46 protein-coding genes (2 of these 46 running past the window's edge) are annotated in these 57,671 nt (G+C 63.4%); 18 read left to right on the plus strand and 28 right to left on the minus strand.

Annotated elements, in window-relative coordinates:
- The 3 genes from BN69_RS14140 to BN69_RS14150 form a co-directional block, all read right to left on the minus strand.
- On the minus strand, nt 1-874 hold the 5' portion of the coding sequence (locus BN69_RS14140) for an AMP-binding protein (RefSeq protein ID WP_041927401.1). It extends 884 nt beyond the left edge of the window; the window shows 874 of its 1,758 coding nt (coding positions 1-874); the start codon lies at nt 872-874; the stop codon falls past the left edge of the window.
- A gap of 140 nt (nt 875-1,014) precedes the next feature.
- Nucleotides 1,015-1,986: a nickel/cobalt transporter gene (locus BN69_RS14145; protein ID WP_244434961.1), complete on the minus strand. Its 972-nt coding sequence runs from the start codon at nt 1,984-1,986 to the stop codon at nt 1,015-1,017.
- Nucleotides 1,987-2,015: 29 nt separating this feature from the next.
- Nucleotides 2,016-2,729, minus strand: a complete 714-nt coding sequence (locus BN69_RS14150; protein WP_014892316.1) for a DUF1007 family protein — start codon at nt 2,727-2,729, stop codon at nt 2,016-2,018.
- Between the two features lie 206 nt (nt 2,730-2,935).
- Here BN69_RS14150 and BN69_RS14155 point away from each other — a divergent pair, with 206 nt between their 5' ends.
- From BN69_RS14155 to BN69_RS14180, 6 genes are all read left to right on the plus strand, one after another.
- Nucleotides 2,936-6,451, plus strand: coding sequence for an indolepyruvate ferredoxin oxidoreductase family protein (locus tag BN69_RS14155; RefSeq protein ID WP_014892317.1), 3,516 nt, complete (start codon nt 2,936-2,938; stop codon nt 6,449-6,451).
- A 181-nt stretch (nt 6,452-6,632) separates the two neighbouring features.
- Nucleotides 6,633-7,436, plus strand: coding sequence for a cobalt-precorrin-6A reductase (locus BN69_RS14160; RefSeq protein WP_014892318.1), 804 nt, complete (start codon nt 6,633-6,635; stop codon nt 7,434-7,436).
- Entirely contained in the window at nt 7,433-8,890 is a 1,458-nt protein-coding gene (locus BN69_RS14165) for a cobyric acid synthase (RefSeq protein ID WP_041926983.1), read from the plus strand. Before BN69_RS14160 ends, BN69_RS14165 begins: the two co-directional genes overlap by 4 nt.
- Nucleotides 8,887-9,915, plus strand: coding sequence for a threonine-phosphate decarboxylase CobD (cobD, locus tag BN69_RS14170; RefSeq protein ID WP_014892320.1), 1,029 nt, complete (start codon nt 8,887-8,889; stop codon nt 9,913-9,915). Before BN69_RS14165 ends, cobD begins: the two co-directional genes overlap by 4 nt.
- Nucleotides 9,905-10,630: a 5,6-dimethylbenzimidazole synthase gene (bluB, locus tag BN69_RS14175; RefSeq protein WP_014892321.1), complete on the plus strand. Its 726-nt coding sequence runs from the start codon at nt 9,905-9,907 to the stop codon at nt 10,628-10,630. Before cobD ends, bluB begins: the two co-directional genes overlap by 11 nt.
- Before the next feature lie 149 nt (nt 10,631-10,779).
- Nucleotides 10,780-11,067 (plus strand): hypothetical protein, encoded by a 288-nt coding sequence (locus BN69_RS14180; protein ID WP_014892322.1) that lies wholly within the window; start codon nt 10,780-10,782, stop codon nt 11,065-11,067.
- Nucleotides 11,068-11,183: 116 nt separating this feature from the next.
- Here the strand turns inward: BN69_RS14180 and BN69_RS14185 are convergent, their stop codons facing one another.
- From BN69_RS14185 to BN69_RS14230, 9 genes are all read right to left on the minus strand, one after another.
- A complete protein-coding gene (locus tag BN69_RS14185) occupies nt 11,184-14,294 on the minus strand; it encodes an efflux RND transporter permease subunit (protein WP_014892323.1) in 3,111 nt (1,036 codons plus the stop codon).
- A complete protein-coding gene (locus BN69_RS14190; RefSeq protein ID WP_014892324.1) occupies nt 14,291-17,428 on the minus strand; it encodes an efflux RND transporter permease subunit in 3,138 nt (1,045 codons plus the stop codon). The genes BN69_RS14185 and BN69_RS14190 overlap by 4 nt, the downstream gene beginning before the upstream one ends.
- Nucleotides 17,425-18,693 (minus strand): efflux RND transporter periplasmic adaptor subunit, encoded by a 1,269-nt coding sequence (locus BN69_RS14195; RefSeq protein WP_014892325.1) that lies wholly within the window; start codon nt 18,691-18,693, stop codon nt 17,425-17,427. Before BN69_RS14195 ends, BN69_RS14190 begins: the two co-directional genes overlap by 4 nt.
- Nucleotides 18,690-20,249: an efflux transporter outer membrane subunit gene (locus tag BN69_RS14200; RefSeq protein ID WP_014892326.1), complete on the minus strand. Its 1,560-nt coding sequence runs from the start codon at nt 20,247-20,249 to the stop codon at nt 18,690-18,692. Before BN69_RS14200 ends, BN69_RS14195 begins: the two co-directional genes overlap by 4 nt.
- Before the next feature lie 286 nt (nt 20,250-20,535).
- Nucleotides 20,536-21,099 (minus strand): DUF2147 domain-containing protein, encoded by a 564-nt coding sequence (locus BN69_RS14210; protein WP_014892327.1) that lies wholly within the window; start codon nt 21,097-21,099, stop codon nt 20,536-20,538.
- Nucleotides 21,100-21,171: 72 nt separating this feature from the next.
- Entirely contained in the window at nt 21,172-23,763 is a 2,592-nt protein-coding gene (locus tag BN69_RS14215) for an MMPL family transporter (protein ID WP_014892328.1), read from the minus strand.
- A 154-nt stretch (nt 23,764-23,917) separates the two neighbouring features.
- Nucleotides 23,918-25,135 (minus strand): acetyltransferase domain-containing protein, encoded by a 1,218-nt coding sequence (locus tag BN69_RS14220; protein ID WP_244434962.1) that lies wholly within the window; start codon nt 25,133-25,135, stop codon nt 23,918-23,920.
- Entirely contained in the window at nt 25,093-25,821 is a 729-nt protein-coding gene (locus tag BN69_RS14225) for a cytochrome c biogenesis CcdA family protein (protein ID WP_014892330.1), read from the minus strand. Before BN69_RS14225 ends, BN69_RS14220 begins: the two co-directional genes overlap by 43 nt.
- A 114-nt stretch (nt 25,822-25,935) precedes the next feature.
- Nucleotides 25,936-26,703 (minus strand): Bax inhibitor-1/YccA family protein, encoded by a 768-nt coding sequence (locus BN69_RS14230; protein ID WP_014892331.1) that lies wholly within the window; start codon nt 26,701-26,703, stop codon nt 25,936-25,938.
- Nucleotides 26,704-27,165: 462 nt separating this feature from the next.
- On the opposite strand from BN69_RS14230, the gene BN69_RS14235 reads away from it, so the two are divergent.
- Complete coding sequence (locus BN69_RS14235) at nt 27,166-27,915, plus strand: hypothetical protein (protein ID WP_014892333.1); 750 nt, start codon at nt 27,166-27,168, stop codon at nt 27,913-27,915.
- Nucleotides 27,916-27,989: 74 nt separating this feature from the next.
- On the opposite strand, the gene BN69_RS14240 is transcribed toward BN69_RS14235, so the two are convergent.
- Nucleotides 27,990-28,784 carry a lytic murein transglycosylase gene (locus tag BN69_RS14240; protein WP_014892334.1) on the minus strand — a complete coding sequence of 265 codons (795 nt, stop codon included), beginning with the start codon at nt 28,782-28,784 and terminating at the stop codon, nt 27,990-27,992.
- Between the two features lie 418 nt (nt 28,785-29,202).
- On the opposite strand from BN69_RS14240, the gene BN69_RS14245 reads away from it, so the two are divergent.
- Both BN69_RS14245 and BN69_RS14255 read left to right on the plus strand, forming a co-directional pair.
- Nucleotides 29,203-30,501 (plus strand): hypothetical protein, encoded by a 1,299-nt coding sequence (locus BN69_RS14245; protein ID WP_041926985.1) that lies wholly within the window; start codon nt 29,203-29,205, stop codon nt 30,499-30,501.
- 276 nt (nt 30,502-30,777) lie between these two features.
- On the plus strand, nt 30,778-32,202 hold the full coding sequence (locus BN69_RS14255; protein WP_014892337.1) for a tryptophanase: 1,425 nt from the start codon (nt 30,778-30,780) through the stop codon (nt 32,200-32,202).
- A gap of 53 nt (nt 32,203-32,255) precedes the next feature.
- On the opposite strand, the gene BN69_RS14260 is transcribed toward BN69_RS14255, so the two are convergent.
- The 3 genes from BN69_RS14260 to BN69_RS14270 all read right to left on the minus strand — a co-directional run bounded on the left by BN69_RS14260 (nt 32,256) and on the right by BN69_RS14270 (nt 34,321).
- A complete protein-coding gene (locus BN69_RS14260; protein ID WP_014892338.1) occupies nt 32,256-32,525 on the minus strand; it encodes a hypothetical protein in 270 nt (89 codons plus the stop codon).
- A gap of 59 nt (nt 32,526-32,584) precedes the next feature.
- On the minus strand, nt 32,585-33,427 hold the full coding sequence (locus BN69_RS14265) for a class I SAM-dependent methyltransferase (RefSeq protein ID WP_014892339.1): 843 nt from the start codon (nt 33,425-33,427) through the stop codon (nt 32,585-32,587).
- 123 nt (nt 33,428-33,550) lie between these two features.
- A complete protein-coding gene (locus BN69_RS14270) occupies nt 33,551-34,321 on the minus strand; it encodes a bestrophin-like domain (protein WP_014892340.1) in 771 nt (256 codons plus the stop codon).
- A 165-nt stretch (nt 34,322-34,486) separates the two neighbouring features.
- On the opposite strand from BN69_RS14270, the gene BN69_RS14275 reads away from it, so the two are divergent.
- Together BN69_RS14275 and BN69_RS14285 are read left to right on the plus strand one after the other, a co-directional pair.
- Nucleotides 34,487-36,787 carry a sensor histidine kinase gene (locus tag BN69_RS14275; protein WP_041927404.1) on the plus strand — a complete coding sequence of 767 codons (2,301 nt, stop codon included), beginning with the start codon at nt 34,487-34,489 and terminating at the stop codon, nt 36,785-36,787.
- Between the two features lie 787 nt (nt 36,788-37,574).
- Nucleotides 37,575-38,561 carry an HAD family hydrolase gene (locus BN69_RS14285; protein WP_244434963.1) on the plus strand — a complete coding sequence of 329 codons (987 nt, stop codon included), beginning with the start codon at nt 37,575-37,577 and terminating at the stop codon, nt 38,559-38,561.
- 197 nt (nt 38,562-38,758) lie between these two features.
- Here BN69_RS14285 and BN69_RS14290 read toward each other — a convergent pair whose 3' ends face one another.
- From BN69_RS14290 to BN69_RS14325, 8 genes are all read right to left on the minus strand, one after another.
- A complete protein-coding gene (locus BN69_RS14290; RefSeq protein WP_244434964.1) occupies nt 38,759-40,357 on the minus strand; it encodes a hypothetical protein in 1,599 nt (532 codons plus the stop codon).
- Nucleotides 40,358-40,677: 320 nt separating this feature from the next.
- Nucleotides 40,678-41,193, minus strand: a complete 516-nt coding sequence (locus tag BN69_RS14295; RefSeq protein ID WP_014892345.1) for an NADH-quinone oxidoreductase subunit B family protein — start codon at nt 41,191-41,193, stop codon at nt 40,678-40,680.
- Between the two features lie 12 nt (nt 41,194-41,205).
- Nucleotides 41,206-42,723: a hydrogenase large subunit gene (locus BN69_RS14300; RefSeq protein WP_244434965.1), complete on the minus strand. Its 1,518-nt coding sequence runs from the start codon at nt 42,721-42,723 to the stop codon at nt 41,206-41,208.
- Between the two features lie 17 nt (nt 42,724-42,740).
- Nucleotides 42,741-44,189 (minus strand): hydrogenase 4 subunit F, encoded by a 1,449-nt coding sequence (locus tag BN69_RS14305; protein ID WP_014892347.1) that lies wholly within the window; start codon nt 44,187-44,189, stop codon nt 42,741-42,743.
- Nucleotides 44,186-44,848: a hydrogenase-4 component E gene (locus BN69_RS14310; protein ID WP_014892348.1), complete on the minus strand. Its 663-nt coding sequence runs from the start codon at nt 44,846-44,848 to the stop codon at nt 44,186-44,188. The genes BN69_RS14305 and BN69_RS14310 overlap by 4 nt, the downstream gene beginning before the upstream one ends.
- On the minus strand, nt 44,848-45,801 hold the full coding sequence (locus tag BN69_RS14315; protein WP_014892349.1) for a respiratory chain complex I subunit 1 family protein: 954 nt from the start codon (nt 45,799-45,801) through the stop codon (nt 44,848-44,850). The genes BN69_RS14310 and BN69_RS14315 overlap by 1 nt, the downstream gene beginning before the upstream one ends.
- On the minus strand, nt 45,798-47,795 hold the full coding sequence (hyfB, locus tag BN69_RS14320; RefSeq protein ID WP_014892350.1) for a hydrogenase 4 subunit B: 1,998 nt from the start codon (nt 47,793-47,795) through the stop codon (nt 45,798-45,800). Before hyfB ends, BN69_RS14315 begins: the two co-directional genes overlap by 4 nt.
- Before the next feature lie 62 nt (nt 47,796-47,857).
- Nucleotides 47,858-49,648 carry a SulP family inorganic anion transporter gene (locus BN69_RS14325; RefSeq protein ID WP_014892351.1) on the minus strand — a complete coding sequence of 597 codons (1,791 nt, stop codon included), beginning with the start codon at nt 49,646-49,648 and terminating at the stop codon, nt 47,858-47,860.
- Between the two features lie 264 nt (nt 49,649-49,912).
- On the opposite strand from BN69_RS14325, the gene BN69_RS14330 reads away from it, so the two are divergent.
- Nucleotides 49,913-50,632, plus strand: a complete 720-nt coding sequence (locus BN69_RS14330) for a response regulator (protein WP_014892352.1) — start codon at nt 49,913-49,915, stop codon at nt 50,630-50,632.
- Nucleotides 50,629-52,068 carry an ATP-binding protein gene (locus BN69_RS14335; RefSeq protein WP_014892353.1) on the plus strand — a complete coding sequence of 480 codons (1,440 nt, stop codon included), beginning with the start codon at nt 50,629-50,631 and terminating at the stop codon, nt 52,066-52,068. Before BN69_RS14330 ends, BN69_RS14335 begins: the two co-directional genes overlap by 4 nt.
- Nucleotides 52,069-52,159: 91 nt before the next feature.
- On the opposite strand, the gene BN69_RS14340 is transcribed toward BN69_RS14335, so the two are convergent.
- On the minus strand, nt 52,160-52,576 hold the full coding sequence (locus BN69_RS14340) for an Lrp/AsnC family transcriptional regulator (RefSeq protein WP_014892354.1): 417 nt from the start codon (nt 52,574-52,576) through the stop codon (nt 52,160-52,162).
- A 135-nt stretch (nt 52,577-52,711) separates the two neighbouring features.
- On the opposite strand from BN69_RS14340, the gene BN69_RS14345 reads away from it, so the two are divergent.
- Together BN69_RS14345 and BN69_RS14350 are read left to right on the plus strand one after the other, a co-directional pair.
- Complete coding sequence (locus BN69_RS14345; protein WP_014892355.1) at nt 52,712-53,779, plus strand: ornithine cyclodeaminase; 1,068 nt, start codon at nt 52,712-52,714, stop codon at nt 53,777-53,779.
- 32 nt (nt 53,780-53,811) lie between these two features.
- Nucleotides 53,812-54,732, plus strand: a complete 921-nt coding sequence (locus BN69_RS14350; protein ID WP_244434966.1) for a dimethylarginine dimethylaminohydrolase family protein — start codon at nt 53,812-53,814, stop codon at nt 54,730-54,732.
- On the opposite strand, the gene BN69_RS14355 is transcribed toward BN69_RS14350, so the two are convergent.
- The gene (locus BN69_RS14355; protein WP_014892357.1) at nt 54,716-55,273 is read right to left on the minus strand and encodes a peroxiredoxin; all 558 of its coding nucleotides are present in this window, start codon (nt 55,271-55,273) and stop codon (nt 54,716-54,718) included. The two genes, BN69_RS14350 and BN69_RS14355, sit on opposite strands and share 17 nt — an antisense overlap.
- Before the next feature lie 29 nt (nt 55,274-55,302).
- The gene (locus BN69_RS14360) at nt 55,303-55,644 is read right to left on the minus strand and encodes an antibiotic biosynthesis monooxygenase family protein (protein WP_148277130.1); all 342 of its coding nucleotides are present in this window, start codon (nt 55,642-55,644) and stop codon (nt 55,303-55,305) included.
- A 14-nt stretch (nt 55,645-55,658) separates the two neighbouring features.
- Between BN69_RS14360 and BN69_RS19500 the strand changes: the two genes are divergently transcribed.
- From BN69_RS19500 to BN69_RS14375, 3 genes are all read left to right on the plus strand, one after another.
- A complete protein-coding gene (locus tag BN69_RS19500; protein ID WP_158491324.1) occupies nt 55,659-56,024 on the plus strand; it encodes a hypothetical protein in 366 nt (121 codons plus the stop codon).
- 250 nt (nt 56,025-56,274) lie between these two features.
- Nucleotides 56,275-56,559, plus strand: a complete 285-nt coding sequence (locus tag BN69_RS14370) for a hypothetical protein (RefSeq protein WP_041927405.1) — start codon at nt 56,275-56,277, stop codon at nt 56,557-56,559.
- 18 nt (nt 56,560-56,577) lie between these two features.
- Complete coding sequence (locus tag BN69_RS14375; protein ID WP_014892362.1) at nt 56,578-57,321, plus strand: SOS response-associated peptidase; 744 nt, start codon at nt 56,578-56,580, stop codon at nt 57,319-57,321.
- On the opposite strand, the gene BN69_RS14380 is transcribed toward BN69_RS14375, so the two are convergent.
- Nucleotides 57,291-57,671, minus strand: the 3' end of a protein-coding gene (locus BN69_RS14380) for a GNAT family N-acetyltransferase (protein WP_014892363.1). The gene runs 462 nt beyond the window's last position; the window shows 381 of its 843 coding nt (coding positions 463-843); its start codon lies beyond the right edge, outside the window — the gene reads right to left on this strand; the stop codon is at nt 57,291-57,293. The genes BN69_RS14375 and BN69_RS14380 overlap by 31 nt on opposite strands.

Genomic DNA, 57,671 nt, shown 5'->3' on the forward strand with positions numbered 1-57,671 from the left:
CGATCAGCAGGCAGCTGCCGCCGGTCTTCACCACCAGCATCAGGCACGCCGTCAGTCCGAAGATGTGATAGAGCGGCAGCGCCGTCACCATGATCAGCGGCTTACCTTCGAGGTAGGGCTTCAGCCAGGTCCACGACTGTTCGACATTGGCGGCGACGTTGCGATGCAGCAGCATGGCGCCCTTGGCGATGCCGGTCGTGCCGCCGGTATATTGCAGAAAGGCGATATCTTCCGGCCCGATCTGCGGCGGCTTGAACGGCTCCTCGGCGCCCGCTTGCAACACATGCGCGAAGCCGACGCAGCCGGGCAGCCGATAGGCGGGCGTCATGCGTTTGACCCAGCGCGAGACGAAATTGACGATCAGTCCGCGCAGCCCCATCAGATCGCCCGGCTTCACAATCACCGCACGTTCGACTTTCATTTGCGGCCAGGCGGCGGCCGCCGTATGCGCGAAATTTTCGAACACGAACAAGAAGCGCGCGCCGGAGTCGTTCGTCTGGTGTTCGAGTTCATGCGGCGTGTACAGCGGATTGACGTTCACCACGACGCCGCCCGCGAGCAAGACGCCGAACAGGATCGCGGGATAGGCGAGAACGTTCGGCGACATGATCGCGACCCGATCGCCTTTTCTTAATCCGCGCGTCTGCAGCCAGGCGGCGACGGCCACCGCGGCGCGGCCGAGCTCCTCGAAGGTGAGCGTCGCGCCAAAACTCTCCATCGCGGTCCTATCGGCGAATTCCGCAACGCTCGCGTTGAAAATGTCGACTAGCGTCGAATAGGAAGATTCGTCGATGTCCGCCGGGACGCCAGCCGGGTAGGACGAAAGCCAGGGCCGCTTGACGTAAGGGTCCTCTATTTTTTCTGCGCTGGTCATGTCGTCCTCGGCTTCGCGGGCGTGAAGCGCGCGACGCGAATCGTCCGCTGCGCCTGTGTGTTCTTGTTCAAGATAGCGCGTCTCGCGTCGAATGAGGCCATTCCTGACGCGATCATTATGTTGCGTCGCCGCGAGCCGCGTCACGCCGTCCCGGGCGGCGCCGGCCCCAGGCCGAAGAGCAGCGAAACGCCGAGCGCCAGAACGAGAATGGCGGCGACGAACTCGCCGCCGCGGGCGATGATCACCGCGCGGCGTGAATCCTTGCCGCTGAGGCGCATCGCGGCGCTCTTGGCGTAAACGGCCGTCGTGGCGAGGGCGCCCGTCGTCATCGCCGTTCCCGCCGACATGGCGATGACCGCTCCGGCGCCGGCGCCGAAAAGCCCCTGCGACAATGTGAACGCCAGCACCAGAATGGCCCCCGAGCAGGGGCGTAGCCCGGCGGCCACGACGGTCGCGGCGGCGTCGGCGAGGCGAAACTTCGCTCCTCCCAATGCCGCAGGGTCCGGCGCATGGCGGCAGGTCGCGTCATGCACATGCGTCGGGTCGTCGATGGCCTCGCAGACGAAGCCGCGCGTCGTTGGGGCGATCGCAGGCATGCGGAGGGCCGCCGATAGCGCATGGAATTTCACCCAGGCGAGGCGCGCGCCGAGCGCCGCGACCGCCGCATAGCTAGCAAGCTCGATGAAGTGGGTCGCGTCGCTCATCTGATTCGCGGTCGCCCGGAACAACGCGGCCGCCGCGCCGACCAGGGCGATGGCGACCAGTCCCTGCAGCAGCGCGGCGAGCGCCGCGAGCAGCAGACCGCGGCGCAGCGCCGTTTCATTGGCGAGCATGTAGGATGCAAGCACCGCCTTGCCGTGGCCGGGGCCGGCGGCGTGAAAAGCGCCATAGGCGAAACTCGCCGCAGCGAGCGCGAAGAACGCGGAAGGATCGGTCTTCAGCGCGCCGACGGCGGCGTGCAGCTCCGCGTGGAACTTGCTTTGCCAGGCAACGATAAGCCCGGCGACGCCCGTCGCCGCGGCCGTCGACTCTTGCGCGCCGACCGCAAATGGATGGCGCGGCGCGCCCCAGGCCGATGAGGCGGCGATCGCGGCCAGCGCCGCGGCGGTCACGCCGAGCCAAACCGCCCTTCGCCCAATCCTCACGGACAGGCCACGATCGCGCGCGTCGCCAGCTTCATGCCGAAATCGGCGCCTGGCGACATGTTCTGAAAGAACGCTTCGCTCAGTTTCTGGCTTTCATTCGCCATGAGCGGCGCAGGTTCGACGAGACTGAGCGAGCATCCGCCCGGCGCTCCCGCGAGCGTCACGGGATCCTTCTTCTCAAGTCCGAAGGAGACGAAATAGGTCGGGTCATAGACCTGAAAGGAGAACGGCTTCTTGGCCGCGATCGGCGTCTCCAGCGGCAGGAAGAAGCGCAGGGTGACGATCTTCTTGTCATTGGCTTCGAGCACGACATTTTCCGGCTGCTTGAACGCGAGCTTGGCGCTGTTCTGCTTGGCGAAGGTGAAAAATTCGAATTCGGCCAGCGATTCGACGTTCGTTTTGGCGAGCGGCGCGAGTTCTTCGCGGGTGGGCGGCTTGCCGTCCTTTCCGAGGCCCTGCACCGCATAGGCCGAATACATTTCGTCGAATTCCCAGGCGTGCCGAACGCCCGCGATCTTGCCGTCGGGCGCGAAGACGACTTCGCTGCGCACCGCGACCCAGACATGCGGATGGGCCGAGGCCGCGCCAATTCCCAGCGCCGTCGTCAAAAGGATGAGAATCGAGCTTATTTTCAGCTTCATGCGAGTCTCGCGCTTAGGCGGCGAAGGCGGCGAAAACGCGGCGCAGGCTCCCGCTTCGAGCCTGTGCATGCTAGCAGATCCGTCCTTGAAAAGGCGCTTCCGTGTGGCATAAGGTGGCGGACATAGAATCGGCGCTACTGGGCGCCTTTGCGGCGGAAGGCCGCGACCAGCTGGGTCTTTGAACCGGATTCGTTCACGGGTTGATCCTTGCTTTAGCGTGTGAGCGCAAGAGTCCCAAGCGCGCTTCGCCCCGATTTTCTCGCAGGAGAGCAATAATGGCGGACACAGCCGCCGGCGACGCAAAGACCGGCTCCGCCTTCGCCGAGGCGTCGCTCTCCGATCGATTTGATCTCGACAGGTCGCGCGTTCTGATCACCGGCACGCAGGCGATCGTGCGTATGCTCCTTATGCAGAAGGAGGTGGACCGCCGCGCCGGACTGAACACCGCGGGTTTCGTCACCGGCTACCGCGGCTCGCCGCTGGGCGGCGTCGACGCGCAGATGCACAAGGCCAAGGCGCTGTTCGACGCCAATAATATCTTGTACATGCCGGGACTCAACGAGGATCTCGCCGCCACCGCCATCTGGGGCGCGCAGCAGGCCGAGATGCGCGGCGAAGGCAAGTATGACGGCGTCTTCTCGCTCTGGTACGGCAAAGGTCCAGGCGTCGACCGCAGCGGCGACGCCTTCCGCCACGTCAATCTCGCCGGCACGTCGCGCCATGGCGGCGCGCTGGCCCTCATGGGCGACGATCACACCGCCGAATCCTCAACCACCGCGCATCAGTCCGATTACCATTTCGTCGATGTGATGATCCCGATCCTGTCGCCGGCCGGCGTGCAGGAAATCCTCGATTACGGGCTTTACGGCTTCGCCCTGTCGCGTTTCGCGGGCGTGTGGGTCGGTCTGAAGCTGCTCAAGGATACGGTCGAATCGACGGCCTCGATCGACGGTTCGCTCGACCGCGTCCGCCCGATCACGCCCCCATCGTTTTTCATGCCGCCCGGCGGCCTCAACATCCGCCCCGGCGATCCGGTTCTCGCGCAGGAAGAGCGGATGCAGGAGAGCAAGCGCGACGCGATGCTCGCCTTCATTCGCGCCAATCGGTTGAACCGCATCATTACGTCGGGCGGCGCCAATCCGAAGATCGGCGTCATCACCGTCGGCAAGTCCTATCTCGACGTGCGCCAGGCGATGGACGATCTTGGCCTCGACGAGGTGAAGGCGAATGATCTCGGTCTACGCCTTTACAAGATCGCCGCGCCCTGGCCGCTGGAGCCGCAGGGTCTGCGCGAATTCGCCCGCGGCCTCGACCTCATCATCGTCGTCGAGGAGAAGCGCTCGCTTATTGAAGTGCAGCTGCGCGAGGAATTATACGGCGCGCCGCATCAGCCGCTGTGCATCGGCAAGAAGGACGAGCGCGGCGAATGGCTGTTTCCGGTCAAGGGCGCGCTCGACTCCAATGACGTCGCCATCGCCATCGGCCGCCGCCTGCTGAAATATCATTCGCTCGACGAGCTGGAGGCGCGCGTGCGCCGGCTCGAGAAGCTGCAGGATCGTCGCCGGACGATGACCGACGTCACCGTTCGCGTGCCGCATTTTTGCGCCGGCTGTCCGCATTCGACGTCGACCCATGTGCCCGAGGGCTCGCGCGCCTACACCGGCATCGGCTGCCATTACATGGCGCAATGGATGGACCGCTCGACGGAGGGCTACACCCATATGGGCGGCGAAGGCGCGAACTGGATCGGCGAGGCGCCGTTCTCGACGCGCAAGCATATGTTCCAAAACCTCGGCGACGGCACCTATAATCATTCGGGGTCGCTCGCCATCCGCTTTGCGGTCGCGACGAACACCAACATCACCTTCAAGATTCTCTTCAACGGCGTCGTCGCGATGACCGGCGGCCAGAAGCATGAAGGCGAGCTGACCGTCGAAACGATCGCGCGGCAGGTCGCGGCCGAAGGCGTGCAGAAGATCGCCCTTGTCTCCGATGAGCCCGGCAAATATGCGCCGACGATCGGCTGGCCGCCGGGCCTGACGATCCATCATCGCAATGTCCTCAACGAGGTGCAGCGCGATCTGGCGCAAACCGACGGCGTCACCGTGCTGATCTACGATCAGACCTGCGCGACCGAAAAGCGCCGCCTGCGCAAGCGCGGGCTGATGAGCGATCCGGATTCGCGCGTCATCATCAACGAACTCGTCTGCGAGGGCTGCGGCGACTGCGGCACGGCGTCGAACTGCGTCGCGGTGCAGCCGGTCGAAACCGAATTCGGCCGCAAGCGGCGCATCGACCAGTCCGCCTGCAACAAGGACTTTTCCTGTCTCGAGGGGTTCTGCCCGAGCTTCGTCACCGTACATGGCGGGCGCATGAAAAAGGCGCCGCTGCCCTCGACGCAGGACGACGGCGGACTGCCGGCGTTGCCGGAGCCTGCGATCGCCAAGATCGGCGCCGTGCCCTATGGCGTGCTCGTCGCCGGGCTTGGCGGCACTGGCGTCGTCACCGTTTCCGCCATTCTCGGCATGGCCGCGCATCTCGAGGGCAAGGGCGTCGGCGTCATCGACATGGCCGGCCTCGCGCAGAAGGGCGGGGCGGTCTATTGCCATGTGAAGATCGGCCGCACCCCGGCGGACGTTCACGCGATCCGTATCGCCGCGGGCGAAGCCGATCTTCTGCTGGGCTGCGACCTCGTCGTCGCCGGCGCGAAGCAGGTGCTCGCCGCCGTCGAGCAGGGCAAGACGGCGGTGCTCGTCAACAGCGCCGAGGTGTTCCCCGGCGATATCGAGCGCAATCCCGACTTCGTGCTGCCTTCGGAAGAGATCAAGCAGGCGATCCGCTGGGCCGCAGGGCCGGAGTCGATCTTCATCGACACCACGGCGCTTGCGCAGGCGCTGCTCGGCGACTCGATCGCCGCCAATATTTTCATCCTCGGCTACGCCTGGCAGAAGGGCTATCTGCCGCTGTCCGACGCCGCGATCCTGCGCGCCATCGAACTGAACGGCGAATCCGTGCCGATGAATCAGTCGGCCTTCTTGTGGGGCCGACGCGCCGCGCATGATCTGAGCAGCGTGCTCGCCACTGTTAAGTCGCTGCGCCAGCCCAATGGCGATCGCGAGAAATCGAAGACGCTCGAGGAAATCATCGAACGTCGCGCGGCCTTTCTGGCTGATTATCAGAACGAGGCCTACGCCGCGCGCTACCGCGCCCGCGTCGAGAAGATCGCGAGGCTCGAAGCCGCGCGCGCGCCGGGTTCACGCGAACTCACCGAGGCGGTCGCGCGCTATCTCTTCAAGCTGATGGCGGCGAAAGATTATTATGAGGTCGCGCGGCTATACACGGACGGCGCTTTCCAACGTCAGCTTAAGGAAACTTTCGACGGCGATCTGCGCCTCGAACTGCATCTTGCGCCCAACTTTCCGTCGCTGCAGCGCAAGACCGACTTCGGCGGTTCGCGCAAGATCACCTTCGGACCCTGGATGTTCAAGGTGCTGCGCGTGTTGGCGCGGATGAAGACGTTGCGCAACACCTGGTTCGACATCTTCCGCTTCGACCACGACCGCGTGGTCGAGGGCAGGCTGCTGAAGGATTACGAAGCGCTGCTCGATGAATTTTCTGTTTCGCTGACGCGAGACAACCACGCGGGCGCCGTCGCGCTGGCGCGCGTCCCGGAATACATCCGCGGATTTGGCCACATCAAGGCGCGCCACATTGCGGCGGCGGACGCCGAGCGCGAGCGGCTCATGGCCGAATATCGCCAGCCAAGCGCGGTGAAACTCGCCGCTGAGTGAGGCGGGATCAGCGCCGTGGCATGAAGCCGCGCCGTCCGGCGCCTCGGAGCCGTCATTCCCGACAGCCGACGGCCTGATCGCGAATCCAGGGCTACACGATGCGCATTTGCCCTGGATTGCCCGATCGCGCTCCGCGCTTCGGGAATGACGGGCGTGGAAAACTTTGACTGGTTGTTGTGGCGTGAAGGAAACGACGGACATTGGCGTAAAGGAAGCGCTCCCGGCTTCGGCGATTCCCAACGCAGCGTCTCGCCGCCGGGCGCTCGTGCTCGGCGGCTCGAGCGAAGCGCGCGCGCTTGCGACGCGCATCGCCGCCGATCCGCGACTTGATGGCGTCATTTCGCTCGCCGGCCGCACCAGCGCGCCGGTCGCGCATGATCTGCCGCTTCGCGTGGGCGGCTTCGGCGGCGTCGAAGGATTGACGCGCTATCTCGTCGAGGAGGGCGTCTCGCATGTCGTCGACGCGACGCATCCCTTCGCCGCGCGCATCTCCGCCAACGCCCGGGCCGCCTGCGCCGCCGCCGGCTTGCCGCTGCTCGTCCTGACGCGCCCGCCATGGGTCGCCGACCCGGGCGATCGCTGGATCGACGTCGACGACAACGCCGCGGCGGCGCGCGCGCTCGGCGCCGCGCCGCGCCGGGTCTTTCTCGCGATCGGCCGGCAAGGCGTCGCGGATTTTCGCGTTGCGCCGCAGCATGACTATGTCCTGCGGGTGATCGAGCCGCCGCAGGCCGGCGATCTGCCGCCCTCCTGCGAGGTGATCTTCGGCCGCGGTCCCTTCGCGCTCGAGGATGAGATCGCGCTGATGCGCGAGGGGCGCATCGAGATCGTCGTCGCCAAGAACAGCGGCGGCGCGCTCGCCTACGCCAAGATCGAAGCGGCGCGGGCGCTCGGGCTTGACGTCGTCATGATCGCCCGTCCGGCGAGCGCAGACGCCGCGACGACGCATAGCATCGACGCGGCGATGGCTTTCCTCGCGTCATGAGCCGCACGGTGATGATCCAGGGCACGGGCTCCGACGTCGGCAAGTCGCTGCTCGTCGCCGGGCTCGCGCGCGCCTTCGTGAATCGCGGCGTCAGGGTCGCGCCCTTCAAGCCGCAAAACATGTCGAACAACGCCGCGGTGACGAGCGACGGCGGCGAGATCGGCCGGGCCCAGGCCTTGCAGGCGCGCGCCGCGCGGCTTACGCCTCGCATCGACATGAATCCCGTGCTGCTCAAACCGCAAGGCGCGTCGGGCGCGCAAATCATCGTGCAGGGACGCGTCGTCGGCCAGGCGAAGGCGCGCGACTACCAGGATTTGAAGCCGCGCCTGATGCGGCCTGTGCTCGAAAGCTACGCGCGCTTGAGGGCCGACGCCGAGCTTGTCGTCGTCGAAGGCGCCGGCAGCGCCGCCGAAATCAATCTGCGCAAGAACGATATCGCCAATATGGGCTTCGCCCGTGAAGCCGACGTTCCGGTCGTGCTGGTCGGCGACATCGACCGCGGCGGCGTGATTGCGCAACTTGTCGGCTGCAAGGCGGCGCTCGGCGACGACGACGCGGCGATGATCGAGGGGTTCATCGTCAACAAGTTTCGCGGCGACGCCTCGCTGTTCGACGATGGCCTGCGCTTCGTCGAAGCGCGGACGGGCTGGCGTTCGCTCGGCCTCGTGCCTTTTTTCGAAGCCGCCGCGCGGCTTCCGGCCGAGGACGCTTTCGGGTTGCGCATGCAAGGCCATGATCAGCGCAGCGGCGTGACGATCGCCGTTCCGCTCCTGCCGCATATCGCCAATTTCGACGATCTCGATCCGCTGAAAGCCGAACCCGGCGTGCGCGTGGTCTTCCTCAAGGATGGAGAGCCGCTGCCGCCGGAAACGCAACTCGTCATCCTGCCGGGATCGAAAGCGACCATCGCCGATCTGGCGGCGCTGCGCGACAATGGCTGGGACGTCGACATTCTCGCGCATGTCCGTCGCGGCGGCCGCGTCTTCGGCGTTTGCGGCGGCTATCAGATGCTGGGCCGCGTCATCCGCGATCCGCTGGGCGTCGAAGGCGCCGCCGGCGAAGCGCAGGGATTGGGTCTCCTCGATATTGAAACGACGCTGACGAGAGAAAAAGCGCTGGCCCCGGTCAGCGGCCATGCGCCGCTTTTCGACGCGCCGTTCTGCGGCTACGAAATGCATGTCGGCGCAACGGCCGGATCCGACTGCGCGCGGCCGGCGCTCCAACTGGCGGACGGGCGCGCGGATGGCGCGAGCTCATGCGACGGGCGCGTGGCGGGCGCCTATGCGCATGGAATCTTCGCGGACGATTGCTTGCGCGCGTCGCTGCTGCGCATGCTTGGCGCGCCGCAATCGTCGTTGCGTTACGAGGAGTCGATCGAAGAGACGCTCGACGCGCTGGCGGCGCATTGCGCGCGCCATATCGATCTCGACGCGCTGTGGGAGATGGCGCGATGACGGCGCACTCGGCAATCGGCGCGCCGCCGCTCGTCGCGCATGGCGGGCGGTTAGACGCCGCGCGGCGCCTTTTTCCCGACGCGCCGCAGCCCTGGATCGATCTGTCGACGGGCGTCAATCCGCGCGCCTATCCGCTGCCGCCGCTCGCCGATGAGATTTTCACGCGCCTTCCCGACGATGACGCTTTCGCCGCGCTCGACAGCGCCGCGCGGCGCGCTTATGGCGCGCCCTCTGGCGTGGAAATCGTCGCGGGCGGCGGCGCGCAAGCTTTCATTCAGCTGCTTCCGCGCGTTTTCCCGGCCCAACGGGTCGCGATCCTCGGCTTCACCTATGCCGAACACGCCGCCTGTTGGGCGGCATCGGGCGCACAGGTCGATATGGTGGAAACATTGGACGCGCTTGTGGACGCCGACGTCGGCGTGATCGTCAATCCCAATAATCCGGACGGACGCGTGGTCGAGCCGCGGGACATTTTGTCCGCCGCTACGCAGATGTCGCAGCGCGGCCGTCTGCTGATCGTCGACGAATCCTTCATGGATTTCACGCCGGAAGCGAGCGTCGCGCGTTTCGCGCAGAACGATGGCCTCGTTGTGCTGCGCTCCTTCGGCAAGGCTTACGGACTTCCCGGATTGCGGCTCGGCTTCGCGCTCTGTTCGCGCGCGCGCGGGGCGACGCTGCGCGCCACGCTCGGACCCTGGGCGGTTTCGGGACCGGCGCTCGCCATCGGCGCCCGCGCGCTTGCGGATCAAGCATGGCGTACAGGCGCCGCGCGAGCTTGCGCGGGCGACGCTGCGCGCCTCGACGCGCTTTTGACGCAAGCCGGTTTTCACATCATGGGCGGAACGACGCTATTTCGCCTGGCGGCGAATCCGCAAGCCTCCCGCTGGTTTGCGCGTCTCGCCGCACGCGGCATATTGACCCGAGGCTTCGCCGACAGGCCGGACTGGCTGAGGTTCGGTCTGCCGCCAAATGAGTCCGCCTGGTCGCGGCTTGCCGCCGCGCTGGAGAGCGTCGATGGCGGTTGATGCGCCGAAGAAGACGGACGAGAAGCCAGCGGATCTGGCGCCCGCCGGCGCCTTCAGCGGCGCCGAACGCGCCGCGATCTATCGGGTCATCCACGCACGCCGCGACGTGCGTGACGAATTCCTGCCGGAAGACGTGCCGCGCGACGTTCTGCTGCGCATCCTGGACGCGGCGCATCATGCGCCCTCCGTCGGTTTCATGCAGCCATGGAACTTCATCGTCATCCGGGACGTCGAGAAGCGGCGCGCCGCCTATGCGGCCTTTCAGCGCGCCTGCGAAGCCGAGGAGCAGGCGCTGGAGCCGGAGCGTCGCTCCCTCTATCGCAGCCTCAAGCTGCAGGGGATCATGAAAGCCCCGCTCAATATCTGCGTCACCTGCGATCGCGCGCGGTTCGGCGCGACCGGCCTCGGGCGCACGCAGCAGCCCGATACGGATATTTTAAGCACCGCCTGCGCTGTTCAGAATCTTTGGCTGGCGGCGCGCGCCGAAGGCGTCGGCGTCGGCTGGGTGAGCATCGTCAGGGACGCCGATCTGCGCCAGATCTTCAGGATTCCCAAAGAGATAGCGATCGTCGCCTATCTCTGCGTCGGCTATGTCGCGCAGGCCTATACGCTGCCGGAGCTTGAAGCGAAACGCTGGGCCTCGCGTCTGCCTTTGGAGAATCTGATCTTCGAGGACAGCTGGGGAGAACTGGCCGAGTCCACAAACCCGCCTTAAATAACTGAAAGGCTGAGCCCGGCTTTCCTGTGGACACCGATCGACAACCTGTTAGCGTAGTTCGTTTTTTAACGTGATGCGTGCAAGGGTTGGAGCGTAGGAACCGCCTGATAGTCGAAGCTCCACTTAGGGGCGTCGGAGACGCGAACATGGCGCCGGTTAATTTGGAACAGCTGTTCGAGAAAGACTTCCCCCTCGCCAACAACATCATTCTCACCGTCACGGAAGTGCCAGACTGCGAAGAGCAGCTGCTGAAATTGTTCGAACGCGCCATGCTGCGCGGCTTCGACAATCACGCGCCGCTGACGCAGATCCAGCTGCCGATGGAGCGGTTTCCGGATCTCGATTCGAAGTTCTGGCATATCCCGATCGAGGATTGCGGCGCGGCCCAGGTGTTGCGCTTCTTCTTCGAAACGCCGCAAGCGCCAGCCCACTAGATCACGCTGCGTTTAGGCGGAATCGCCCAAACGCAGATGACATGATCGATTCCAAAAACTTAGAGCGCGCTTTACGCGAAAAATCGGCGTCCGCTTTTTCGCGGCGCGCTCTAACTTCAAGCGCCGTGGGCTTTTAGCGGCGTGATGCGCTGCTGCGCTGGCGCCGCTGGCTTCTTGCGCCTGAGCCTGCTCATCAGCAGATAGATCACCGGCGTCGTGTAGAGCGTCAGCGCCTGGCTGAGCAGCAATCCGCCGACGATGGTGATCCCGAGCGGACGCCGCAGTTCGGCGCCGATCCCGGTCGCGAAGGCGAGCGGCAGCGCGCCGAAAATCGCGGCGAGCGTCGTCATCAGAATGGGACGGAAGCGTTCGCGCGCCGCCGCGAGCGCCGCGTCATGCACGGACATGCCGCCGTCGCGCTCCGCTTGCAAGGCGAAGTCGACGAGCATGATGCCGTTCTTCTTGACGATGCCGATCAGCAGCAAAATGCCGATGAAAGCGATGATCGTGAATTCGACGCCGAAGAGTTCGAGCGACAGCAGCGCGCCGAGACCGGCGGACGGCAGCGTCGAGATGATCGTGATCGGATGGATGAGGCTTTCGTAGAGAATGCCGAGAATGATGTAGACCGAAAGCAGAGCGGCGATGATCAGCGCCGCCATGCCCGCCGCCACCTTGCGGAAATCCGCGACGTCGCCTGCGAATTCGGCGCGCAGGCCGCCCGGCGGGTTGAGTTCCGCAATCGCTGTCTCGATCGCCGCGACGGTCGCGTCGAGACTGTAGCCGGGCGCGACATTGTAGGAAATGGTCGTCGCCGGCACCACGCCCTGATGATTGACGACGAGCGGCGTCGCGCTGCGCTCGATATGGGCGAGCGCGGTCAGCGGAATCTGCTCGCCGGTCGTCGACGACACGTAGACTCCGGCGAGGTCGCGAATGTCCCGCTGCCGTTCGGGCGGCGTTTCGTAGATCACGCGATATTGGTTGCGCTGAGTATAGATGATCGCGTCCTGCCGCTGGCCGAAGGCGCTATTCAGCGCCGCGTCGATGGCGGCGATCTGCACATTCATGCGCGAGGCGGCGTTGCGATCGATGACGATCTTGGCGCGAAGGCCGCCGCGCTCCTGATCGGTGGTCACGTCGACAAGCTCGGGCGCCTGCTTCAGGCGCGCCAGCACCTTGTCGCGCCACTCTTCGAGGATCTCCACCGACGGGCTCGACAGCGTGAACTGATATTGCGCCTTGCTGAGCCGCCCGCCCGCCCGCAAATCCTGGGAAGGCACCATATACACGCTAAGGCCGGGAATTTTCGCGAATTGGCCGCGCAGGCGCGCGATCACCTCCTTGCTCGACGCGCGCCGTTCGTCCGCCGGCTTCAAGGAGACGAACAGCCGGCCCTGATTCATCGAGGCGGTCAAGCTTTTGGCGCCGATAAACGAGCCGACATTGGCCACATCCGGATCAGCGAGCAGCGTATCGGACGCGAGCCTTTGCAGCCGCTCCATCTCGGCGAAGGACACGTCGCCAGACGCCTCGGTGGTTCCATTGATCAGGCCGATATCGTCTTGGGGCAGCGTGCCCTTGGGGATGGTCTGGTAGAGACGCACCGTCCAGGCGATCGAGATGACCACGACGATAAGGGTGGCCCACGGATGATCGATCACCGGCCGCAGGCTGCGCGCATACAAATCGACCACTGTGTCGAGAGCGCCTTCGACGATCCGATCGAAGCGCGACGGCGGCTTCTCGCGATGCGCAGGCAAGCGCGCGCAGATCATCGGCGTCACTGTCAGGGAGATGACGGTTGAAATCGCAATCGCGAACGTCAGCGTCCAGGAGAATTCGCGCAGCAGCCGGCCCATCACGCCTTCCATGAAGAGCAGCGGTATAAAGACGGCGACGAGCGAGAGGCTGATCGAAAGCACGGTGAAGCCGATCTGCTTCGCGCCCACCAGCGCCGCTTCCATGCGGTTCAGACCGCGCTCGGCGTTGCTTTGGATGTTTTCGATCATGACGATGGCGTCGTCGACGACGAAGCCGACCGAAACCGTCAGGGCCATCAGCGATAGATTATCGAGCGAGAAACCGACGGCCCACATCGCCGCGCACGTGCCGACCAGCGACAGTGGCACGGTGACGCCGGCGGCGATGACCGGCGTCGAACGGCGCAGAAAGACGTAGACGACAATCATCACCAGCAGGACGGAGATCGCCAGCGTGCGCTGAATGTCGTGAATGCTGGCGCGAATGGTTTGCGTGCGGTCGGCGAGGACGTTGATCTTGATGCCGCTCGGTATCCATTCCTGCAGCCGCGGCAACAGCGCCTTAATCTGATCGACCGTTTCGATCACATTGGCGTTGGGTTGTTTGGTGACGATAAGCAGCACGGCCGACTTGCCGTTGAACCAGCCGGCGGCGTTGCGGTTTTTGGCGCCGAGCTCGACCGTGGCGACGTCGCCGAGCTTGACCACCGCCCCATTGCGCGATGCGATCACGATGTTGCGATAGTCGTCGGGCGTCGACAGCTGATCGGTCGTGGCGAGCGTGATCTCCCGCGCATCGCCGCCCAGCGCGCCTACGGAGGAGTGGGCGTTGGCGGCGTTGAGCGCATTGGCGACGGCGTCGACGCCGAGCCCCATGGCGGCGAGCCGCGCGCTGTCGACCTGGACCCGGATCGCTGGCTGCTCGGCGCCGGCGAGGCGCGCCTCGCCGACGCCCGGAACCTGCGACACGCGCTGCAGCATCACGGAGTCGACCGCATCGAAAATGGCGCTCGTCGGCAATGTGTCGGAGGTCATCGCCAGCACGAGCACGGGCATGCCGGATTGGCTTGCCTTGCGATAGGTCGGCATCATTGGCAGGTCGGTCGGCAGGTCGGTGAGCGCGGCGTTGAGCGCCGCCTGCACGTCGCGCGCCGCGGCGTCGATCGGCCGCGAGATGTCGAACTGGGCGATGATCTGAGTCGAACCGAGCGAATTGGTCGACGTCAACTCATTCAGGCCGGAGATGGTGGACAGGCGACGTTCGAGCGGCGCCGCGACCGACGCCGCCATCGTCCCCGGATCGGCGCCGGGGCGCTGGGCGGAGATGCCGATGATCGGAAAATCCACCTCCGGCAGGCTCGCGACCGGCAGGAAAAAATAGGCGACGGCTCCCATCAGAAACAACGCGCCGGCAAGCAGCGTCGTCGCGACCGGCCGCGTGATGAAGGGCGCGGAGACGTTCACTCGGCGGCCTCGCGGGTCGGCGGCTTCGGCAGTTGGCCGAACGGCTTGAACTCCTCGGCGGCGGGCGGCTGCGCCGGCGGCGAGAGCCGGACGCGCAGCCGCTCCACGGCGAGATAGATGACCGGCGTCGTGTAAAGCGTCAGCGCCTGCGAGAGCAGCAGGCCGCCGATGATCGCGACGCCCAGCGGAATGCGCAACTCGCTGCCCGGACCATGCGAGAGCGCGAGCGGCAGCGCGCCGAAGAGCGCGGCAAGCGTCGTCATCATGATGGGACGGAAGCGCAGATGGCAGGCGCGCACGATCGCGTCACGCGCCGAGAGTCCCTCGTCGCGCTCGGCGTCCAGCGCGAAGTCGATCATCATGATCGCGTTCTTCTTGACGATGCCCATCAGCAGAACGACGCCGATCAGCGCGACAATGGACATTTCGATGTGCAAGGCGAGCAGCGCGAGCAGCGCGCCGACGCCCGCCGAAGGCAGAGTCGTCAGCACGGTGAAGGGATGGGCGAAGCTTTCGTAAAGAACGCCGAGCACGATATAGATCGACACGATCGCCGCGAGAATGAGCCACGGTTGGCTCGCCAGCGACTTGTTGAATTCGGCGGCGTCGGCGCTGAATACGCCGACGATTGACGACGGCATGCCGATCGCGGCTTCCGCGTTGGCGATCATTTTCACCGCGTCGCCGAGCGAATAGCCCTCGGCTAGATCGAAACTGATCGTCGAGGCTGGAAATTGATCCTGATGCGCAACGGAAAGCGGCGCGGAGAGATTTTCCAGGCGCGCAAAGGTCGCAAGCGGCGTCTGCGGTCCGCCGCCAATCGGCGCGACATAAAGCTTCTCCAAAGCCGACGGGTCGCGCAGATATTGAGGCGCAGCTTCAAGAATGACGCGATATTGATTCGACTGCGTGTAAATCATCGAAATCTGCCGCTGCCCGAAGGCGTCGTTCAGCGCGTCGTCGACATTTTGCGCCGTAATGCCGAGCCGCCCCATTTTGTCGCGGTCGATTCGCATGAGCGTGCGCAAGCCGCCCTCCTGCGTTTCGGCGGCGACGTTGCGCAAGCCCGGGGTCATGCGCAGCTGATCGAGCAATCGGCCGGACCATGTCAGCAATTCGCCGGCGTCGGCGGCGGTCAGCGTATATTGAAACTGGGACCGGCTTGGCCGCGTCGTAATCTGGATGTCTTGAACCGGCTGGACGTAAAGCGTGACGCCCGGCGTTCGTTCGCCCGCCGCCTTCAGACGGTCGGCGATCTTTTCGGCGTTCTCCCGGCGCTCGCCATGCGGACGCAGCATCACGGTGAGTCGCGCGACATTGGTCGTCGCATTGAGCGGGCCGACGCCGAGCACCGATGTCACGCCGCTCACGTCCGGGTCGCGGCGAAACTCTTCGGCGATCTTCGCCTGCAGCGCCGTCATCTTATCGAAGGACGCGTCCGACGAAGCTTCCATGACCGCCGACAGCACGCCGGTGTCCTGCCGCGGCAGGAAGCCTTTGGGAATGACGGCGTAGAGCGCGATGGTGAGCGCCAGAGTCGCGACGGTGAGCGCAAGCATGAATGTCTCGCGCTTGAGCGCCCAATCGAGCGAGACCTGATAAGCGCGGTCGAGCGCCAGCGAAAGCGTCTCCCATCGCGATTGTCCGTGCGGCGGCGCCATCCGCAGCAGCGCCGCACAAAGCATTGGCGTCAGCGTGAGCGAGATCACCGCCGAAACCACGACGGCGATCGTCAGCGTCAGCGCGAATTCGCGGAACATCCGTCCGACGATGCCGGTCATGAACAGCAGCGGTATAAAGACGGCGATAAGCGAGACGGTGAGCGATACGACGGTGAATCCGATTTGGCGCGCGCCGTCGAGCGCGGCCTGACGCGGCGCTTTGCCTTCCTCGATATTGCGCACGATGTTCTCGATCATCACGATCGCGTCGTCGACGATGAAGCCCGTGCCGATGGTCAGCGCCATCAGCGACAGATTGTCGAGCGAGAAGCCGGCGGCCCACATGATCGCGAATGTGGCGATGATCGAGAGCGGCAGGCTGACGCCGGCGATGATCGTCGCCCGCCAGCTCCGCAGGAACATCAGCACGACGAGCACGACGAGCGCCGAGGCGATGACAAGCGTCAGCTGCACCTCGAAAATCGAGGCGCGGATCGTTACGGTGCGGTCGTTGACGATCTCCAGAGACATGCCGGCGGGAAGCGCCCGCTGAATCTGCGGCAGTTCGCTCTTGACCAGCTCGACCGTGTTGATGATGTTGGCGCCGGGCTGGCGCAACACGTCGAGAACGACCGTCTGCTCGCCATTGTGCCAGCCGCCGACGCGCGCGTTCTCCAGTCCGTCGATGACGTGAGCCACGTCGCGAAGCATCACCGGCGCGCCGTTGCGCCAGGCGACGATGATGTTGTTGTATTGACTCGCGTGCAGAATCTGGTCGTTGGCGTCCAGCATGTAAGACTGTCGGCTGCCGTCAAGCGAGCCCTTGGCGCCGGCGATGTTCGCCGAGGCGATGGCGAGGCGCAAATCCTCCATGCCGATGCGATTGGCCGCCAGGCGCCCAAGATCGGCCTGTATGCGCACGGCCGGCCGGACGCCGCCCTGCACCGACACGCGGCCGACTCCGGAAACCTGCGAGAGCTGCGGCGCGATCAGCGTATCGGCGCGATCGCTCAAATCACGCAGGGTGGCGGTCTTTGAACGCAGCGTCAGCGTCAGGATCGGCGTGTCGGCGGGATTGACCTTGGCGTAAACCGGCGGATAGGGGAGATTGCGCGGCAGCGTCGAGGCGGCGGCGTTGATCGCCGCCTGAACGTCTTGCGCGGCGGCGTCGATGTTGCGGTCGAGATCGAATTGCAGCGTGATCTGCGAGAGCCCGAAAGAACTCTGCGACGACATGCTGGTCAGCGACGGGATCTGGCCGAACTGCCGTTCGAGCGACGCCGTCACCAGCGATGCGATCGTATCGGGATTGCCGCCGGGGAGCTGCGTCGTCACCTGAATGGTCGGAAAATCGACCTGCGGAAGCGGCGAGACCGGAAGTCGCAAATACCCCATCACGCCAAACAGCAGCACGGCGAACGCTAGAAGCGACGTCGCCACCGGCCGGCGGATGAAGGGCGCAGATACGTTCATTTTTGCGTTCGATTGCCTCGCGTGCGTCGGGGCGGCGCTCCGCGCGCCGCGTTTGAGCGCTGGTCTTCGCCGCTGGCGCCGACATCTTCGGCGCTTGCAGCCGATGGCGCATTCATGATCTGAATTTTTGCGCCGTCCGTCAGCCGCGAGAAGCCGCTTGTGATGACGACCTCGCCGGGCTGAAGCCCGGAAACGATGACTGCGATTTTCTCGTCCTGGCGACCCGTCGTCACCTCGCGCATTGTCGCGATATCGTCAGGGCCCGCCACATAGACGAAAGCCCCGTTCGGCCCACGCTGCACTGCCGGACTCGGGGTCACGATAACATTATTCAGCGTGTCGAGCATCAACCGCACATTGACGAATTGGCCGGGCCAGAGCGACAGCGATTGATTCGCAAAGGTGGCTTTGATGCGCACCGTTCCCGTCTGCTGGTCGATCTGATTATCGATGACGCTTAGCTCTCCGATTTCGATCGGCGTCGCATTGTCCGGACCGAGCGCCGAAACCTTGGCCCTTCCCTGAGCTTGCGCCTTCTGCACCGCGGGCAGCGCCTGCTGAGGCAGGGTGAATACGACATAGATCGGCTTGAGTTGCGTGATGACGACAATGCCGGTCTGGTCCGAGGCGTGCAGAATATTGCCGACGTCGACGAGCCGGATGCCGGCGCGCCCGTCGATCGGCGAGCGGATCGTCGCGTAGTCGAGCGTCGTCTTGGCGTTGTCGATCGCCGCCTTGTCGGCCCGCACCAGCGCTTCGAGCTGAGCGACGGTCGCCTTCTGGGTGGCGTGCTGCTGCTTGGACGCAAAATTGCCGACGACGAGTCTTTCATAGCGCGCGAGATCGACGCGGGCGTTGGCGAGATTGGCCTCGTCCTGCGCCTTCTTGGCGACCGCCTGATCATATTGCGCCTGATAGAGCGCCGGATCGATTTCGGCCAATATGTCGCCCTTGCGGACATCCTGTCCCTCGGTGAAGGCGAGGCGCAGCAGCCGCCCGTCGACCTGCGTGCGGATCGTCACCGTGTTGAGCGCCTGCACGGTGCCGACGGCGTCAATGGTGACGGGAACGTCGTCGAGGCGCGTCTTCGCCGCCGTGACCGTAATGGCGCGATCGCCGCGCGGACCGCCGGAGCGCGCCGCGCCGGGACCCGGATCCCTAGCGCCGAATCCGGGAATCTTTCCGGCCTGATACGCCCAGCCCAGGGCGACGGCGAGCGCGAGCGCGCCGATCGCGAGCAGCGTCCTTCGGCTGACGCGGGTCATGGCCATGGTCCCCTGTCGGCTTCATAGGCCGCGTTGGAGCGGGCGATCTCGATTTCGCGGGTCGTCGGGCCCCAGCCGCCGCCGAGCGCCTGATAGAGGCTCGTCGCCGCCTGAAAATGAGAGAGCCGCGCGATGGCGAGCTGTTCCTGCGTCTGGAAATAACTCGTCTGCGTCTGCGCCAGCGTCACGATGTCGATTGTCCCTTCCCGCAGAGTCATTTCCGCCGCCTCCAATGCGCGGCGGGCGGCCGTCACCGCGACGCTCAGGAACTTCATCTGGCGGTCCGTCTCGCGTATTGCAATCAGCGCGTTCTCGGTATCGGACAACGCCGTCAGAATTTGCTTGCGGTAAAGCGCCGCGAGTTCCGAGTAGCGGCCTTTCTGCAGGTCGTATTGCCCCTGCAGGTTCCATCCGTCGAACACCGGCTGCGTGATCGTTCCGGCGAGCTGTATGGCGATGGCGTCCGGCCGCAAAAGCAGCGTCGAGAGCATCGCGCTCTGGAACCCATAGAGGCTGGTCAAGGTTAGAGACGGGAAAAAGGCGGCCCGCGCCTGCAGCACTGAAAATTCCTGCGACGCGAGTCGCGCTTCCGCTTCGGCGACGTCGGGGCGGCGCAGCAGCACTTCCGACGGCAGACCCGGCGCAATCCGAGGAAAGTTCAACCGGGTCAGCGATCCGCCAGTGATGGTCATGCTTTCGGGCGTCTGTCCCAGCAGCACCGCCAGGTTGTTGCGGGTCTGGCGCAGGGTCTGTTCGAGCGGCGGAATGGTCGCCTGTTGCTGGGCAAGGATGGTTTGCTGCTGCGACGTGTCGAGCACGGTCGCCACGCCCACTTCGAGCCTTGCGTTGATGGCGTCCATGACCTGCTGGGCGATCGTGACGTTCTGGCGGGCGATGCGCAGACGATCCTGGGCCGTGAGCACCTGGAAATAGGCGTTCAGCACGGCGGCGACGGTCGAGATTTCGACGACGTCGCGGTCGAAGCGCGAGACGTTGGCGAGGATGCGCGCGGCCATGGACGCGTCCTCGTTCTTGCCCCAGAAGTCCACTTCATAGCTCGCGGTCAGGCCAAGCTGGAAAAAGCCGAAATTGCGCGCGCGGAAGCCGGAGCTCGAGGTAGAGGTCGAACTCGAGCTCGACGTGGTCGCCGGATTGAAGCCGCCGCTTGCGGAGCCGACGTTGATCGTCGTGCCGGGAGTCCGCGTCGTGCGGGCGATATTCGTGATGGAGACCGACGGCCATTGCGCGGCGCTTGAAATGCGCGCCTGAGCGTCGGCTTGGGTGATGCGGGCGATCGCCGCCGCGAGGTCGAGGTTGTCGTCGAGCGCGCGCTCGACGAGTCCGATCAACTCCTTCGAGCCGAATTTGGCGGCGAAATCGCGTCCCCCGGAAATCGGCGGCTGCGGATGCGGCTTCGCCTCTATGAACCGCGCCGGCGGCGGCGCCGAGAGATCGGGCTTGTCCCACTCAAGATCGCAGCCGGCGAGCGCCGCCGCGAGCGTCGCGGCGGCCGCCAGCGCTGGTCGAAAAGAGCGAGACGGAGCGGGCGGGGTCACGTAGCAGACGTCTCCAGAGGAGCCGCGGGAACGGCCGCGAGCGTCCTCTTCCTTAAGCGCCGGCGAAGCCGCCGGGAAGGTCCGTCGCTCGTCTCTGCGCCTCGCGAACTCGCTGTCGCTGGTCCGAAGACCTGACGCGCGACGAGTTGCGGGCCTCTAAGCGGGCGGCGGGGAGGCGCGCGATGGCCGTCAACGCGCGAAAAGCTGTGAATTCTAAGCTCGCGCGGCGCGCCGCGACGGTCAAGTTACCTATCGGTAAGGCCGCGCCGCGCGCCGGAGCGCGCCGTTACTGGGCGGGCGGGGCCGTCTTGCCTTTCGCCGGTTTCGTCGCCTTTGCTGCAGGCTTCGCCGTCTCCTTGGCCGCCGGTTCATGGGCTGCGGGTTTCGCCGCAGCAGGCTCCTTCGCGTCCGACGCGGGCGCGGCCGGTTTGGCGGCAGGCTGTCCGGCGGGCTTGGCGTCGGCCGCCGGCTTGGTCGGGCCGGAAACTTTCGTCCAGGTCTCGCTCTGGCACAGGAAGGCGACGAGGCAGCCGGTCATTGTCAGCGACGTCGGCGAATCAAGCGCGATCTTGCCGATGTAGGTCTTGCCGCTCTCGGGATCGTTGATCTCGCCCTCCCAGTGGTTGGGCGTTGTTTTGGCGGCGTTGCGCAAGACCTCCGGGGCCGGCGAGCCGTCTGGCATCGCCTCGATTCCCTTGGCGCAAAGCTTGCCCGAGCAGTCGTAGAATTCCAGCTTGTCGTTCGGATGTCCTTCGCGAACCCAGACGCCGTAAACGGCGTCGACGGCGTACGCCGCCGTTGGGGCGCAGAGGGCCGTCGCCATCGCGATGCGTAGAAGTGCTTTTCTCATGACGCCGGACCTCTGTTCGGTTGCGCTGAATATGATTCGCTCAAAGTAGCGAACGGCGGAACGCCGACTCCGTCAAGCCTCCTCCGCCTCCGTTGCTGGGGCGCGCGGCGGGCCAAGAAACGCCGGCACGATAATGAAGGCGGCGAGCAATGTGAAGAACAGCGCAATCGCGAGAAGTTGCCCCATGCTCGCCGTGCCGGGATGGCTCGACAGGATCAAGCTGCCAAAAGCGGTGCCCGTCGTCAGAGAACTGAAAAAGATGGCGCGAGTCAGGCTCGACGCCAACATGTCGACGACGCCCTTTCTCCAAGCGATCACATAATAGATGTGGAAGGCGACGCCGACGCCGAACATCAGCGGCAGCGCAATGATGTTGGCGAAATTGAGCGACATGCCGAGCAAGTCGGCGGCCTGAAGGCTCATGATGCCGGCGAGCACCAGCGGACCCAGCGTCAAGGCGACGTCGAGCGGATTGCGCAGCGCCACCGCCAAGATGATGAAGATCGCGATAAAGGCGTAAAGTCCAGCTTCGAGAAACGCGCGGGTGATGGTTTTTTGCGCTTCCGACACAATCACCGGCGGACCGCTCGCGTCCGGCGCGATTGCTTGCATCGCTTGGGCGAATTCGGTCATGACGACGCGGTCGTTGCTGTCGCCCTTGGGCGTCACTTCGAGGCGCACCAGGCCGGTGTCGGAAATCCAGTCGCGACGCAAATCCTCGGGCAGCGTGTCGATCGTCACGCGCCGCGCTTGCAGCGCCTGGCGGATTTCGCCGAGCATCTTGTCGAAGCCGCCAAACACCGCCTGACGCGCCATGTCGCGCGTCTCCGGGCTCGCCTTGGCGAGAGCGTCGAGGTCGTCGGCGAAGCGCGTCACGGCGGGGATGGGTTTCTTCGCCGTCGCGCGGCGCAGCGCCTTGGCGGCGTTCGTCAGCGCCTTGATGGTCTGGGCGTCGCTTGGCGGCGATTTCATCTTGGGATTCAGCACGCCGCGCAATTGCGAAACCGCCATGTCGACGAGGGCGAGCTTGTCGTCCTGATCCTTGGGGACCAAGGAGTCGATCGAGTCGACGTGATCGACTTCAGGCAGCGCCTCGATCTTCTTTTCCAGTTCGCGGGCGGCTTCGAGCGACGGCGCGAGCACCTCGATCTTGTTGGGCGCCGTCTTGGGGTCCTTCGAGAGATCGAGAAACGTCGCGACCGATTCGACCTTCTGATCGCGCAGATTCATCGGATTGGAGTCGAAGGTCAGATGCATCAGCGCCGGCATGCCGGCGAGCACGACGATCGCCGTGGCGATCAGCACGAAGGCCCGGTGATGCGCGATCCAGTGGTCAACGGCGACGAGCGAGGTGGTCGCGATCGGCACATGTTCCGCGCGCGGGCGCAGCAACTTGATCGCCGCCGGCAGGAACGTGAGAGTCGCGATATAGGCGACAATCATGCCGACGCCGGCGATGAGTCCAAGTTCGGACACGCCGCTGAACGAAGTCGGCAGAAAGCAGAAAAAGCCCGCGAGCAGCGACACCGCGGCGAGCGTGAGCGAACTGCCGATGCCGCGGGTGGCGGAAAGCAGAGAGCGTTCGAGATTGTCGTCGTTGTGCCGTTCTTCGCGATAGCGGGTCGCGAATTGAATGCCGAAGTCGACGCCAAGCCCGATGAACAGCGCGGCGAAGGCGACCGAGATCAGGTTGAAGCGGCCGATCATCAAGATCCCGAGCCCCGACGTGATCGCGAGACCTGCGAGCAGGGTGGCGAGGACAGCGAGAATGAGCTTTGGCGAACGCAGCGCGGCGAACAGAATGAGCGTCACCACTGCGAGCGTGCCAGTGGTGTTGAGAGTCATGTTTTCCGAGATGGTGGCGAATTCGTCGTCCGCGAGCGGCACCTGACCCGTCAAGCGCAGCTTGACTCCGTGTTCCTCGTCGAGACGCAGATCGGCCGCCGTCTTTCGCACCAGCCTGATCGCATCGGCGCCGGGCTGAAGATCGGAATAGTCGACGACCGGCTTGGCGATCACGATGCGTCGCTTGTCCATTTCAGGCGCGGCGGGCGCGCTTCCGCCCGACGCCAGCAGCTTGCCCCAGTCGACCTCCGCCTGTTTTCCAGCGAGCGCCTGTTCGATCCCGGCGGAAAACTGCTCGACGCCGCTGATGTACATTTTCATCGCGCGTTCGCTGCCGGACGCGGACTTGAAGTTGCCGACGAGCACGCTCGACAGGCCGCGCAAACTTGGATCTTCGGCGAGCGGTTCGAGAACGTCGCGCTGGCCGATCATGACGCCGACATTTTTTTCGATGTCGGGGACCGGCAGGAACAACAGGCCGTTCTTGCGGAAATATTCGTGCTCGTCCGGGCGCCAGACGCGCGACAGGAGGGGCTGGCCCTGCAGCGCCGCGTTGAGACGTTTCGCGGCGTCGTCGGCCTCTTCGCTGGTCTTGCCGTCGATGACGACGACGATGACGTCGAGGAGGTCTGGGAAGGCTTTGTAGAGCGCCGCTTCATTCTTGCGCCAGGGAATATCTGGCGAGAAAAGATTTCCGGTTTCCGTATCGATGGCGAACCGCTCAGCGGTGACATATGCGCCCCCCGCCGTCAGACAGAGAGTGAGCAAAACCACTGTCCAAGGCCAGCGGAGGCAAAAGGCGACCAGCTTTTCAAGCATTCCGTTTTTCCCGCCTTCTGGCGTAAGACCTCATATGAGCGGGAACCGGCGCTCCTGGGTCGGGTTCCTCTATACAAGCGCGCTGCGCGACCACCAAGGCGGCTTACGCCGAAACCTTAATGGCGACGCCATGCGCCAGTCTGGCGCCGCGTCGTCACAAATACGTCAGCCACCAGAGATCGCGGCGTCGGCGCTTCACCTCCGCGAACCAGCGGCACAGCGGGTAGAGCGCCAACACAATCAATATCCACGCGACGTAAGCGCCCGCGAGCCCCGCGCCGAATTCCGGCGGCGGGCCTGCGCCTTTCGCCCAGGCCGCGACGTCCTGCAGGGAATAGCCGCGCGCCAAGGTGAACGCCAGCGCCGCGAAGGCGCCGACGTAAAGATGCAGGACATAAAAGAACAACGGGGTTCGGCCGAAGACCGTCAGCGCGTCGCCGATTCTCTTTCCGGCGCGCGCCAATGCTGGCAGCGTCAACGCCGCGCCGCCAAGCGTCACCAGCAGGTAGAGAAGCGATGGCGGATATTTCGTGACGTTGAGAAAGGAGAGCAGGGTGAAAACCAAGTCGCGCTGCACGCTCCAGGGGCGCGGGTCGCCGTAGAGATTGGAGAATCGCAGCACGACGAAAAGCGCCAGCGCCGCGCCGCCGGCGAGATAGAGGGTCCGGTCGCGCAGCATCGCCGGCTTGAGGAACAGCGGCCCGATTCCGTATCCCAGCGCGCCGACGCCGATCCAGGGAAGCGCCGGATAAAGGACGCCGCCCGGCGCGCCGAAGGGCAGTTTGCCGGGTTCGTGCAGCAGAGACCACCACGGTCCGAACGCGCCGAGGTCGGCGGCGTGAATTCCATCGAGAAGGTTATGGCCGAAGATGATCGCGACGCCGACGAGCAGCACGCTTCGCGGCGACAGGCGCGAGAGGGCGGCGAGGGCCACGAGGCTGCAGCCGATCGCCCAAAGCGTCGACAGTTCGATCCGGCCCCAGCCCATGCCCCAGATCGGGCTGATGACGACGGCGTCGAGCAGGATGAGCCACAGGCCGCGCGCGGCGAGAAATTTCGAAAGCGCCGCAGGGTCTTTCACCTTCACGCCGTAGAGATAGGCGCTCGCTCCGGCGAGAACGGTGAAGGTCGGCGCACAGAAATGCGTGATGAAGCGCGTGAAGAACAGAAAAGGATAGGTGTGATCGAGATCCGTCGGCGAGAAGCGCATGACGTCCGCGTCGAAGAAGTCGCGCATATGGTCGAGCGCCATGAGAACCATGACGAGGCCGCGCAGCCGGTCGATCTCCGGCAGCCGATGCTCGTCATAGAGCGGATTTTGCGTTCCGCCTATCCGAGCTTGGCGAGGCCGGGAAACAGCTCCAGTAGCCAATAGGACATCTCCTGCACGCCGCCTGTGAGAAAGGCGACGCCGGTAAAGACGAGCAGCACGCCGACGATCTTTTCGACTTTGCCGAAGTGCCGGCGGAAACGCGCGACGAAAGCGAGAAAGCGGCCGAGCGCCAAGCCAGCCCCGATGAAAGGCAGACCGAGGCCGAGCGAATAGGTTGCGAGCAGAGCGGCGCCGAGCGCCACCGTCTCCTGCGTCCCGGCGACGGCGAGAATCGCGGCGAGGATCGGCCCGATGCAGGGCGTCCAGCCAAAGGCGAAAGCGAGGCCCATGACATAGGAGCCGAAAAGCCCGATCGGCTTCGTGATCTCGGCGCGCTTCTCGCGATACAGGAGGCTGACCTTGAGCAGGCCGATAAAGTGCAAGCCCATCAGAATGATAATCCCGCCCGCGACCCAGGACAGGATATGCAGATTGGCGCGCAGCACGCCGCCGAAGGCGCTGGCCGTCGCGCCGAGCGCGACGAAGACCGTCGTAAAGCCAAAAACGAACAGAATCGACGACAGCAGAATGTCGCGCCGCGCGCGGGAGCGGGTCTCGATCTCGAGATCCTCCATGCTGACGCCGGCGAGATAGGTCAGATAGGGCGGCACCAGAGGCAGGACGCAGGGAGAGAGGAAGGACAGTAATCCCGCCGCCGCAGCAGCCGGGAATGTGACGTCCGCCATTAAGGGTCCTCGTTAGGTCGCTCGGCGCTTCTGCCACAGGCGGGCCGTCCCGCCAAGGCGTACGCAACAAGAAGCCCCGCCGAAGCGGGGCTCTCCATCGGTCCGGTCGACCGTTTAGTTGTTGCGCTGGCCGAACAGGAACAGCAGCGACTGGAACATGTTGATGAAGTCGAGATAGAGCGAGAGCGCGCCAAAAACGCTCTTCTTCTGCGCGACTTCATAGCTGTCGCTGCTGTAATACATGTCCTTGATGTTCTGCGTGTCCCAGGCCGTCAGGCCGGCGAACACCAGAACCGCGATGATCGACAGCGCGAACTGCAGGCCGGTCGACTGCAGGAACAGATTGACGAGGCCGGCGATCACGAGCCCCCAGACTCCCATCACCAGGAAGGAGCCAAAGGCCGACAGATCCCGCTGCGTCATGTAGCCGTACAGGCTCAGCCCGCCGAACGCCGCGGCGGTGATGAAGAACACCCGCGCGACCGATACGCCCGTGAAGACGAGCAGCAGCGAGGACATCGACAATCCCATCACCGCCGCGAAGGCGATAAAGAGATTGCGGGCCGTCGCCGCCGAAATCGTGTTCGCGCGCGCGCCGATGAAGAAGATGAACGCCAGCGGCGACAGAATCACCACCCATCGCAGCGGCGTCGCATAGAGCATGTGGCCGAAGGACGTCAGTTCGATTGCGCCGGGCGCCACCCGGGCGACAGCGAGCATATAAACGCCGAGCGCGACGAGTCCCGTCACGCCCAGGCCGAGCGTCATATAATTATAGACGCCGAGCATATAGGCGCGCAGGCCCTGGTCGATCTCAGCCGTCGTCGGCCGCGCGACCCCGCGCCCGTAGCCGAAGCTGGTGTTGCGGTCGAAGTTGGACATGTGATCCTCTTGGTCTAGTTGGCTGTTCCGCGTTTCGTCATGTGGGAAGCGCACCCCAGCCTCGCGCTGAATATGGCTCCGCCTTAATTGGGTGGCAAGCTTTCCACGAATGAACTCTTGTTAAGGTGGTTTCACGACGGAAAGCAGACTTACGATATTTTTTCTGATTTCAGTCAATTTTTATTTCGCGCTGCAAAATTGATTCTCCGGCGCGGCGTTCGGTTGAGCGCCGGCGGTCCCGGCGGCGGCGCGCGCGGCGCGGGCCCGCCACGTTGCGCAGCGCGGAAACAGCGACTGATCGTCGCACCCTTGCTGATGCGGCGAAATCCGCTAACATCAAGCCTCAGGCGTTGTTAGAGCGGCTCCCTGGAGCGTAAGCTTTACGGGAGCGGGCTGTGCGGCGCGAAGGCAACATTTCTGAGAGTCGCGTGTTCTTGTCACACGAAGACCCAGGAGGTCATCATGCGTGATGGTGGAAATCCGGAAGCGCATCCCGCGCCGGACGTGGGTGAAGCTCGCTTCACGCCGCAGGACGCTTGCCGTTTCGCGAGAGGCTTTCGCCTCGCGATTTTTTTGGCCGCGGCTGGCGCCGTGGCGATGGTCGCGGGCGCGCCCGCTCCGGCCGAGGCGCATGGGCGCTTGGGGGCGGCCGAAGGCCGGTGCCGGCTGTTCATTGGCCCCGATATCATGAATTTCACCGGCTATCTGCCGGAGGCGTCGAAGAACGAATTCTGCGAGGATATTCCGGCCACCGGGCCGATTATCATGGTTTTCGACGCGGAGCAGGAAGAGCTGCGCGACATGAAGGTCGAGCTGCGCATCGTCAAGGATGTCGGCGGGGAGGAGAAGGAAAACGAGGATCTCCAGGCCGTGACGGTCGCCTACCGGGAACCCAAGAGCTATCCGACGGGCACCATCAATTTCGAACATACGTTCAATGACCCCGGGTATTTCGTCGGCATCGTCACCGTCACAGGCGATCACGGCGAGCGTTGGGTGTCGCGCTTCCCCTTCTCGGTGGGAAAAAGCTTCATGCGCGACCTGCCGATCTATCTTACGCTCGGCATCGGCACGGTCGCCGCCTTCGCGATTTATCTCGTCCATCGCCGTCGTGAGACGACGGCTGCGGCCAAGGCTCACAAACCCCCGCCGCCGCCTCCGCCGACCGCGCCGGACGAGGATCACGGACCCGAGGCGACTCCGGCTGAGTGACCGCGCCTCGCGTCGCGCGTTTTTGAATGAGCGCCGGCGCCAAGCGCGCCGGCGCTTTTTTGCGTTTCAGCGCGTCACTGGTAGCCGCCGCCGTCGATCTGTCGGCCGATCTGCGCGATCGCCTGTTGATAGACCGAAGCCGCGTTCCACGCCTGGATCGCCCCGAAGTTGCTTTCGCCCGGCTGATAGCCGCCGCCGGCGCGCCAACCATGGGCGTGAAGGAAATTCGCCGTGGCGTTGAGCGCGGGCGCCGCGCTGTCGAGATTGCCGCCTCCGCCGTAATTCAGGATGTTTTTCGGCAGGAACTGAGTCTGGCCGATCTCGCCATGCATGGAGCCGCGGGCGTTCGGCGACAGCGCGCCCCGATCGACCAATGTCAGCGCGGCATAGAGCTGATCGGTGAAATAGTCGGAGCGGCGGCAGTCATAAGCCAGCGTCGCAACGGCCGACAGCGCATGCTGATTGCCATGCACCGCGCCAAAGCCGGTCTCCATTCCCCAGATCGCGAGAAGCGGCCCCGGCGGCACGCCGTAGCGCTGCTCGATCTGGGCGAAGAGTCCGCCGTAGGAGCGCTTGAGCGCGCGGCCGCGCGACACGATGGCCGAGCCGCCGCGCTTGGCGAGGAACTGGTCGAGCGAAAGGCGGAAGCTCTTCTGGCCGCGATCGGCGGAAATCGTCGCGGCGTTGTAATGAGTGCCCATCAGCGCGCTGATGCCGGCCTGACCTATGCCTTGGCCGCGCGCTTCCTGAGCAAATTCCTGCTTCCAATTGTCGAAGCCCGCCGCCGAGCGTCCGCACTGGGCCGCCAGCGCCGGATGGGAAATTCCAACAAACGCGAGCGCAATCGAAAATTTGAGGACAGTCCGCATAGTCTGTTTCCTTTTGTCTAAATTTCTGAACTCGCTTCCGTCGTGGCCTCAGGCGCGGCCGCCGCAGCGCTCCACCTCTTTCGCATCTCCTCCCGCTTCAGCGAGAGCTTACCTCGATTGGCCCGTTCTGCGCCACCGTCCTTGCCGCGTCCACATGAGGCCCTACATGGCGCGACGTAAGCTCGGCGTTGAACTTCCGATCGGCGCCGTTCTAATCGAGCGACGCTTGCGTTATGAGGTTATTGAAGCGCACATTTGACGCGCCTCGAACTTGACCAAGTCGGAGTTTCGCCCAGGATCATTGACGCACGCCCTCAGTCAGCTAGCATCGAACATTCGTGCAGACCTCATGCGTTCCCGGATGATCGTCGCTGCAGCCATGAGCGCAGGAGCGGAGCCGGTGAGTGGGGATAGGATTTTGCAAGAAATTCTCGAAAGCGATTGGACGCTCGCCGCCCTGAAACGCCGCGAAGATGCGCGGCGAAGCAGCGAGCGCGGCTCTTCCCGAGTCGATGGCGACATCGCCGAAACGCGCCGCGCTCACGACGGTTTCGCCAATAATTGGGTTGCTGAAGCCTTCAGGCGCCGGCAAGAGGAAGAGCGCGCAAAAGCGGCCAGGCATCAATCCCTCAGCGCGCATACGGCAAGCAAGGAAGTTCCTGTCGACAACTGGCTCATCGAAGGCTTCAAGCGTCACCAGCAAGAAGAACGGCGACGCGAAACGATCGCCAGACCGGATGAAGCGGAAGCGGCTGCAGTTAGCGACGACCATTCCATTTCAGATCTGGTCTCGTCATCGTCGGAGGGCGGCGTTGCGGAGCGCGTCAGGCCGTCCGAGGATCTTGGCTCCGCCGACCAACCCCCGGCGGGCGCCAATGTTGAAGCTCCAGCAACAGCCCTTGCGCCTCTTGTAAGCCGCGACGACGGAGCGGTTCTCGACAAGCCGCCGCGCCGCGCCGGCCGGATCATCATGATCGCCGGTCTGGTCGTCGTTGGCGGTTTGGTTTCCGTCATTGCCGTCAAATCATTGCTCTTTGGCTCTGGAGGCTCGACCAAGAGCCCAGGCCCGCCCAGAGCTTCGCCGCCGACAAGACAGGAAAAGCTCAACCGCAGCCAGGGCGCATCGCCAAAGGCGGAGAGGTTGGGCGCCCCGGCGGCAAAGCCGATGGAGCATGGGAGCGCGCCGAAAAGCGACGCGCCGCCACATCCGAGCGGCGCCGCGCCGGCGGCGCCGAGCGACGCCGCAACCGTTGCTGCGCCTCCGGCCGAAACGCGAGAAAGCTCGAAACCCGATCCTGTCGCGCCGGGCGGCGAGCAGGGAAGCAAAGCGCGCTCTCCATCCCAAGAGCATGAGCAGGGAGACAAGGCGCTCCCTGGACATGAGGCTGCGCCAGCGGCGACTCAGCCGGCGCCGGCGCCGCGCGCCGCCACGGAAGCCGCCTCGCCTGCACAGCCGGACAAGAATCCAAATGCGGAGCCTACGGCTGTGGCGCCGGAAAGATCGCGTGAGCCGATCAAGCCCGACCCGAAGCAGAACGCCTCTGAGTCAAAGCGCGGAGCCGCCAATTCCGGCGGAGACGCCAAACCCAGGCATCAGGCCAAGGACAGGAACGCCAGCCATCAAGCCGCTCGAAAGACCGACGGCCTCTCCACCTTTCTGAAGCGCACCGCAAATTCGGTTCGCAAGTTTTTCGGACGGCTTGGGGAGAGGCAGTAACGATCGCGGTTGAACCATGCAGCGGCCCGCAATGGACGTCGCTTGCGGCGCCGCAACGCCCTTGGCGCAATCTGTCAGCGTCCAGTCGCCGCATGCGCGCGCCGCGTCAAACGCGCGAACGCCGTGGCGCACGAACTGCCCGACCATCGCCATTGAATCATCCACGCGAGAGAAGCTCGCGCGCCGCTTTGAAAGAGGCGGCGCGAAGATGGCCGACGTTCGCGCTTGGCTGAAGGATGTGGACCAGCCGCGCGATGAGGCCCATTTGAAGAGCGCGTGACCGACAGCCCGGTCGGTTTTCTGCTTTCAACCGCGAGCATTTCCGTGAGAACGATCATCGAGCCGTTTCGCATCAAGATGACCGAGGCGCTGCCCATCACCACGCGCAGCGAGCGCGAAGTCCTTCTTGCAAGAGCGTTCAACAATGTCTTCCTTCTCGACGCCGACCACGTCACCATCGACCTGCTGACCGACAGCGGCACGGGCGCCATGTCCGACCGCCAATGGGCGGCTCTCATGCTCGGCGACGAAAGCTACGCCGGCAGTCGCTCCTGGCGGCGCTTCGAGCGAACCGTGCGCGAGATTACCGGCTTCAAACACATTTTCCCGACGCATCAGGGGCGCGCCGCCGAGCGCATTCTGGCTGCGACGCGTTTGCAAAAAGGGAACATCGTTCCCAACAACGGTCACTTCGATACGACGCGGGCGAACATCGAATATGTCGGCGCCGTCGCGACGGACTTGCCGTCGACCGAAGCGCGCGAACTGCATTCTGAGAAGCTGTTCAAGGGAAATATGGACCTCGCGCGACTCGAACAATTGATCGAGTCCGAAGGCGCCGGAAATATTCCTTTCTGCATGCTCACGGTGACCAACAACACCGGCGGAGGCCAACCGGTGTCCATGGAGAACGTCCGGAGCGTCAAGCAAATCTTGGAAAGGCGCAACATTCCGCTGATGATCGACGCATGCCGCTTTGCGGAAAACGCATTCTTCATCAAAGAACGCGAGCAGGGCTTCGCCGATCGGAGCCTGCTGGAAATTGCTCGGGAAATGTTTTCATTCGCCGATGGGGCGACGATGAGCGCAAAGAAGGACGGGCTCGCAAATATCGGAGGATTTCTCGCCTGCAACAATGATTCTTGGGCCGATGACTTTCGCAACCTGCTCATCCTGACGGAAGGATTTCCGACATATGGCGGTCTCGCCGGCCGTGATCTGGAGGCGATCTCCGTCGGCTTGTTGGAGGCGTTGGAATATGACTATCAGCGCTATCGGCATGCGACCGTCGAATATGTGGCGTCGGCGCTGATCTCGCGCGACATACCGATCGTGCGTCCCGCCGGCGGCCACGCCATATTCATCGACGCGGCCGCGCTTTGCCCGCATTTGCGAGCCAGCGACTATCCCGGCATCGGGCTCGTCAACGCGCTTTACCTCGAAGGCGGCGTTCGCGCCGTCGAGCTCGGCAGCGTCATGTTCGGAAAGCCCGCGCCAGAGGGGGGAAAGGAAATTGCAGCGCCGCACGAATTGGTGCGGCTGGCGTTCCCTCGCCGGGTCTATACGCAGAGCCATTTCGACTATCTGATCGAGGTGCTGGACGCCATCGGCCGTCGGCGCGAGTCAATCGAAGCCTACCGGATCACTGAACAGGCGCCATTTCTGCGGCACTTCACCGCCCATTACGAACGCGCCGGCTGAACCGCGAGCGCTGCGGCGGCGGCGAGGGTTACGTGAGGGCGGCGCGACTCGCGTCAGGCGGTCGACGAAGGGCCGCCCTGAGCGGCCTGAAACTGTGTGATGTCGGCTGCGGAATATTCGCCGCGTGTGTTGCAGTTCGGACAGGTCACGTCGAATGTCGCAGGCCCGGATATCTCCAAAGCGCCCGTGCCTGTCGGCTCGGTCAAAATGGCGAAGTGCTGGCGGCACTTTTTGCATGCAAACCCAATATACCAGCTTCCCGGGATAAGCGCCGGCAACGCTGAGACTTCGTAAGCGCCGGTGAAGCGAACGCCTTGGGGCATCGAGGGCTCCTATCGTGTGATTTGATCCATGTAGCGCTGGGAAGCGTCCGGCGCGACCCCTACGGCGACGACGACAAAGTTGCAGCATTCCCTACCGTGCACAGCGAGTAATACCCGTAAAGAGGCGACTGCAACGGCTGATCCGGCCAGTAGGTCCGATGAAGGTCGGCGACCGTGCAACGATCGAGCACGCTCGCCCCGCACTGCGCGGCTTGCGCCGCAAGATTTTCGATCCCATACGTCCAAGGAGCGCCCATGGCGGCGAATCTTCCAACGACGCTGGTGATTTCAGGGTCGCCGGTTGTGTTCTTGATCACGTTCTCGGCGAAATAGTCGAAGGACACCGAGCAGCTCTCGATATGGCGCATGAGGTCCGTCAAGATCTGGCGGACCGCCGCTTCATCCAAATACATCGTGTTCCCTTCCCATATGACATGCGTGGGAAGTTTGAAATCAAATCCGTTTCGACGAAGCAGACCGATCATGCCATCCGTCACATAATCCGCCCCAATATAATTCGTATTGGGATCAACGTCGCTTGCTTCGAGCTTCGCCTTCTTGAACGCCTGGGTTTCTGGAGCGTCGATCTCGAAATAGGCGACGCCTTCGGCCATGATCCGCTGCGGCCTTGTGTCGAGCCCGGCGCCGAGTATGAGGATCTGTCGGCATCCTCGATCGATCTGAAGACGGAGCCGGTCGTCGAAGTAGCGCGTCCTCAGTCGCACATTGTTCCTGATCGGCGGGAACGACTGGGAAATGCGATCCGCGGCCCGTTTCGATTCCTGATTGAGGAACAGATGGACGAAGCGGTCGCGGTAGAGCGGATGAGCTTCCTTGTTTTCGTCATTGCGGAACTCCGCCACGACAAAAGCGGTGCCAATCACCTTTTGAATTTCGACCATTGGCTGTCTCGATCGGACCCGGGTTCGGCGCAGCGACGCGCCTCGCCGCTCGTTGAAGCTTAATGCAATCTTCTTGGAACTCTTAGCTGCGTCTGCAGGGCGCTCTCGCGGAGGGCGGCCCTGTCACTTTTGCGGATAGCGCTCCAGCAGTTGCGCAAGCGGCTCGGAACTCACCGCATTGGGCGGCGAATAGGGCTCGTCCACGGATGCGACCAGCGAAATCGGGACGATCGCCGCCAAAGCGAATATCGTCTGCGCGAGAAGCTGAGGCCTCGGGCGATCGAGATGCACGATCGCAAGGGCGATTTGCGTAATGAAGGCGATGATGATCACCGCCGCCCATTTGCGATCGTCGGGAAAGGTCCCGGCGATCGCGAGTCGTTGTTCCCGCGCCGACCGCAAACGCATCACCGTATCGACGAGCGCGCGCTGAAAGGCAGGTTCGATTCTCGCGCTGGCGACCGCGCGCGTCAGTCTGTTCAGCGAGGCTTCGGTTTCGGGCGATTCCTTGCCGTCTTCCATGGTTTTCCATTCGAGGCCGACGGCGGCTTCCACATAGTCACGCACGGCGCGCGGAATATCGTCCGCGTCGAGTCCATGATTGCTCGAAAGCGCCGCGAGCGTCGCCAATTGCTCGCGCTCCATGGCGATGGCGCGATAGGCGCTGCGATTTGCGTCCCAGACGTCCTGCGAAAGGAACGTCATCAGCAGGCCAAACAGGGTCGCCGGGACGGCGACGAAGGGCGGCACGACGCCTTTCCAGTTCTGCACATAGGCGGCAAAGCGCGAGGCGAAGCTAAGCCAGCACAGGAAAAGCGCGACTGCGGCCATGGCGCCTGTGAGCATGAGCGCCATGACGAGCGTCGTCTGCGACATCCAGAATTTTAAGAGCACGTTTCCCCTCGAATCGACAGCCAATGGCGATTGAAGGGCATCATAAGCGAGATTCGCCGGACGATCGCACCCCTTGCCCGACGCCAGCTTCGCATGATGGGGTTCCTCTCGCGGCCAAGCGCGTTACCTTTCGCGAGGGCGATCGTCGATCTGAGTTCGGCAGGCATGTCAAGCGAGACGGACATTTCCGCCTATGCGCGTTCGATCCTTGAGACTGTGGGCGTGCCGCTGCTGGCGCTTGATTCACAACTCACGGTGGAGTTCGCCAGTGACGCGTTCCTCAGTCAGTTTCAGGTGACGCGCGAGGAGACGATCGGCCGGCCGGTTTATGAGCTGGGCGACGGTCAGTGGGACATTCCGGAGCTGCGCCGGCTGCTAGAGCAGATTGTTGAGCAGGACGGCACGATCAAGGATCGCCGCGTCGAGCATGACTTCAAGCAGATCGGCCGGCGCATCCTGCGGCTCCACGCCAAGCGAATCCGCAGGCCGGATGAAAAAGATTGCATCCTGCTCGCGATATCCAATGACGCTGAGCGTGAGCGGCTTCGTGATGAACTCGAAGGCCGGATCGAACTTTCGGAGAAACTGATCGACTGCATGCGTGAAGCGCTGTTGATTCTCCACGGAGACCTCACGGTTCACTCGGCGAATCCGCCCTTCTATCGACTCTTCGGGGGAGACCCCAAGGAGACGGAAGGACGCCCCATTTACGCGCTGGGCGACGGCCAGTGGGACACACCGGAGCTGCGACGGCTGCTTGAGGACATTCTCCCTCGCCGCCGGAGTTTTGACGACTACCAGATCGAACACGTGTTCCAAGGCGCCGGTCCTCGCGTGATGCTGCTGAACGGCCGTCGGCTCGACCAGCTTAACCTGATCCTACTCGCCATCAGCGACACGATGGAGCAGCAGACGTGCGAGGTGAACCGTCGGGACCGCGAGGCCCGGCAAAATCTCCTCATCGATCTGAATGACCGCTTACGCCCGTTGGCGGATCCCGTGGCGATTCAGGCTGCCGCCAGCGGGGTCCTGGGCCGGCGTCTCGACGCCAACCAGGCGGCCTATGCGGAGATCGACGAGGCCGGCGAATACGCAACTGTCGAACGCGACTGGAACGACGGCGCGTCGCCCAGCGCCGCCGGGCGCCATCGCCTCGCGAGTTGGGGAGAGGCCCTGATCGCAGACCTCAAGCGTGGCAGAACAATCGTCGTCAGCGACGTCCGCGCCGACCCACGCACGGCGGCGCCTGAGACCCTAAGGTCGTTCGAAAGCCGTTCGATTGCCGCTTTGCTGGCCGCGCCGCTGGTCAAGGACGACCGGCTGGTCGCGGTGGTTGCCGTTTACTCGCGGCTGCCGCGGACGTGGAGCGCCGCCGAGGCGGCTGTCGCGGAGGATGTCGCCGAGCGAACGTGGTCGGCGATCGAGCGGGCGCGCGCGGAAGAGGCGCTGCGCGAGAGCGAGTCGCGGTATCGCCTGCTGTTCGAATCCATCGACGAAAGCTTCACGGTGGTCGAGCCGCTCTATGACGAGCAAGGTCATGCGATCGACTACCGCTTCCTTGAGGTCAATCCAGCCTTTGAGGCTATAACGGGACTGAAGAACGTTGAAGGGCGGAGCGGTCGCGAGCTTGTGCCCAGCCTCGAAAAGGACTGGATCGACACGATCGGCAGAGTTGCGGTGTCCGGGAACGCCGAACGCGTCGTCCGCAGAGCGCGCGCGCTCGGCAAGATCTATGACGCCTTTGTCTTCCGCGTCGAGGAAGCGGAAAGCCCAAGAGTCGCGGTGCTGTCGAGAGACGTGACGGAGCGCGTGCGCGCGGAGGAACAGCGCGCTCTTCTCATGCGTGAGCTCAATCACCGCTCGAAAAACATGTTGAGCATCGTGCTCGCCATCGCACGAGCGACCGCGGGCGATCCAGGACGCGACTTCGAGGAAACGTTCCAAGAGCGCATTTTGTCTCTCGCCGCGAATCAGGACCTGCTGGTCGCCAGCGACTGGCAAGGCGTCACGCTAAGCGATCTCGTCCGCTCGCAGCTCGCTCATCTGGAGGATTTGATCGACCATCGCATCACGCTAAAAGGCCCGCCGCTGACGATCTCGGCCGCGGCATCGCAATCTTTCAGCATGGCGCTGCATGAGCTGGCGACCAACGCCGTCAAATATGGCGCGCTGTCCACCTCGGATGGTCGCGTCGACATCGAATGGGGCGTTAGCGGGCAGGAGGGTGAAGGCCGGCACGATGGCGAGGGCCGGCGCTTCACGATGAGCTGGCGTGAAACGGAGGGTCCCGCGGTGGCGCCGCCCGCGCGTAGCGGCTTTGGGTCCACAGTCATCCGCGATATGATCAGACTGAACCTCAGAGGGGCTGCAAGGCTCCAATACGACAGCGCAGGCGTCGTCTGGGAGTTCAACTGCCCGATCGAGAATGTGCTGGAGGCGACGGAGGCTTCCCGAGCCGAAAAGTGAATGCGACGCCGCAGCAAGTTACGCCTTCACCTTCTACGCGAGGCGCTCGTCGAAGTGAGCCCGCTACCAGGGCCGGCGCTTGCTGAGATTTTTTTGCTGAGATCTTTTCGCTCTATGCAGAACGCCCCGCCGTTACATCCACGGTCGGGGCGTTCGTCGCCGGAACGCTGTCGCGTCCCAATTGCGGGCGCGGTTGAGAGGCGCTCACGCGCCTGCCGCAAATTTCTAGCGGCGATCGCCTTGGCTGCTGCCGCTGGAGGCGCTGCGCGACAGCCTGGGTCGAGGCTGGCTCAACCATCCGCCAGAGTGCGGCAGATGATCCTCGCAGAACGGACGAGTCTCCAGGTTCTGGAGAATCGATCTGATCGCGTTTCGCCTTCGCTGAAGCTTCCTGGTGGTCATCGGAAATCTCCTTCTTTAGAGAAGGACCACTGAACAACCTGTCTAGAACGTCATCCTAACAACGACTGAAATCAATCTCTGTTCCGATTTTATCGCGTCTTTCGTCGACGAATTGCGCCGAGCGTTGCAAATTTGTCGCGGCGCTTCGCGCTTTCAGTTGATCGTCTGCGAAGCAGCTGCTCCTCAGCGGAGACGTATGTCCGCCCGCGAAGGGCAATACAATCAATCGTGTAAATCGCTTATAGATCGGCGCGTGCATCGTCTGCCGTCGACCATCCGTTCATGCAGACATGCGACCTCGTCGGAGGCGCTTCTTGGACGAGCGGTCAGCCTATCAGGGGGAATGATGAAAACGCTGGTTCGATTGAGCTTCCTGATCGCTGTGATGGCCACAACATTCCTGTTGGCGGGATCGTCTGTCAGAGCGGGAAGCGATCCGCTTCCGTCATGGAACGAAGCTCCGACGAAATATGCAATCGTCGAATTCATTCGAGCGACGACCGATCCGTCCAATACGAAATTCGTGCCGCCCGAGGAGCGCATCGCGGTCTTCGATCAGGATGGCACGCTCTGGGCGTCCCATCCGATATACCCGCAGTTGATGTATTGTCTGGATCGCCTGCCTGCCGTCGTAAAGGCAAGACCGGCGCTTGCGAAGATCGAGCCCTTCAAGACAGCGCTCTCGCGCAACATGGAGGCTATCGCGAAGCTTTCCACGAAGGACCTCATCAAGATCATGGCCGTGCAGTCCAGCGGCATGAGCGTAGAGCGGTTTAGAGCGGATGCGGAGAGATGGCTTGAGACAGCGAGACACCCGCGCTGGGGCCGCCGCTACACCGAGCTGACGTATCTGCCGATGCTCGAGCTGATGAAGCATCTACGCGCCAATGGCTATAAGACTTACATCGTCACCGGAGGCGGGCAGGATTTCGTGCGAGTCTATGCAGAGCAGACCTATGGCGTTCCGCCCGAGCAGGTTGTCGGGACTCTGGAGAGCGCAAGCTATCATTATGACAAGCGCGGGCGTCCCGTTCTGATCGAGAGCCCCGAAACGCTGCTCAGCGACGTCGGCGCCGGCAAGCCCGAGGCCATCCATTTGATGATCGGTCGTCGTCCGCGCGCCGCGTTCGGAAATTCAACGGGCGACCGGCAGATGCTCGAATACACGACGTCCGGGGACGGCGCGCGGTTTGGCATGTTGGTTTTGCACGACGACGCCAAGCGCGAATACGCCTATGGCCCAGCGCTCGGATTGCCTGACACCAGAATTGGGACGTTTCCTCAGTCTTTGTATGACGAGGCGAAGCGGCGAGGATGGTTCGTCATCAGCATGAAGAGCGACTGGAGCCGGATATGGGCTTTCGAACAATGAAGCGCGTGGGAGAAGCGCCCTTAAAGCCGTAATCACGGCGCGGCGCAGAGGCTTGCGTCGCCCAAGCGGCGCGGAAAGTCATAAGACGAGCAGGTTCCGAAAAAGTTGACAGGCTTTTTCGATGAGAACCTGCTCCGCCATTTTGATTTCGAGCGATTCCTGATCGATCGCACGATTCCATGTGATCGGAAAGCGCTCTAGAAGGGAAAGTAGCGGAAGCTCGTCAAGACGGTGTTTTCCGAGCCGTGCGGCGCGCCGCCGACCCCGACGAAGCCGTTGCGAATGATATGGGCGAACTGCACGCCGACTCTGATTTTGCCGGCCGGTCCCTCGTAGAACGTATGCCAGGCGCCAGTGGTGATTTCGCGTAGCGCGTGGGTCTGCCCGGAACAATTGAAAAGCGGATTGCCGAGCGCGGCGAGCGACACGGCTGCGGAGACCCCCAGCGCAGTCTGCGATATCGGATTTTCCAGGCCGCAGCCGATATTGTTATAAAGCGGATTGCCATATCCGCCGGCGAAGATCGTGCCGTTGACGGCGGCGACCTGCGGATTTTTGCCGGCGATGTCGCCTCCTGCGAATGCAAAAACATCGGTTTGCGGCGTCGGATGCAGCGTTGCGCCGACGAGGAGGCTTCGCTGGTAGAGCGGCTGGAGCGCGCCGAAAGCCGAATAGGTCGCGTCGGGAAGCTGACTCGATGCGAGGCGGCCGACGCCGCGTCCGACCATGCCCGACACTTGGAATTCCAGGACCTTGGGAATGATCGGGATAATCGCGCCGGCGCCGACGGCGCCAGTCCAGATACGATGATTGCCGAAGTAGAGGCGCTCGGTCATCTCACGCGCCACCCCGAACGCTTCCAGATGCACCGTGCGGTCGCCTAATGGCGCGTCCCATGCGGCCTTGCCGACGAGATCGGGAAGTCGATTGAACGAATAAGTGTCCAAGGTGTTGAGCGAGCCGCCGTTCGTCGCCAAGGCGAGTAGAGCGGGCGCGGGGATTCCGAGATTGTTGGGAAGCAGCGTCGAGACATTGCCGAATGCCGGGCCGGGCGTTGCAAACGTGTTGGCTGATCCTTCAGCGGCGAAGGCCAACCAGAACTGCTTTCCGAAGTCCTTGTAGATGCGGATGCCAGGGTTTCGGTCCCAGACATAGCCCGGCATATAATTGGGATCGATCGTCGGCGGCTGCAATGACGTATCCGGCCGGGTCCCGAGCGTATTCATCGTTACGAGCGACCAGGTCTGACCCGCCGCGAAATGAAGCCCATAATCGTCATTGTCGATATTCGTATAGGCCTGCCGAATGCGAAGATTATACGAGTTGCTCTGGTTCGCGTTCGCCGTCTGGGCCGCGCCGAGGAAGTCCGTTTCGAAATAGCCCTGGATATGCGTCGTGGGACTGAGATCGCCGCGCACGAGGAGAGCGGGGCGCGTCGCGCGGGCGCTGAAGTGAAACTCGTCCGTATGCCCCGCTGTCGAGAAGCCATAGGGAATGGCGTTGAAGGGCGTGGCGACGTCGGCGCCGACCCAGTGGTTGCGCCAGACCGACTCGAGCGCCAGAAAGCCGCCCGGGATGATCTCCAGACCCTTGTAGACGAACTTATCTGGGATTTTCGGAATGGCGACGGCGGCGGCCGGCGTCAGCGCCGTCCCCCTGACGTTCGCATCGCGAGCATTTGCTGTTTCGGTCCGGCGACGCTCCTGCTCGTCTCGGTCCTTCTTATCCATGCGGGCTTTAAGTTGCTTCACCTGAGCAAGGAGCATTTGCAGCTGCTCCTTGTCCGTCATGGCCATCGCGCGATGCGCCGGCAATAGAGCCACGACGCCAGCAGCCGTAAGCGCAATCGCCGAACGCTTGACGTCTCTAAGTAAATGGGTCCCCGCGGTTGCGTCGCTCCAGAAGGGTTCAACTCGAAAACAAACCTTGGCGCTCTGGCGCATTCGCATTGGCGGGTCCTCTTACATCTCCACGCTTGCGTTCTAGCCAAGTTTTTATGCGCCAATTTTTCCCGTGTTTATCTCCGTGGTCTCAAATATTGCCCGTGCGTTTCGCAAAAGTGGCCGTCGCCATGCTTCTGGCGGCGGCCATCTTCAACAGGACTCGCCCGCGTCGTTCAGCTCATCGTTTCAACGAAGGCGATCAGCCCTTTGAGCAGCGTTGTGGGATCAGGCGGGCAGCCGCGAATATGGAGATCGACCGGGACGACGTTCGCGACGGCGCCCACGCATGCGTAGCTCTCGCAATAAACGCCGCCGTCAAAGGCGCAGTCGCCGACGGCGATCACCCATTTCGGATCCGGCGTCGCCGCATAGGTGCGCTCAAGCGCTTCGCGCATGTTTTTCGTCACCGGCCCGGTGACGAGCAGGACGTCGGCGTGACGCGGCGACGCCACGAAGCGCAGGCCGAATCTCTCGAGATCGTAATAGGCGTTGCTCAGCGCGTGGATCTCCAGCTCGCAGCCATTGCAGGAGCCCGCGTCGACTTCGCGGATCGACAGGCTGCGGCCCAGTTTTCGGCGCGCGGCGCGCCCCAGCGTGTAGCCGAGCTCGGCGATCGACGCCGCATTCGGAATAGGGGCGTGTTCGGTCAGAGCGCGGCGGAGCAAGCCCTGAAGCAAGAATTTCTGCATCGCGCGCGAGTCCTAGAGATCATGCCCCGAGTAGGAACAGTTGAAGGATTTGTTGCAGAGGGGGAAGTCGGCGACGATGTTGTCCTTGATCGCCGCTTCGAGCAGCGGCCACTGGAACCAGGACGGATCGCGCAAATGACAGCGCTGCACCACGCCGTCGGCGCGGATGCGCAACCAGACAAATATATCGCCGCGGAATCCTTCGACGAGCGCGGCGCCTTCGCGCGTCCAGTCCTCCGGCAGCGCCCAGGCGGCGATGGTCGGCCCCTGCGGCGCTTCGTCGAGAATCTGTCTGACGATTCGCAGCGAGGCTCTGATCTCATCGAACCGGACCCAGACGCGCGCGTCGACGTCGCCTTCCTTCGAGGCGCCGATCTCAAACCTCAGCTGCGAGTAGGGGGCGTAGCCGATCGCCTTGCGCGCGTCGAATGTCCGGCCGGAGGCGCGTCCGACATAGCCCCCGCAGGCATATTGCTTTGCGAGCGCCTCGCTGACGACGCCAGTTCCGACGGTCCGATCCTGCAGCGACGTCGTGTCGCCGAAGAGCGCGATCAGCCGCGGAGTCATGAGTTCGATCCACTCGATCAGCGTGAAAAGCGCCGTGACGTTCTTTTGCTCCAAATCGACGAGAACGCCGCCCGGCGCGATGCGATCCATCATCAGGCGGTGTCCGAAACAGCTCGCTGCCTCCCTCAAAATGCGTTCGCGGACGATGCCGCATTGCGCATGCATCAGTGCGAAGGCCGCGTCGTTGCAGATGCCGCCGATATCGCCGAAATGATTGGCGAGCCGTTCGAGTTCAGCCATCAGCGCGCGCAGATATGTCGCGCGCGGCGGAACTTTGACGTCGAACGCCGCTTCGATCGCCTGCGAAAAGGCGAGGCTATAGGCGACCGTGCTGTCGCCGGACACGCGCGCCGCGAGACGCCCGGCGCGCTCCATCGAGGCGCCGGTCATCAGCTGGTCGACGCCCTTGTGAACGAAGCCAAGCCGCTCCTCAAGCCGCACGACGGTTTCGCCATTGGCTGAAAAGCGGAAGTGGCCGGGCTCGATAATGCCGGCGTGCACGGGTCCGACCGCTATCTGGTGGAGCGGTTCGCCTTCCGCGGGAAGAAACGCGTAGGCGTCATTGGCGGAGTCGATCGTTTCGGGCGCGCTGCAGGGATGGCGCACGCCCCAGCGGCCATGATCGAGCCAACGCCGCTCGTCGGGCGCATTTTCGGCTCGCAGGCCATAAAGATCGCGGATCGCGCGCTCGAGCCTCAACGCCGGCGGATGCAATCGCCCGACCGATGGAAAGGAGCCTTCAGGGCACTCCAATGTGATGATGCGCAGGCGGGGCTCCCGCTCGTCGAGCACCGCCATGTGAACGCTCGAACTTTCGCCCCAAAGGCTGAGGAGTTCGCGCTCGCCCGTCACAAGACTTTCGGTAAGAGCGAGCCAGCCAGGTCTGTCGACGATCTCGCGCGGCCAGGGCAGGCATGTCGGCGGCGACGGCTGGGCCGCTATCTGTTTGCTGGCGAAGTTCATCTTTTCATCCTTCGAACTCAACCCAACAGCCGCGCGACATTCTGGAACCAGGTCACGACGTCAGAGGGGAGATAGGTTCCCGCCAGCAGCACAAGCGAGAGATGCGCGTAGACAGGCCACATCGAAGCCTTCACCTCGCCTTGGTCGTGGCTTGGCGCGCCGAACGCCATCCCGGTGAGCCGCAACAGCAGGGCGCCAAACGCCAGCAGCAGGCCGAAAACCAGCGGAATAGCCAGGAGCGGCTGGCGCGCGAAGGTCGAACTCACGACGAGAAATTCGCTCATGAAGATGCCCAGCGGCGGCAGGCCGATGATGGCGACGACGCCGGCGACGAGGGACCAGCCGAGCGCCGGCTGGCTCTGCGTCAGCCCTCTGATGTCGGCGATTCTCTGCGTGCCCTTGACCTGCGCGATGTGACCGACCGAGAAGAAGATCGCGGACTTCGTCAGGCTGTGCATCGTCATGTGCAGCAGACCGGCGAAATTGGCGAGCGGTCCGCCCATGCCGAAAGCGAAGGCGATGATGCCCATGTGCTCGATGGAGGAGTAGGCGAACAGCCGCTTGATGTCGCCGCGGCGGTAAAGCATGAAGGCCGCCATGATGAGAGATGCAAGGCCGAGCGTGATCATCAGCGGGCCTGGCGTAATCGCCGCCGCATTCGCCGTCAGCAGCATCTTGAACCGCAGCACCGCGTAGAGCGCGACATTGAGCAGGAGTCCGGACAAGACCGCCGAGATCGGCGTCGGGCCTTCCGCATGCGCATCCGGAAGCCAGGCGTGCATCGGCGCCAGCCCCACCTTGGTGCCGTAGCCGAGCATCAGGAACACGAAGGCGACGTTGAGCATCCGCGGATTGAACTGCGGCGCCTGCGACATCAGCGTCTTCCAGACCATGGCGTCATAGCCCTGCCCCAGCACCGGCTCGGCCGCCATGTAAATGAGGATCGTGCCAAAAAGCGCCAGCGCGATCCCGACGCTGCCGAGGATGAAATATTTCCAAGCGGCCTCGAGCGCATGCGGCGTGCGGTAGATGCCGACCATCAACACGGTCGTCAGGGTCGCGACCTCGACCGCGACCCACATGAGGCCGATGTTGCTGGCGAGCAGCGCCAGATTCATCGCGCACATCAGCGACTGATACATCGCGTGATAGAAGCGGACGTTTTTCGTGGTCAGCCGGCCGGTTTCGATCTCATGATCGATATAGCTCGCGCTATAGACGCTCGTGGTGAAGCCGATGAAGGTCGAGAGCACGACAAAGACGATGTTGAGATCATCGACAAAGAGATAGCCGCCGCTTTCGGGCTCGACGACGAGAAGCACAAGCGCGAAGAGAAACGTCGCGCCGGAGGCGCAGAGATTGATGATCGCCGAGCGTCGGTAGACCGGTTCAAGCGCGACCGCGATGGCCGCGGCGGCGGGAATGCCCACAAGCGCGTTCGACACCAGCAAAAGATCGGAACTCATGAACGTCCTCCACGCACGCGATCGAGTTCAGAAAGGTCGACGTTGTCGAATCGCTCGCGGATGCGGAACAGGAAGATGCCGATCACGATGAAGGCGATGAGAATGGAAAATGCGACGCTGATCTCGACGACGAGCGGCATGCCGTTCGCCCCCGCCGCCGCCAAAACCAGACCATTTTCCAGCGACATGAAGCCGATAATCTGGCTCACGACGTTGCGCCGCGTCACCATCATCAACAGCCCCAGCAGCACGATCGCCAAGGCGAATGCGATGTCCTCGCGCGACAGCGGATCGGCGGAGGCGGTCGCCGGCAGCATGACGACGAGCGACAGCGCCACGAGAAATATGCCGATAAGCATGGTGACGCCGACGCCGCCAACGACCTCCACGGTGCGGTGGATGCCCAAGCGCTTGATGATTCGGCGGAGGCTGAAGGGAATGATCAGCGCCTTGAAGATCGCCGCGATGGCGGCCGTTAGATAGAGATGATGTGCGTCCTGGTAATAGGCCTGCCAGGCGACCGACAGCGACAGAATGACGGCGTGGAGCGTGTAGATATTGATGAGCCCCGACAGTCGGTCCTGATACAGCAGCATGAAGCTCGTCAGCAGGAGCGCGCCCGCCAGCACATGGGCGATGTCGATTGTCAAAAGCTCCATCAGAGACTCCGTGTCACAAAAACGAGCAGCGTCGCGAGGAGGCCAAGCATCAGCCCCGCGCCGAGAAAGTCGGGAACGCGGAAGATGCGCATCTTGGCCGTGGTCGTCTCGAACAGCGCAAGCGCGCCGCCGCCGATCGCCAGCTTCAGGACGTAAGCGCAAAGCCCAATCATCATCGCTTTTGCGCCCGCGTCATGCGAGGCGAGCCCAACGGGGAAAAAGACGCAGGCGATGAGCGAGAGATAAAGGAGCAGCTTGAGCGCCGAGGCGAGTTCAATGAGCGCGAGATAGCGCCCGGAATATTCGAGAACCATCGCCTCATGCACCATCGTCAGCTCGAGATGGGTCGCCGGATTATCGACGGGGATCCGTCCATTCTCTGCGATGGCGACGATGAGGAGCGCAACGAGCGCCATCCCCACCGAGGCGCGCAATTCCAGATTTCCGGCCATATAGGCCGCAATTTCAGAGAGCTGCGTCGTTCCGGCGACAAACGAGACGGTGAAGACGATCATCATCATCGCCGGCTCCGCGAGCGAGCCGAACATCGCCTCGCGGCTTGAGCCGATGCCGCCAAAACTCGTTCCAATGTCCATGCCGGCGAGCGCAAGGAAAAAACGGGCGCTGCCGAGCAGGGCGATGATGGCGATGAGATCGGCCGACCAGCTGAACGTCAGTCCCGTGGCGAACGTCGGCACGAGCGATGCGGCGACCCATGTCATCGCGAAGATGAGATAGGGCGCAGCGCGGTAAAGCCACGAAGCATTCTCGGCGAGGACGACGTCCTTGCGCAGCAACCGGATGAGATCGCGCCAGGGTTGGATGATCGGCGGCCCTTTGCGGCGCAAGAGGCGCGCCTTCAGCTTTCGAAGGAAGCCGATAAGCAGCGGCGCGAGCGCAAGCACCAAAAGCATTTGGACGCTCTGCGCCAGGATGTTGAAAAGAAGCGTCATATCGCCACCAGGACCAGGAGGAAGACGAGCGCCGCGAAAACCAGCGCGAGATATTCCTGGATCGTCAGGAGACTGAGGATGTTCAGCCCGGCGGCGCAGGACTCAACCGCCCGCGTGAGCGGCGCATAGAGATAGTCGAAGATCCGATCCTTGATGTCGACGCTCAAGCGCGCCGCCCGCGTATCGCCAGGCGCGGGCATGTCGAGGCGCTCCCGCACCGAAAAGGCGATGACGCCAAGGGTGCGCCGGATCGGCTGCGCGAAGCTGCTGCCTGTGTATTGCGTCATGGGGCTGGTTTCGATGAAGCCGCAGTCCCAGGCCGGCGCGCGCCGCGACCGCGTCGCGCCAAATTTGTGGATGACCCATCTCGCCGAATACGCGGAGAAGAGAATGAACACGAAGACCAGAAGCCCATTGTAGGAGCTGCGGCTTTCGGCGATCGGCGCGATCGAGAGCCAGGAGAGTTCAGCCTGCGTCGGCATGCGGCCGCCGACAAAATCTTTCGCCACGGGCGAGATCGTGTCGATGAGGAGGCTCGGCAGCAGACCGGCCGTGAGGCACAGCGTCAGCAAAACCGCCATGGTCGCGAGCGACCAGCGATCCGGGTCGTGCGCCGCGCGCGCCGCTTCGCTGCGGGGGCGCCCTAGAAAAGCGACGCCATAAGCGCGTATGTAACAGCCCGCGCCGAGCGCCGCGCTCAGCGCCAGCGCCACGCCGACCGCCGGAACGAGGAGCTTCACGGTCCATTGCGGCAGCGCGGGGCTCAGCAGGATCGCCTGAAAGACCAGCCATTCCGAGACGAAGCCGTTCAGCGGCGGCAGGGCGGCGATGGCGACGCAGCCGCCGAGAAAAAAGACCGCCGTTTTCGGCATGGCGTGAATAAGACCGCCGAGGCGTTCGATGCTTCTTTCGCCGCTCGCGTTCAATACCGCGCCGGCGCCAAAAAACAGCAGGCTCTTGAACAGTGAATGATTGAAAACGTGAAAGAGCGCGGCAGTGAAGGCGAGCGCGGCCGGCAGCGCCATGCCATTGGCCTTGAACGCCAAGGCAAGACCGAGCGCGATGAAGATGATGCCGATGTTCTCGATGGTGCTGTAGGCGAGCAGCCTCTTCAGATCGCTCTGAATCGTCGCGAAGAGAACGCCGATGAGGGCGCTCGCCGCGCCAAAGCTCATCGGCTCGATCGACCACCAGAAGGCGGGCGGGCCGAGCAAATCGAACACGACGCGAATGAAGCCGTAGACGGCGACCTTCGTCATAACGCCGCTCATCAGCGCCGATACGTGGCTCGGCGCCGCGGGATGGGCGAGCGGGAGCCAGATATGCAAGGGCGCGAGTCCGGCCTTGGATCCCATGCCGACGATCGCGAGAGCCAGGACGAGGCCCGCCTTCCATCCCTCCTTGGTTGACTCGCGAATCGAGGCGAAGTCATAGGCGCCGCCGACGCCGCCAAGAATGCCGAACGCCATCAGCAGCGCAAAACCGCCGAAGCTCGCCATCAACAAATAGACGAAGCCGGCGCGCCTGTTCTCCTCCTCATGATGATGCGTCAGCACGAGCGCCCATGAAGCAAGCGACATGAACTCCCAGGCGACGAGAAAGGTGAAGGCGTCGTCGGCCAGCACGACGAGGTTCATGCCAGCGAGAAAAGCTGGATAGAACGGCAGCACGCGCATCGGCTCTTTCTCATGCGCGCCATAGCCGATCGCATAAGCGCTGGCCGCCGCGCCGCCCAGATTGACGACCGCGAGAAAAAAGGCGGTCAGGACGTCGATGCGAAAATGCATGCCGATCCACGGCAGTCCGAGCGGCAAGGCCGTCGAAACGACGTGAGCGCCCCTCGGCATGACCGCAGCGAGGAAGAGAACGCCGCAGAGGCCGATGCAAAAGCGGTAGACGTTTCGGCTGACGTCGTGGTTCCGCCTGTCGACTATCGCGTAGATGCTGACGGCGAGCAGGGCGCTGACACAAGTCAGCGCGAGGTAGAGCGGCATTCTTGTCACCTTTCAGTCGACGTGGCCTTCGTCGGTCGACCTTGCCCGAGACGCTCAGGGACTCAGGCGGCGCGCTTGCGCGGCGCGAGAGGATGCTTTGACGTCGCGACGTGTTGATCCAATCCGCAAATCTCTGCGCGGCCGCCATTTGCTTCATAGTCCTCGCAAAAGTGATGAAGGTTCTCCATCACCGTATGGTCGACGCACCAGGATTCCGAGAGATCAAAGATGACCGTCTTCCCCTTTGGGAGCTTTGCGAGGTCGCCCTTAAGCGCGAGGTAGTTGGCGAAGAAGGCCGCGCCGCCGATTTTGACCTGATAGACGCCGGGCGCGCTCTCCACGATGTCGCGACGCAGCTTGAAGACCTGTCCCCAATTGACGCTCCGCCAGAAGTGGAACAGGAACTCGGCGGCGATGCCGATGGCGACGCCGATAAGCAGGTCCGTCGCCAGCACGCCGACGATGGTAATCACGAAGACGGCAAGCTGGTCCCAGCCGATCGCCAGCGTCTTCTTGAACTCGAGCGGCGACGCAAGTCGGTAGCCGGTGAACACCAGCAGCGCTGCAAGCGAGGCAAGCGGGATCTCGTGAATCACCCTCGGGAAAAGCGCGACGAAGATCAGCAGGAACAGTCCGTGAAAGAAATTCGCCCATCCCGTGCGCGCGCCATTATTCACATTGGCGGAGCTGCGGACGATTTCCGCGATCATCGGCAGACCGCCAATCAGGCCGCAGATGATATTGCCGAAGCCGACCGCCGCGACGTCGCGGTTGAGATCCGAGGTGCGCTTATAGGGATCGAGCTTATCCACCGCCGCGGCGCTGAGCAGGCTCTCCAGGCTGCCAACGAGACAGATGGCGAAGACCTGCTGCCAGAACAGACCGGTGCGGATCATCGAGAAATCGGGAAAGGCGAAGCCCGAAAGGAAGTTCTGGGGGATGGAGACCAGAAATTTCGGACCGATCGTGAATTCATGATGCGGCAGGAACGGAGTGTCCGGCAGGAACAGATAGATATGTTCGTCGTCGAGATCGAAATATTGCGCGAGCGCCATGCCGATGATCACGACGACAAGCGGCGCAGGGATCATTTTCAGTCGGCGATTCTTCACCAGCGACCAGGCGATCAGGATCAAGAGCCCGATGCCGCCGATGATGGCGACTTCCGGATTCATGTCGCGAAGGCTTGCGGGAATCGCGCCAATCGTTGCGAACAGAGTCTGCGCATCCGGCTTCACGCCGAGCATGACGTGTATCTGCTTGGCCATGATGATGATGCCGATCGCCGCCAACATGCCATGGACGGCCGACGACGGAAAAAAGGCGCTCATCTTGCCGGCTTTCATGATGCCCATCAGCATCTGAATGACGCTGGCGCATACGATCGCCGCCAGGGTGTAGTGATAGCCGGCTTTGGCGTCGCCGCCGCCGAGCGCCTGCACCGAGTCCAGAATGACCACGATGAGGCCTGCCGCCGGACCCATGATGGTGACGAAGGAGCCATCGATCCGCGACACCAGCAGGCCGCCGACGACGGCGGTGATGATGCCCGCCTGAGGCGGAAAGCCCGACGCCATCGAAATGCCGAGGCATAGCGGCAGCGCGATAAGAAAGACCAGAAAGCCGGACAGAATGTCGGCGCGCCAATTTTCGGCCAATCCGGCGAGGCCGGTCTTCGGCGTGAACCGGGTTGGAATCGTCCCTGCGGGATTTGAGCTATTCTCATCCATGGCGGGCCCAACGAGGTCCGCGCCCTGCCATTCTTGCGACGATGAACTGGGGCGGTGAGAGGCGCTCGCCTCCGTTGCAACCGCCTCGATGTCGTGGGTGACAGCCTGAGCCTTGCTTTTCATAGTTCGTCCTTGCAATCGCGCTCAATCGAAACCTTGGCGCCGATCGGTTAGCGCGGCCGCAACATAGGACAGGCCAGTGGCTGTGATGTTTCTCCAGTTTTTCAGGCCACAGAGATTATTTCTGATTCTTTTCCCAAATCCGACGAGATCAGACCAGACCTATTGAAGCGCCGCGGGACAGCGCCCTTTTTTCTGATGGAAACACTCTAGAAACACTGCATTATTAGGTTTCGACGAGCACCAACGAAAGCGACAGCGCCTCCCTTGACCCCTTCCATTTCAATTCTGATCGTCGAGGACGACGCCGAAATCGGCGAGTTCATCTCCCTCTATCTCGCGGCGCATGATATCGAGACAAAGGTGGCGGCGAACGCCCAGGCGATGGACGCCGCGTTCAGCGCCGGGGCCTATGACCTGCTGATCCTCGATCTTAATCTTCCCGGCGAAGACGGATTGTCGATCTGCCGGCGGGTGCGATCCGAGAGACGCATCCCTATAATCATCCTGACGGCGCAGTCGGAGGACATCGACAAGATATTGGGTCTGGAGCTCGGGGCCGACGATTACATCGTCAAGCCTTTCAATTCGCGCGAGCTGCTGGCGCGCATCCGCGCCGTGCTGAGGCGAACGGAGCCCCCGAACGCCGTCGACGGGCGCGCTGGGCGGCAAGCGTATCTTTTTTCGGGCTGGCGCGTCGATGTGCTCGCTCGAGAGGTCGTCGCGCCTTGCGGCATAAAGGTGGCCATGACCGGCGCAGAATTCGATCTGCTGCATGCCTTGTGCGAAAATCCCAATCGGGTGCTGACGCGTGAGCAGCTGATCAACATGACGCATGGCCCGACGACCGGACCCTTCGAGCGCAGCATCGACGTGCTGATCAGCCGGCTTCGCCAGAAGATCGAGGCGGATCCAAAAAAGCCTGCGTTCATCCAGACGGTTCGCTCCGAGGGCTACATTTTCTCCACTCACGTGGCGCGCGCATGAACCCTACTCGCGTTCCCTGGCGTTTCCGGCTCAACAAGCTGGCCGTGCAAATCACGCTGCTGATCTTCGTGTCGATCGTGGCGTTCCAGACCATCGTTATCGGCATGTTCCATGTGTTCGGCAGGCGGCACATCGTCGACCAAGGCGATTTCATCGCGAGCATCATTCTCGCTTTGGACGTGGCCCCGCTCTCGGAGAGAGCCGATGTCATTTCAGCGCTTTCTCACGCCGTTCCCTACGCCAGCATCGAGATTCAGGAGTCGCGCCCGGCGGCGGCGACGTCTTCGACGGGCGGCGGCGATCTCGCCTTTGAAAACGAAATCCGCCACATCGACTCGCTGTTGTGGGACGGCGCAGACGTGTTCGAGGTCGAAAGTTCACCGCCTGGAGATTACGGCGTCCTCGCCGTCGAATTGCATAAGGGCGGCTATGCGACGGTCTCGATCGCCGAGCATCAAAAATCTCCCGGTTCGATATGGCGATGGCTTTGGCAGCATGCCGATGACGAACCGTTCATCCTGACTCAGGGCGCGCGAACGGCGCTGTCCTTTATCATATTCACGGCGATCTTCGTGTTCTGGGCGCTGAACGCGATCATGGCGCCGCTGCGACGGCTTGCAAAATATGCTGAGCAGATTCCGAACGATGTCGATACGAAAGCGCAGCTCCCGGAGCGAGGTCCCCAGGAAGTTCGCGAATTGACCCGCTCGCTCAATCGCATGCAGGCGCGCATCAGCAAGATGATCGCCGCGCGCGCCCATGTGCTTGCGTCCGTCAGCCATGACTTGCGAACGATCATCACGCGCTTGAAGCTGAAAACCGAGTTCGTGTCGGATCAAAACCTGCAGCAGCGGATGATGCGCGACGTCGATCTCATGGACGCAATGCTGTTCAAGAATCTGCAGTATTTGCGCGCCGAGGGAGACGACAAATCCGACTGTTCGCTGGTCGATCTCGATAGCGTTCTGCAAACTGTCGCGGACGAGTTCTGCGACCTCGGGCATCATGTGACCTACCATGGCGGCGGGCGCCAGATGGTCTTCGGATCGCTTTGCGACGTGCAGCGCATTTTCACCAATCTCGTCGAAAACGCGACGCATCACGCGAAGACAGTGGACATCTACATCGCGGATGGCCCGGGAGGGCTCATCCAGGTCGACGTCGTCGATGACGGACCGGGAATGTCAGCGGATGGCAAGAGCACTGCATTCGAGCCCTTCGTTCGCGGTCAGCCGGGACGAACGCTCGACGAGCACAGCGGATTTGGACTCGGCCTGTCGATTGTGCGCTCGCTCGTCGACAACCATGGCGGAACCGTGTCGCTGCTCGATCGAGAGCCCAACGGGCTGATCGCGCGCGTCTGTCTGCCCCGCGCGGCGGAAGGGGACGATAGGCTGGGTTCGACCGACTTCAAGGCGGCGCCGGCGCTCTTCTGAATGACATCGAACGGTTCGCCGACGCGCCGCGCCTGCGCGCGCGGGGAGGGCGCTCCGCTCTTGAAAGGCGCCCGAACTGCGCGAGGCGCGTTCATGCGGGCGCAAGCAGCAGGCTCGTCTCGCTTCTGGCGATCCCCTCGATCATCCTCACGCCCGACAGCACCCGATCGAATTCCTCGAGATTGGCGCACTCGATTTCCGCGATGAGGTCGAAAGGCCCGTTAGTGCTGTAAAGCGCGTGGATCTGCGGGAGTCCCCGCAGCGCCTGAGCGACGCGACGGGAATTCTTGCCGGAGACTTCGACCATCATGATCGCCCGAATGCGATCGGATGCGGCGGGATTTTTCAGCCGAACCGTAAAGCCCAGGATCACATCGGACGCGATCAGCTTATCGAGGCGGTTCTGGACGGTCCCGCGCGAGACGCCGAGCGCCTTGGCGAGCTGGGATAAGGAGGCGCGCGCGTTTGTCCGCAGCAGCGCGATCAGTCGGTGGTCGAGATCGTCCATGACCTATGCCTTTGTGGAAACGGTCAATATCTATGCCGGAAATGACAAAATCCCAGCCATTTCGCGAATTTGTGGCGATTTTGATTAGCGTCGCCGCGTTCTAGTCTCTCTCGCGAGGGATCGATGGGAGAAGGCATGGTCACGTTTCTCAGCGCGCGAGATATCGCCCGCATCGTTGGAGAAGTGGGCGCGCGACGCTTTTGGCTGCGGCTCGTCGACGATCTGCGTCGCGACTTTATCCGCTGGGACGCGTTCGAGAAGTCGCCGCGCTACGCGAGCCATTCGCCGCGCGGCGTCATCGAACTGATGCCGACGAGCGACGGCGAGGCTTTCGCCTTCAAATTCGTCAACGGTCATCCCGGCAACGCGCGCTTCAACCTCCAGACCGTCGTCGCCTTCGGTGCTCTCGCCGACGTCGACACCGGCTATCCGACGCTCATCGCCGACATGACGCTCGCCACCGCCTTCCGGACCGGCGCGACCTCGGCTCTGGCGGCGGCGCATCTCGCGCGACCCGACAGCAAGACGATGGCGCTGATCGGTCTTGGCGCCCAATCGGAGTTTCAGGCGTGCGCCTTTCACGCCGTTCTCGGCGTCGACCAGCTTCGTATCTTCGATGTCGACCCTCGCGCCGTCGAGAAGTTCGAGCGCAACATGGCGGACTTCGGCCTAACGATCATTCGGTGCGCCGACGCGCGCAGCGCCGCATCCGGCGCGGACATCATCACGACCATCACGGCGGATAAGAAATTCGCCACGATACTCGCCGACGACATGGTTCAGCCGGGAACCCATATCAACGCGGTCGGCGGCGACTGCCCAGGCAAGACCGAGCTTGCGCGGGAACTGCTGCTGCGTTCCGAAATCTTCGTCGAATATGCGCCGCAGACGCGCGGCGAGGGCGAAATTCAGCAACTCGACCCGGAACATCCGGTGACGGAGCTGCGGGAGATTCTTGCGGGTCATCGACCGGGGCGCTCCTCCAAAGACGCGATCACGATCTTCGACAGCGTCGGTTTCGCCATCGAGGATTTTTCGGTGTTGCGCCTGTTGCGCGATCTTGCGCGGGAGACCGGCGTCGGGCGCGCGATCGAACTGATCGCGGAGCCGACTGACCCGAAGGATCTGTTCTCGCTGCTGCATCCGCTCGACGCGGAGCAGGAAGACGTCGCAACCCGCGTAAGGATGGAACAGCCCGCATGACTGAGGGTCGTTCAATGCAAGAGAGTTCGCCGATGAGCTACGACGCTGAAGCCGCTGTAGTGAACGACGCCCCGCCAAGCGACGCGCGCGAGGCGGCGCCGCCACGGCCTGCGCCTGCGCGTAGCGCCATACTGATGTGCGCGCCGGACCATTTCGGCGTCGATTACATCATCAATCCGTGGATGGAAAATCAGATCGGGCAAGCGGCGCTGCCGCGCGCGCAGGCGCAGTGGGAGAACTTGCGCGGCAAGCTGGCGGCGCATAGCGACATCGTCTTCGTCGCGCCGACGCCCGGCCTGCCGGACATGGTCTTCACCGCCAATGCGGGGCTTGCGATCGGCGACACGGCCGTCGTGAGTCGTTTCAACGCCAAGGAGCGGCGGCCCGAAGAGCGGCTGTTTTGCGAATGGTTCCAAGCGCAGGGTTATTCGATCGCACGCTGGCCGGAGAACATTCCGTTTGAGGGCGCCGGCGACGCGCTCCTCGATCACGCGCGGGGCATTGTCTGGTGCGGATATGGCTGGCGCTCAGGCGAGGAAGCGCCCGAGCATCTACAAAAGATCTTCGCTCTGCGCGCCGTCGCGCTGAAGCTCGTCGATCCGCGCTTCTATCATCTCGACACCTGCTTCTGCCCGCTGAGCGGCGGCTGGCTGATGTATTACCCAGCGGCCTTCGATATCGCGTCACAGGAAGCGATCCGAGCCGTCGCGCCAGTGGAGAAGCGGATCGAAGTCGGCGAGAAAGACGCGCTCTCTTTCGCCTGCAACGCTGTCGAAGTCGCCGGGCGCGTTTTCCTCAACGCCTGTTCCGACGATCTTCGTTCGCGCCTGCTCGACGCGGGCTTCACGCCCGTCGTCACGCCGCTTTCGGAATTCATGAAGGCGGGCGGCGCCGCGAAATGTCTGACGCTGCAGTTGCCGGGCGCCGCGTCCGCGGTCATGCCGCCGGGATAAGCGTTTCTCCGCCGACCGGCCGGCTGCAGGGGCAAAGCGCGCCGGTCCGCAAGGCGTCGAGGACGCGCAGCGTGTCGTCCGGCGCGCGGCCGACGTCGAGATTCGTCGCATAGACATGCTGGATGACATTGTCGGGATCGACGACGAAGGTGGCGCGATAGGCGACGCCTGAAGGCGCGCGCACGCCGAGTCCATCGACCAGATCGCCCCTCGAGTCGGCGAACTGCCAGATCGGCAAGCTCTTCAGGTCACGGTGGTCGCGCCGCCAGGCAAGCTTCACGAACTCATTGTCGGTCGAGCCGCCGAGAACGACGGCGTCGCGCTCGGCGAAATCCTTCGACAGGCGCGCGAAGGCCGCGATTTCCGTCGGACAAACGAAAGTAAAGTCCTTCGGATAGAAGAAGATGATTTTCCACATGCCTGGAAAGCTCGTCTCGCAGAGCGTTTCGAAGGCTGACTCGCCGTTTTCTTCGATCTCGTTAAATCCCGGCTTGACGCCGGTAACGACGAAAGGCGGTATGCTGTCCCCAATTCCCAACATGTTTTTCTCCTAGAAAACGCCGTCGGCGCCTATTGCGGATTGCTTCTGGAGACGGTCGCGTCGAACTCCTCCAGCCTCGAAGCGCAACGCGGTCCAATGCTGCCGCTTGGCGGGCCATAGAGTTCGGCGCGTCGCCAATCGATGAAGTTCTCTTCCGTCTCCCACATGGTCACCGAGAAATAGAGCACGTGCGGACCGCATTCCTTTCCGCGATGGAATTGAAAGCCGATGAGACCGGCCGCTTCCCGCAGCCGGACGCTTGTCTCCCGCCAAGCCGTTTCGAATGTTTCTTCGCAGCCCTTGACGACCTTGAACTGGTTCGAGGCCATGAACATCGCGCGTTCCTTCTTTCCTGCTGCCGAATATTTCATGACGTCTGCCATGCATGCCGCTGCGCGCGACGCGACAGCGCGACGAGCGCGGCGAATTCGTCACATCTCTTGCGCATGCATTCATCAGAACAGGAAAGCGCATAATGGCTGCGCAGCGCCGCGAGCCCATAGCCAGCGAGTTCGACTTCATCGATCGACAGTCGAACCGAGTTTTGGTTCATCGCTTCGGCGAGGATCGAATCAATGCGTTTTCTCTCGCGCGCCAATTCGCACATCATTATCTCCTTGAGGACCCGAAACGCCACGCGTGGATTGCGCGCCCTGATCCTTCGCTTGAAGGTTCGATGCCGAAAGTCTCAGCGGCGCCGCGTGCATGGCGCAAAGATTTAACAGGCGACTCCTTGCGTCAATACAATTGATCCCTCATCGGAAATCTTTCAGAAAGCGTCCTTCGCAGCATTCTTACTTGCGAAATATTCCAATTATAAGGACACGAATTAAGCGTCGCATCGGACGCCCGCCGCCGGTCGTCACGCCGAGGCCGCGTTCTGGCCCGCGGCTTCACGACGGGGCCATCGTTCTGGCGCAAATCTGGGTTCATTCGACGACGCGCCGCGAAGGCTTGGCTTCTGCCGAGGCGGCGAGATGAGTGTGAACAAGGGAATGAAAATGCACAGCATCGCCACGCCCCGCCGGGTCAAGAAAGCTCTCGTTCTCGCGACGCTTCTGACGGCCTCACTGCCGCTTTATGGCTGCTACACGCCGGCGGAACGCGCTCTCGGCGGCGGCGTCATCGGCGGTCTGGGCGGCGCCGGCATTGGCGCGCTCGCCTCGGGCGGACTCGCCGGCCCGACGCTCGCCACGGCGGCGGTCGGCGCAGCGGGCGGCGCGATCATTGGCGCCGCGACGGCGCCGCGCCCATATTACCGTCGTCATCGGCGTTACTACTACTGAGACAGGACGGTCTCGCCTATGTGCGGGCGCTTTACGCAGCATCTTTCCTGGGAGGAGCTCCAGCGGCTTGCCGATTTGATCGGCCAGCCGCGCAATCTGCAGCCGCGCTACAATGTGGCGCCGACGACGATGATCGAGGTCATCAGGCCGACGCCGGCGGGACATGAGCTTGTTCAGATGCGCTGGGGCTTCGCGCCCTCCTGGTGGAAGAAGCCCCTGCGCGACCTGCCTGCAACCTTCAATGCGCGCGCCGAGACGATCGCCGAAAAGCCGATGTTTCGTTCGGCTTTCGCAGCGCGGCGCTGCATCATCCCCGCGTCGGGCTTGTATGAATGGACCGGGGCGAAAGGCGCCAGGACTCCGCATTATTTCACGGCGCGCGACGGCCGCCCGCTCGCATTCGCCGGCGTGTGCGAGAGCTGTCGCGACGTCGAGAGCGATAAGAAGATCGAGTCCGCGACGATCATCGTCGGTCCAGCGAATGGCTGGATGCGCCGGTTCCATGATCGCATGCCGGTGATCCTCGACTGGCGCGACGTCAGCGCATGGATGTCGGGCGAGGATCCCGGGGCGTTGCTCCGCGCGCCGCCCGAAGAGGCTCTGCAGGAATGGATCGTATCGCCCCGCGTCAACCGTTCGGGCGAAGCCGACGACGATCCGACGCTGATCGCGCCGAGTCTCACGGCCTCTGATCTTATCGATCGCCTCGGCGCCCTGTCCGGCGAAGCAAATCACCCGAGTTCGAAGGTCGTGACGCCGTAGCAGCGGTCGATGCGTCCCGGCGGCGGTCCTTCCGTATACATGCGCGCCGTGTCGAACACGGCGGTCATCCGGCGTCGCCGCGCCAGCGCGATGGCGGCGGCGTTTGCTTCGGGCGTATCGAGAAACACCGGCGCGCCCGCGGCGCGCGCGCATAAGCCTTGAAACAGCGCGTCGGCGATTTGTGAATCATCCGCGAACAGCGGCCCGATTTTGTAGCCGTCGCGACACGCGCGCAGCACGCCATAGCCGGCGAGCCGGCCCTGCTTGACCATGGCGAGCGCGGCGCTCTGCGGCTGAGCGATCCAGCGCGAAAGAAACTTCGCACGCGATGCGGCGAAGACCGTCCGGTC

This window comes from Methylocystis sp. SC2 (genome assembly GCF_000304315.1).
In the GTDB taxonomy this organism is placed as follows: domain Bacteria; phylum Pseudomonadota; class Alphaproteobacteria; order Rhizobiales; family Beijerinckiaceae; genus Methylocystis.

What these genes read in the sequence shown, in the direction of transcription:
- BN69_RS14150 (WP_014892316.1), bottom strand. Translation starts at nt 2,729, where the DNA reads ATGCACAGGCTCGAAGCGGGAGCCTGCGCCGCGTTTTCGCCGCCTTCG.
- BN69_RS14155 (WP_014892317.1), top strand. Translation starts at nt 2,936, where the DNA reads ATGGCGGACACAGCCGCCGGCGACGCAAAGACCGGCTCCGCCTTCGCC.
- BN69_RS14165 (WP_041926983.1), top strand. Translation starts at nt 7,433, where the DNA reads ATGAGCCGCACGGTGATGATCCAGGGCACGGGCTCCGACGTCGGCAAG.
- cobD (WP_014892320.1), top strand. Translation starts at nt 8,887, where the DNA reads ATGACGGCGCACTCGGCAATCGGCGCGCCGCCGCTCGTCGCGCATGGC.
- bluB (WP_014892321.1), top strand. Translation starts at nt 9,905, where the DNA reads ATGGCGGTTGATGCGCCGAAGAAGACGGACGAGAAGCCAGCGGATCTG.
- BN69_RS14180 (WP_014892322.1), top strand. Translation starts at nt 10,780, where the DNA reads ATGGCGCCGGTTAATTTGGAACAGCTGTTCGAGAAAGACTTCCCCCTC.
- BN69_RS14190 (WP_014892324.1), bottom strand. Translation starts at nt 17,428, where the DNA reads ATGAACGTATCTGCGCCCTTCATCCGCCGGCCGGTGGCGACGTCGCTT.
- BN69_RS14195 (WP_014892325.1), bottom strand. Translation starts at nt 18,693, where the DNA reads ATGACCCGCGTCAGCCGAAGGACGCTGCTCGCGATCGGCGCGCTCGCG.
- BN69_RS14210 (WP_014892327.1), bottom strand. Translation starts at nt 21,099, where the DNA reads ATGAGAAAAGCACTTCTACGCATCGCGATGGCGACGGCCCTCTGCGCC.
- BN69_RS14215 (WP_014892328.1), bottom strand. Translation starts at nt 23,763, where the DNA reads ATGCTTGAAAAGCTGGTCGCCTTTTGCCTCCGCTGGCCTTGGACAGTG.
- BN69_RS14225 (WP_014892330.1), bottom strand. Translation starts at nt 25,821, where the DNA reads ATGGCGGACGTCACATTCCCGGCTGCTGCGGCGGCGGGATTACTGTCC.
- BN69_RS14230 (WP_014892331.1), bottom strand. Translation starts at nt 26,703, where the DNA reads ATGTCCAACTTCGACCGCAACACCAGCTTCGGCTACGGGCGCGGGGTC.
- BN69_RS14235 (WP_014892333.1), top strand. Translation starts at nt 27,166, where the DNA reads ATGCGTGATGGTGGAAATCCGGAAGCGCATCCCGCGCCGGACGTGGGT.
- BN69_RS14240 (WP_014892334.1), bottom strand. Translation starts at nt 28,784, where the DNA reads ATGCGGACTGTCCTCAAATTTTCGATTGCGCTCGCGTTTGTTGGAATT.
- BN69_RS14260 (WP_014892338.1), bottom strand. Translation starts at nt 32,525, where the DNA reads ATGCCCCAAGGCGTTCGCTTCACCGGCGCTTACGAAGTCTCAGCGTTG.
- BN69_RS14265 (WP_014892339.1), bottom strand. Translation starts at nt 33,427, where the DNA reads ATGGTCGAAATTCAAAAGGTGATTGGCACCGCTTTTGTCGTGGCGGAG.
- BN69_RS14275 (WP_041927404.1), top strand. Translation starts at nt 34,487, where the DNA reads ATGTCAAGCGAGACGGACATTTCCGCCTATGCGCGTTCGATCCTTGAG.
- BN69_RS14285 (WP_244434963.1), top strand. Translation starts at nt 37,575, where the DNA reads ATGGCCACAACATTCCTGTTGGCGGGATCGTCTGTCAGAGCGGGAAGC.
- BN69_RS14290 (WP_244434964.1), bottom strand. Translation starts at nt 40,357, where the DNA reads ATGGCCATGACGGACAAGGAGCAGCTGCAAATGCTCCTTGCTCAGGTG.
- BN69_RS14295 (WP_014892345.1), bottom strand. Translation starts at nt 41,193, where the DNA reads ATGCAGAAATTCTTGCTTCAGGGCTTGCTCCGCCGCGCTCTGACCGAA.
- BN69_RS14300 (WP_244434965.1), bottom strand. Translation starts at nt 42,723, where the DNA reads ATGAACTTCGCCAGCAAACAGATAGCGGCCCAGCCGTCGCCGCCGACA.
- BN69_RS14305 (WP_014892347.1), bottom strand. Translation starts at nt 44,189, where the DNA reads ATGAGTTCCGATCTTTTGCTGGTGTCGAACGCGCTTGTGGGCATTCCC.
- BN69_RS14310 (WP_014892348.1), bottom strand. Translation starts at nt 44,848, where the DNA reads ATGGAGCTTTTGACAATCGACATCGCCCATGTGCTGGCGGGCGCGCTC.
- BN69_RS14315 (WP_014892349.1), bottom strand. Translation starts at nt 45,801, where the DNA reads ATGACGCTTCTTTTCAACATCCTGGCGCAGAGCGTCCAAATGCTTTTG.
- hyfB (WP_014892350.1), bottom strand. Translation starts at nt 47,795, where the DNA reads ATGCCGCTCTACCTCGCGCTGACTTGTGTCAGCGCCCTGCTCGCCGTC.
- BN69_RS14325 (WP_014892351.1), bottom strand. Translation starts at nt 49,648, where the DNA reads ATGAAAAGCAAGGCTCAGGCTGTCACCCACGACATCGAGGCGGTTGCA.
- BN69_RS14335 (WP_014892353.1), top strand. Translation starts at nt 50,629, where the DNA reads ATGAACCCTACTCGCGTTCCCTGGCGTTTCCGGCTCAACAAGCTGGCC.
- BN69_RS14340 (WP_014892354.1), bottom strand. Translation starts at nt 52,576, where the DNA reads ATGGACGATCTCGACCACCGACTGATCGCGCTGCTGCGGACAAACGCG.
- BN69_RS14345 (WP_014892355.1), top strand. Translation starts at nt 52,712, where the DNA reads ATGGTCACGTTTCTCAGCGCGCGAGATATCGCCCGCATCGTTGGAGAA.
- BN69_RS14350 (WP_244434966.1), top strand. Translation starts at nt 53,812, where the DNA reads ATGAGCTACGACGCTGAAGCCGCTGTAGTGAACGACGCCCCGCCAAGC.
- BN69_RS14355 (WP_014892357.1), bottom strand. Translation starts at nt 55,273, where the DNA reads ATGTTGGGAATTGGGGACAGCATACCGCCTTTCGTCGTTACCGGCGTC.
- BN69_RS14360 (WP_148277130.1), bottom strand. Translation starts at nt 55,644, where the DNA reads ATGAAATATTCGGCAGCAGGAAAGAAGGAACGCGCGATGTTCATGGCC.
- BN69_RS19500 (WP_158491324.1), top strand. Translation starts at nt 55,659, where the DNA reads ATGCCGCTGCGCGCGACGCGACAGCGCGACGAGCGCGGCGAATTCGTC.
- BN69_RS14370 (WP_041927405.1), top strand. Translation starts at nt 56,275, where the DNA reads ATGCACAGCATCGCCACGCCCCGCCGGGTCAAGAAAGCTCTCGTTCTC.
- BN69_RS14375 (WP_014892362.1), top strand. Translation starts at nt 56,578, where the DNA reads ATGTGCGGGCGCTTTACGCAGCATCTTTCCTGGGAGGAGCTCCAGCGG.